This is a genomic window from Arboricoccus pini, assembly GCF_900187945.1.
GTDB classification, from domain to species: domain Bacteria; phylum Pseudomonadota; class Alphaproteobacteria; order Geminicoccales; family Geminicoccaceae; genus Arboricoccus; species Arboricoccus pini.
Genome location: NZ_FYEH01000012.1, coordinates 57,672 through 115,342 on the forward strand (window position 1 = coordinate 57,672; position 57,671 = coordinate 115,342).

51 protein-coding genes and 1 pseudogene (2 of these 52 cut by a window edge) are annotated in these 57,671 nt (G+C 61.3%); 25 read left to right on the top strand and 27 right to left on the bottom strand.

Features of this window, described 5'->3' with window-relative positions; all coding sequences use genetic code 11:
* The 10 genes from CFB17_RS14980 to CFB17_RS15025 form a co-directional block, all read left to right on the top strand.
* Positions 1–46: the end of a sugar-binding transcriptional regulator gene (locus tag CFB17_RS14980; RefSeq protein ID WP_088562383.1), read on the top strand. Its footprint begins 929 nt before the window's first position; 46 of the gene's 975 nt are visible here — the last part of the coding sequence; its start codon lies off the left edge, out of view; it ends in the stop codon at positions 44–46.
* 49 nt (positions 47–95) lie between these two features.
* On the top strand, positions 96–1,535 hold the full coding sequence (locus CFB17_RS14985; RefSeq protein WP_088562384.1) for an ABC transporter substrate-binding protein: 1,440 nt from the start codon (positions 96–98) through the stop codon (positions 1,533–1,535).
* Between the two features lie 131 nt (positions 1,536–1,666).
* On the top strand, positions 1,667–2,593 hold the full coding sequence (locus tag CFB17_RS14990) for a carbohydrate ABC transporter permease (protein WP_088562385.1): 927 nt from the start codon (positions 1,667–1,669) through the stop codon (positions 2,591–2,593).
* On the top strand, positions 2,593–3,450 hold the full coding sequence (locus CFB17_RS14995; RefSeq protein ID WP_088562435.1) for a carbohydrate ABC transporter permease: 858 nt from the start codon (positions 2,593–2,595) through the stop codon (positions 3,448–3,450). The genes CFB17_RS14990 and CFB17_RS14995 overlap by 1 nt, the downstream gene beginning before the upstream one ends.
* A 4-nt stretch (positions 3,451–3,454) precedes the next feature.
* A complete protein-coding gene (locus CFB17_RS15000) occupies positions 3,455–4,573 on the top strand; it encodes an ABC transporter ATP-binding protein (protein WP_088562386.1) in 1,119 nt (372 codons plus the stop codon).
* 12 nt (positions 4,574–4,585) lie between these two features.
* Positions 4,586–5,722 carry an ABC transporter ATP-binding protein gene (locus CFB17_RS15005; protein ID WP_088562387.1) on the top strand — a complete coding sequence of 379 codons (1,137 nt, stop codon included), beginning with the start codon at positions 4,586–4,588 and terminating at the stop codon, positions 5,720–5,722.
* A gap of 12 nt (positions 5,723–5,734) precedes the next feature.
* Positions 5,735–7,327: an FGGY-family carbohydrate kinase gene (locus tag CFB17_RS15010; protein ID WP_088562388.1), complete on the top strand. Its 1,593-nt coding sequence runs from the start codon at positions 5,735–5,737 to the stop codon at positions 7,325–7,327.
* A 20-nt stretch (positions 7,328–7,347) separates the two neighbouring features.
* Positions 7,348–8,415, top strand: a complete 1,068-nt coding sequence (locus tag CFB17_RS15015) for a 2-hydroxyacid dehydrogenase (protein ID WP_088562389.1) — start codon at positions 7,348–7,350, stop codon at positions 8,413–8,415.
* Between the two features lie 22 nt (positions 8,416–8,437).
* Positions 8,438–9,115 carry a class II aldolase/adducin family protein gene (locus CFB17_RS15020; protein WP_088562390.1) on the top strand — a complete coding sequence of 226 codons (678 nt, stop codon included), beginning with the start codon at positions 8,438–8,440 and terminating at the stop codon, positions 9,113–9,115.
* Positions 9,116–9,236: 121 nt separating this feature from the next.
* A complete protein-coding gene (locus CFB17_RS15025; protein ID WP_088562391.1) occupies positions 9,237–10,766 on the top strand; it encodes a glycerol-3-phosphate dehydrogenase in 1,530 nt (509 codons plus the stop codon).
* Here the strand turns inward: CFB17_RS15025 and CFB17_RS15030 are convergent.
* The 7 genes from CFB17_RS15030 to CFB17_RS15060 form a co-directional block, all read right to left on the bottom strand.
* Positions 10,763–12,598: a potassium transporter Kup gene (locus CFB17_RS15030; protein WP_243389905.1), complete on the bottom strand. Its 1,836-nt coding sequence runs from the start codon at positions 12,596–12,598 to the stop codon at positions 10,763–10,765. The genes CFB17_RS15025 and CFB17_RS15030 overlap by 4 nt on opposite strands.
* A gap of 245 nt (positions 12,599–12,843) precedes the next feature.
* The gene (locus CFB17_RS15035; protein WP_088562393.1) at positions 12,844–13,320 is read right to left on the bottom strand and encodes a MucR family transcriptional regulator; all 477 of its coding nucleotides are present in this window, start codon (positions 13,318–13,320) and stop codon (positions 12,844–12,846) included.
* Positions 13,321–13,521: 201 nt separating this feature from the next.
* Positions 13,522–13,968: a hypothetical protein gene (locus CFB17_RS15040; RefSeq protein WP_088562394.1), complete on the bottom strand. Its 447-nt coding sequence runs from the start codon at positions 13,966–13,968 to the stop codon at positions 13,522–13,524.
* Between the two features lie 55 nt (positions 13,969–14,023).
* Positions 14,024–14,749, bottom strand: a complete 726-nt coding sequence (locus tag CFB17_RS15045) for a DUF7168 domain-containing protein (protein ID WP_088562395.1) — start codon at positions 14,747–14,749, stop codon at positions 14,024–14,026.
* 65 nt (positions 14,750–14,814) lie between these two features.
* A complete protein-coding gene (locus CFB17_RS15050; protein WP_207762118.1) occupies positions 14,815–15,633 on the bottom strand; it encodes a substrate-binding periplasmic protein in 819 nt (272 codons plus the stop codon).
* Between the two features lie 123 nt (positions 15,634–15,756).
* Positions 15,757–16,608: a substrate-binding periplasmic protein gene (locus tag CFB17_RS15055; protein ID WP_088562397.1), complete on the bottom strand. Its 852-nt coding sequence runs from the start codon at positions 16,606–16,608 to the stop codon at positions 15,757–15,759.
* Positions 16,609–16,700: 92 nt separating this feature from the next.
* Positions 16,701–18,044 (bottom strand): NtaA/DmoA family FMN-dependent monooxygenase, encoded by a 1,344-nt coding sequence (locus CFB17_RS15060; protein ID WP_088562398.1) that lies wholly within the window; start codon positions 18,042–18,044, stop codon positions 16,701–16,703.
* 139 nt (positions 18,045–18,183) lie between these two features.
* On the opposite strand from CFB17_RS15060, the gene CFB17_RS15065 reads away from it, so the two are divergent.
* The 7 genes from CFB17_RS15065 (at position 18,184) to CFB17_RS15095 (ending at position 25,226) form a co-directional block, all read left to right on the top strand.
* Positions 18,184–19,281 carry an ABC transporter substrate-binding protein gene (locus CFB17_RS15065; protein WP_207762119.1) on the top strand — a complete coding sequence of 366 codons (1,098 nt, stop codon included), beginning with the start codon at positions 18,184–18,186 and terminating at the stop codon, positions 19,279–19,281.
* Between the two features lie 11 nt (positions 19,282–19,292).
* Positions 19,293–20,297, top strand: coding sequence for an ABC transporter permease (locus CFB17_RS19695; protein WP_088562399.1), 1,005 nt, complete (start codon positions 19,293–19,295; stop codon positions 20,295–20,297).
* On the top strand, positions 20,291–21,082 hold the full coding sequence (locus CFB17_RS15075) for an ABC transporter ATP-binding protein (protein ID WP_088562400.1): 792 nt from the start codon (positions 20,291–20,293) through the stop codon (positions 21,080–21,082). Before CFB17_RS19695 ends, CFB17_RS15075 begins: the two co-directional genes overlap by 7 nt.
* Positions 21,083–21,133: 51 nt before the next feature.
* Positions 21,134–21,640 (top strand): cupin domain-containing protein, encoded by a 507-nt coding sequence (locus CFB17_RS15080; RefSeq protein WP_088562401.1) that lies wholly within the window; start codon positions 21,134–21,136, stop codon positions 21,638–21,640.
* A gap of 38 nt (positions 21,641–21,678) precedes the next feature.
* On the top strand, positions 21,679–22,620 hold the full coding sequence (locus CFB17_RS15085; RefSeq protein ID WP_088562402.1) for an ABC transporter substrate-binding protein: 942 nt from the start codon (positions 21,679–21,681) through the stop codon (positions 22,618–22,620).
* Positions 22,621–22,965: 345 nt separating this feature from the next.
* Positions 22,966–24,102, top strand: coding sequence for an acyl-CoA dehydrogenase family protein (locus CFB17_RS15090; protein ID WP_088562437.1), 1,137 nt, complete (start codon positions 22,966–22,968; stop codon positions 24,100–24,102).
* Positions 24,103–24,122: 20 nt separating this feature from the next.
* Positions 24,123–25,226: an LLM class flavin-dependent oxidoreductase gene (locus CFB17_RS15095; RefSeq protein ID WP_088562403.1), complete on the top strand. Its 1,104-nt coding sequence runs from the start codon at positions 24,123–24,125 to the stop codon at positions 25,224–25,226.
* 4 nt (positions 25,227–25,230) lie between these two features.
* Here the strand turns inward: CFB17_RS15095 and CFB17_RS15100 are convergent, their stop codons facing one another.
* Positions 25,231–26,052, bottom strand: a complete 822-nt coding sequence (locus tag CFB17_RS15100; RefSeq protein ID WP_088562404.1) for a CopD family protein — start codon at positions 26,050–26,052, stop codon at positions 25,231–25,233.
* A 365-nt stretch (positions 26,053–26,417) separates the two neighbouring features.
* Between CFB17_RS15100 and CFB17_RS15105 the strand changes: the two genes are divergently transcribed.
* The 3 genes from CFB17_RS15105 to gnd all read left to right on the top strand — a co-directional run bounded on the left by CFB17_RS15105 (position 26,418) and on the right by gnd (position 29,488).
* The gene (locus tag CFB17_RS15105) at positions 26,418–26,900 is read left to right on the top strand and encodes a MucR family transcriptional regulator (protein WP_088562438.1); all 483 of its coding nucleotides are present in this window, start codon (positions 26,418–26,420) and stop codon (positions 26,898–26,900) included.
* Positions 26,901–27,139: 239 nt separating this feature from the next.
* Complete coding sequence (gene ypfJ / locus CFB17_RS15110) at positions 27,140–28,033, top strand: KPN_02809 family neutral zinc metallopeptidase (protein WP_088562439.1); 894 nt, start codon at positions 27,140–27,142, stop codon at positions 28,031–28,033.
* Positions 28,034–28,477: 444 nt separating this feature from the next.
* Positions 28,478–29,488: a phosphogluconate dehydrogenase (NAD(+)-dependent, decarboxylating) gene (gene gnd / locus CFB17_RS15115; protein ID WP_088562405.1), complete on the top strand. Its 1,011-nt coding sequence runs from the start codon at positions 28,478–28,480 to the stop codon at positions 29,486–29,488.
* Positions 29,489–29,613: 125 nt separating this feature from the next.
* Here the strand turns inward: gnd and CFB17_RS15120 are convergent.
* The 3 genes and pseudogenes from CFB17_RS15120 to CFB17_RS15130 all read right to left on the bottom strand — a co-directional run.
* Positions 29,614–29,838: pseudogene (locus CFB17_RS15120) on the bottom strand (heme-binding protein); the annotation flags it as partial.
* Between the two features lie 203 nt (positions 29,839–30,041).
* Positions 30,042–30,464 carry a type II toxin-antitoxin system VapC family toxin gene (locus CFB17_RS15125; RefSeq protein ID WP_088562406.1) on the bottom strand — a complete coding sequence of 141 codons (423 nt, stop codon included), beginning with the start codon at positions 30,462–30,464 and terminating at the stop codon, positions 30,042–30,044.
* Positions 30,461–30,706: a type II toxin-antitoxin system Phd/YefM family antitoxin gene (locus CFB17_RS15130; protein WP_088562407.1), complete on the bottom strand. Its 246-nt coding sequence runs from the start codon at positions 30,704–30,706 to the stop codon at positions 30,461–30,463. The genes CFB17_RS15125 and CFB17_RS15130 overlap by 4 nt, the downstream gene beginning before the upstream one ends.
* A gap of 182 nt (positions 30,707–30,888) precedes the next feature.
* Between CFB17_RS15130 and rpiA the strand changes: the two genes are divergently transcribed.
* From rpiA to CFB17_RS19030, 5 genes are all read left to right on the top strand, one after another.
* A complete protein-coding gene (gene rpiA / locus CFB17_RS15135; protein ID WP_088562408.1) occupies positions 30,889–31,617 on the top strand; it encodes a ribose 5-phosphate isomerase A in 729 nt (242 codons plus the stop codon).
* Positions 31,618–31,968: 351 nt separating this feature from the next.
* Positions 31,969–33,135: an AAA family ATPase gene (locus CFB17_RS15140; RefSeq protein WP_322112144.1), complete on the top strand. Its 1,167-nt coding sequence runs from the start codon at positions 31,969–31,971 to the stop codon at positions 33,133–33,135.
* The gene (locus tag CFB17_RS15145) at positions 33,125–34,144 is read left to right on the top strand and encodes a ParB/RepB/Spo0J family partition protein (RefSeq protein WP_088562410.1); all 1,020 of its coding nucleotides are present in this window, start codon (positions 33,125–33,127) and stop codon (positions 34,142–34,144) included. The genes CFB17_RS15140 and CFB17_RS15145 overlap by 11 nt, the downstream gene beginning before the upstream one ends.
* 88 nt (positions 34,145–34,232) lie before the next feature.
* Positions 34,233–35,297 carry a replication initiator protein A gene (locus CFB17_RS15150; protein ID WP_088562411.1) on the top strand — a complete coding sequence of 355 codons (1,065 nt, stop codon included), beginning with the start codon at positions 34,233–34,235 and terminating at the stop codon, positions 35,295–35,297.
* Positions 35,298–37,425: 2,128 nt separating this feature from the next.
* Entirely contained in the window at positions 37,426–37,737 is a 312-nt protein-coding gene (locus tag CFB17_RS19030; protein WP_165769639.1) for a hypothetical protein, read from the top strand.
* Between the two features lie 24 nt (positions 37,738–37,761).
* Here CFB17_RS19030 and CFB17_RS15155 read toward each other — a convergent pair whose 3' ends face one another.
* The 16 genes from CFB17_RS15155 to CFB17_RS15230 form a co-directional block, all read right to left on the bottom strand.
* Entirely contained in the window at positions 37,762–38,688 is a 927-nt protein-coding gene (locus tag CFB17_RS15155) for an energy transducer TonB family protein (protein WP_165769640.1), read from the bottom strand.
* 279 nt (positions 38,689–38,967) lie between these two features.
* On the bottom strand, positions 38,968–39,474 hold the full coding sequence (locus tag CFB17_RS15160; protein ID WP_088562413.1) for a hypothetical protein: 507 nt from the start codon (positions 39,472–39,474) through the stop codon (positions 38,968–38,970).
* Between the two features lie 103 nt (positions 39,475–39,577).
* Entirely contained in the window at positions 39,578–40,975 is a 1,398-nt protein-coding gene (locus tag CFB17_RS15165; RefSeq protein ID WP_088562414.1) for a protoporphyrinogen/coproporphyrinogen oxidase, read from the bottom strand.
* A gap of 230 nt (positions 40,976–41,205) precedes the next feature.
* The gene (locus tag CFB17_RS15170) at positions 41,206–42,348 is read right to left on the bottom strand and encodes a hypothetical protein (RefSeq protein ID WP_133063926.1); all 1,143 of its coding nucleotides are present in this window, start codon (positions 42,346–42,348) and stop codon (positions 41,206–41,208) included.
* Positions 42,349–42,532: 184 nt separating this feature from the next.
* Positions 42,533–43,966, bottom strand: coding sequence for a hypothetical protein (locus CFB17_RS15175; RefSeq protein ID WP_088562416.1), 1,434 nt, complete (start codon positions 43,964–43,966; stop codon positions 42,533–42,535).
* A gap of 159 nt (positions 43,967–44,125) precedes the next feature.
* Positions 44,126–45,016 carry a polysaccharide pyruvyl transferase family protein gene (locus tag CFB17_RS15180; protein WP_088562417.1) on the bottom strand — a complete coding sequence of 297 codons (891 nt, stop codon included), beginning with the start codon at positions 45,014–45,016 and terminating at the stop codon, positions 44,126–44,128.
* Between the two features lie 14 nt (positions 45,017–45,030).
* Positions 45,031–45,966 (bottom strand): hypothetical protein, encoded by a 936-nt coding sequence (locus CFB17_RS15185; protein ID WP_088562418.1) that lies wholly within the window; start codon positions 45,964–45,966, stop codon positions 45,031–45,033.
* A gap of 121 nt (positions 45,967–46,087) precedes the next feature.
* Positions 46,088–47,032, bottom strand: coding sequence for a polysaccharide pyruvyl transferase family protein (locus CFB17_RS15190; RefSeq protein WP_088562419.1), 945 nt, complete (start codon positions 47,030–47,032; stop codon positions 46,088–46,090).
* A gap of 18 nt (positions 47,033–47,050) precedes the next feature.
* Entirely contained in the window at positions 47,051–48,073 is a 1,023-nt protein-coding gene (locus CFB17_RS15195; RefSeq protein ID WP_088562420.1) for a glycosyltransferase family 8 protein, read from the bottom strand.
* A 40-nt stretch (positions 48,074–48,113) separates the two neighbouring features.
* Entirely contained in the window at positions 48,114–49,622 is a 1,509-nt protein-coding gene (locus CFB17_RS15200; protein WP_088562421.1) for a lipopolysaccharide biosynthesis protein, read from the bottom strand.
* A gap of 198 nt (positions 49,623–49,820) precedes the next feature.
* Positions 49,821–50,438, bottom strand: coding sequence for a polysaccharide biosynthesis/export family protein (locus CFB17_RS15205; protein ID WP_088562422.1), 618 nt, complete (start codon positions 50,436–50,438; stop codon positions 49,821–49,823).
* 33 nt (positions 50,439–50,471) lie between these two features.
* Entirely contained in the window at positions 50,472–51,779 is a 1,308-nt protein-coding gene (locus CFB17_RS15210) for an outer membrane beta-barrel protein (protein WP_088562423.1), read from the bottom strand.
* A 2-nt stretch (positions 51,780–51,781) separates the two neighbouring features.
* Positions 51,782–53,047 (bottom strand): polysaccharide pyruvyl transferase family protein, encoded by a 1,266-nt coding sequence (locus CFB17_RS15215; protein WP_088562424.1) that lies wholly within the window; start codon positions 53,045–53,047, stop codon positions 51,782–51,784.
* A 1-nt stretch (position 53,048) separates the two neighbouring features.
* The gene (locus CFB17_RS15220; RefSeq protein WP_165769641.1) at positions 53,049–54,188 is read right to left on the bottom strand and encodes a glycosyltransferase family 4 protein; all 1,140 of its coding nucleotides are present in this window, start codon (positions 54,186–54,188) and stop codon (positions 53,049–53,051) included.
* Between the two features lie 46 nt (positions 54,189–54,234).
* Complete coding sequence (locus CFB17_RS15225; RefSeq protein ID WP_088562426.1) at positions 54,235–56,514, bottom strand: GumC family protein; 2,280 nt, start codon at positions 56,512–56,514, stop codon at positions 54,235–54,237.
* A gap of 123 nt (positions 56,515–56,637) precedes the next feature.
* On the bottom strand, positions 56,638–57,671 hold the 3' portion of the coding sequence (locus CFB17_RS15230; protein WP_088562427.1) for a glycosyltransferase family 4 protein. The gene runs 202 nt beyond the window's last position; the window shows 1,034 of its 1,236 coding nt (coding positions 203–1,236); its start codon lies off the right edge, out of view — the gene reads right to left on this strand; it ends in the stop codon at positions 56,638–56,640.

Consider the following 57,671-nt stretch of genomic DNA (forward strand, 5'->3'; position numbering starts at 1 on the left):
GGCGACGATCGACACCCAGATGGAAAGGAAAAGAAAAGCGGGCTAGAGCCGATTGTGGTAGTCATTCGACAATAAAAAAGATCAGGGACAAAATAATGCATGAAAAAGCCAAGGATGCGGTCGCATCCTTCGTCGCCGGCAGGACGAGCCGCCGGGAACTGTTCGGCTACGGCGCCAAACTCGGGCTTGGCGCCGCCACAATGGGCTTTCTATTGAACGAGGCGCAGACGACCGCTCAGGCCGCCGACTTCGACTGGCAGTATTACAAGGGAAAGACTGTCAATCTGCTCTTGAACAAGCATCCCTATGCCGATGCAATCATCGCCGATCTGGAAAATTTCAAGAAACTGACCGGCATGGACGTCAAATACGACGTCTTTCCCGAAGACGTCTATTTCGACAAGATCACAGCCGCACTGTCGTCGGGCTCAACGCAGTACGATGCCTTCATGACGGGCGCCTACCAGACATGGCAATATGGCCCGGCCGGCTGGCTCGAAGACCTGAACGAATATATAAAAGACCCTAAATGGACGAATCCCGCCTATGCATGGGATGATGTCCTGCCCAATCTTAAAGCCTCCACTTCATGGTCAGGCGTACCGGGCGCGGCGCTTGGCGGCGAGGGCGCGAAGCAGTGGGCCGTTCCTCTGGCCTTCGAACTGAACTCGATCACCTATAACAAACGGATCTTCGACAAGGCCAAGGTTGAGCCCGCCAAGAACCTGCCGGAACTGGTCGAAATCGCCGCCAAGATCCAGGGCTCGGGTCAGAACGTCTATGGCATCGGGACGCGTGGCTCGCGCAGCTGGGCTACGATCCATCCAGGCTATCTCTCGGCCTTCGCCAATTACGGCGGCAAGGATTTCGAAGTCGCCGACGGTAAGCTCAAGGCCGCGATGAACAGTGCGGCTGGCAAGGAGATGACAGCACTCTGGGTCGACATGATCAAGTCGAGCGGCCCCCGCAACTGGTCGACCTATACCTGGTACCAGGTGGGCACCGATCTTGGGGCCGGCGCCTCGGGCATGATCTATGATGCCGATGTGCTCGGCTACTTCATGAATGGCGGCGACAACAAGGAAGCGGGCAACCTTGCCTTTTCGGCCTTTGCGCCCAATCCCAAGGGAAGTTCCCCTACCCCCAATGTCTGGATCTGGTCGCTCGCCTTGAATTCTTATTCAAGCCAGAAGGGGCCAGCCTGGTGGTTCGTACAATGGGCCACCGGCACCGAGCATGGCCTCTTCGGCGCGCAAAAGATGGATCTGGTCAACCCTGTCCGCAACAAGATCTGGCAGGATGAGACCTTCCGCGCCCGCATCGCCAAGAGCTACCCGGGCTATCTTGAACAGTATGCGGCCTCGTCGCCGGGATCGAAGATCTACTTCACGCCACAGCCCCTGTTCTTCAACCTGACCACAGAATGGGCAGCTTCGCTGCAGCGGATGGTGGCGGGCGAGCTTCCGGTGAGCGAGGGCCTGGATGAGTTGGCCGCCAATGTCGACAACCAGCTCAAGCAAGCCGGGCTGGGCTGAAGGCGACCCGGTGGACGCCCACCTTTGACCACGAGCGTCCGCCGGCCCTCCCGTCTCACCGCATTTTCAGATCCTCGGGTTCGCCTGACCTGAAGATGTTCCAGCCGTCGCAACGATCAGGGCAGCCAATCATGGCCACCGCGACCCTCAAGGGCAGACCGACGCTGACGCGTCGTCCCGCCCGACACCGCCTTCTTCCCTATCTATTGAGCCTGCCAGCGCTCCTTGTCTGCATCGGCATCCTCGTGCCGTTCGCGACGGCGGTCGCCTACTCGCTGCAGCGCTACAATTCCTCGCTGCCCTATCTGCGAAAATGGATCTGGTGGGGCAATTACCAGACCTTCCTTACCGACAGCGCTTTTTGGAACACCGTCTACGTTTCCTTGAGCTACACGATCTGGACCGTCGGCATCGAGCTCTTGCTCGGCCTGGCGATCGCCCTTCTTTTGCAACGGACGACCCGTTTCAACAACGCCGCGGCAATCGCCTGCCTGCTTCCCTTGATGATCGCCCCGGCTCTGGCCGCCTTGATGTGGAAGCTGATGACCAATCCCGATTTCGGGATTCTCAGCTATCTGGTCGGTCTCATCGGCCTCAGCGACTTCCGCTGGGCCTCCTCGCCCAGCACCGCCATGTTCACCGTCGTGCTCATCGATGTCTGGGTCTACACGCCCTTCATCATGATCCTCCTCCTGGCCGGCTTGCGCGCTCTGCCGCGCCAACCCTTCGAGGCAGCCGAGCTCGACGGCGTGCCGGCCAGCTTCGTCTTCTTTCGCATCACCCTGCCCATGCTGATGCCCTATATCCTGACAGCGGTGCTCTTTCGCCTGCTGGATGCGATCCAACAGTTCGACATCGTCTACGCCATGACGCAGGGCGGGCCCGGTGACAGGCTCATGGTCTTTCAGGTCCAGGCCTATCTCGAACGCTTCCAATATCTGAATGTCGGCCGCTCTGCCGCCTTCCTGATGGTCCTTTGGCTCATCACCTTCATTCTCTCCAATCTCTTCATCAAAAACTGGCTACGCCTGCGCGAGCGCGCCAGAGGAGCCGTATGATGGCCAGCAAGATCAGCGGCGGTGCCGTGCTGCGGGCGGCGGCGCGAATCATCGTTCTTCTGTTCTTTCTCTTTCCGATCTTCTGGGTCTTCCTGATGTCTTTTCAGACGAACCAGCAGATTCTTCGCATTCCCCCCTCGATCTTCTTTACGCCAACGCTCGAGAACTACACGGCCCTCTTCTCCGGCAGGCTGCAGACGGCCTCGGGTTCGCTCGACATCGCGTTCATAAAAAATCTTCTGAACAGCATCATCCTCTCAAGCTGCTCGGTCCTGATCGCGCTCATCCTGGGCGTGCCCGCGGCCTATGCCTTCGCCCGCTTCAAGTTCCGCCTGGGCGAAAACATTGCCTTCACGCTCCTTTCCTTCCGCTTCGCGCCGCCGTTGCTCGTCCTGGTCCCGCTGGTCGCCTATTTCCAGATGATCGGTCTGTCCGACACCTATATCGGACTCATCTGGGTCTATCAGTTGATCTGCCTGCCGCTCATTCTCTGGATCGTGCGCGGCTATTTCGAGGATATCAGTCCCGACATCGAGCATGCTTATCGCGTCGATGGTCACTCCTGGGCCAAGACCTTCTTCAAGATCGCCATTCCCCTGGCTCGGCCCGGCATCGCCGCCGCAGCGCTGCTGTCGTTCATCTTCGCTTGGAATAATTTCGTCTTTGCCTTGATCCTGGCCTCCGCCGACAAACAGCCGGTGACCGTCGGGGCCCTGGCCTTCGTGACCTCGGCCGGCATCCAGTACGGCATCATCGCCGCTGCCATTGTCCTTTCGGTCACCCCGACCCTTCTCCTTGCCCTCTATGCCCAGCGCTACCTTGTCGAAGGCCTGTCGCTTGGCGCCGTGAAAGGCTGATGTCATGACAAGGCTCGAGATAAGAAACCTTTCCAAGAGCTTCGGCTCGCTTAGGCTCTTCCACGATGTCGGCTTTGCGGTAGCGGCCGGCGAGACGCTGGCCCTGGCGGGACCATCGGGTGGAGGCAAAACGATCCTTCTTCGGCTGATCGCCGGCATCATGGAGCCCGACGAAGGCTCGATCCTGATCGACGGCAAGGACGTGGGTGGCGTTGGTCCGGAGGCGCGCGATGTCGGCGTCGCCTTCCAGAATTTCGCTCTCTACCCGCATATGACCGCTTTTGAGAATATCGCGAGCCCGCTCCGAGCGCGCGGCACCGAGACGGCCCGCGTGAAGGAACGCGTGACCGAAGTCGCAGCCCTGCTCAAGATCGACCATGTGCTGGAAAATCAGCCGCGCGAACTCTCCAACGGCCAAAAGCAACGCACCGCCCTGGCTCGAGCCTTGATCCGCCGGCCAAAAGTACTTCTCCTCGACGACCCCTTGCGCAATGTCGACGCCAAACTGCGCTACGAAATGCGGCTCGAGCTGCCGCGCCTCCTGGCCGTCGCCGACTGCGCTGCCATCTATGTGACCCAGGATTATCGCGAGGCGATGGGCCTCGGGGACCTGGTCGGCATTCTCCGGGCGGGACGCTTCGAACAGATCGCCCCGCCAGCCGAGATCTATACGCGTCCGCGCTCCGTCGAGATCGCCCGGCTTTTCGGAGATCCGACGATCAACCTCCTGCCCTGCCGCCCGGAGAGAACGGCGGAGGGCCTGCAGGTTGAAATTTTCGGCCGGCCGATGCCATTGCCCTTGCATTTCGCTGCAGCCGAGGGGCGGGATTGCCTGATCGGTGTGCGCCCGGAGCATGTAAGCGTCGGCCTACAGAATGGTCCGGGCTCGCTGCCCTTCGAGCTCAACGCGGTAACTCCCTTGAACGTCAGGGCCGTCCTCTTCCTGCGCGACGCGGCCGGCACCGAGTTGCTGGCCACATGTCCCGAAGACGATGCCCTGGCCTTCGGTCGCGGCCACCATCGAGTCTTTGTCACGATCGACACCTCTAGGGCCCTGCTCTTTGACCGCGAAAATGGTCAGACTCTAGCCTTGCCTGCCGCCGCACAGCCGCTTGCCGCCTGAAGGAGCTCCATCATGGCGACTCTGGTCCTCGACCACCTGAACAAGATCTACAAGCCGCGCGGACGGGCGCCGGTAAAGGCGGTCGACGATGTCAATCTTGCCAGCGCGGATGGCGAGATCATCGGCCTTCTAGGTTCCTCGGGCTGCGGCAAGACCTCGACGCTGCGCATGATCGCCGGCTTTGAGGATGTCAGCAGCGGAACCATCAGGATCGGGGAGCAGCCGATCCAGCAGACCGCGCCGGCCAGGCGCGGCGTGGCGATGGCATTCGAAGGCTATGCGCTCTATCCACCTTTGAAGATCGAGGACAATATCGGCTTCGCGTTGCTTCGCCAGCGCATGCCGCGCGCAGAGGTCAGGAAGCGTGTTCGCGACATAGCCGAACTTTTGGAGATCCAGCCGATCCTGGAGCGCTATCCGCCGACGATCTCGGCCGGCCAGCAGCAGCGCGCCAGCCTCGCCAGAGCACTCGTTCGCCGGGCACCCGTCTCCCTACTGGACGAGCCCATGTCGCAACTCGAGCCGCAGCTTCGCGCTATCCTGCGCGCGCGCATTAAGGATTATCTAGCCGCCCACCAGATGACCACGGTGTTCGTCACCCACGACCAGACCGAGGCCATAGCGCTGGCCGACCGGATCGCGGTTATGGAAAAAGGGGTGCTGCAGCAATTCGCCAGTCCCGCCGAACTGAAGGAACGCCCGGCCAATCTCTTCGTCGCCAGCTTCATCGGCGAGCCGCCGATGAACGTCGTTCAGGCGGAGATAGGCACCACGCGTGGCGCGCGCGTCGTCCAGCTCTTCGATCGTGCCGGAGAGCCCTCTTTCACCCTGCCGATCGGCGGCCTTGGCCAGGACCAGATTCCGCTCGCACCTGGCAAGGTCATCCTCGGCATCCGCCCGCACCGCATCACCCTTGCGGACCAAGGTCTGCAGGGCCGGATCCAGTCGAACCAGTGGCTGGGCGACCAGACGCATCTCCTGATCGAGGTGAACGGAATCCCTCTTACCGTCGTCACGCACAGGCGGATCCCGGGCCGGATCGGCGATAATCTTGCCATCGAGATCCCACCGCGGGCCCTTCATCTCTTCGAGCCCGCGAGCGGCAGGGCCCTCCTGCATGGCGGCGACGCCGTCCGCGCCGCCGCTTGAGGAGCCGACGCCATGCAAGGGGACCTCATCATTGGCATCGACGCCGGCACCTCCGTCATCAAGGCCGTGGTCTTCGACCTCATGGGCCGCGAGATCGCCATGGCCGCGCGGGCCAACTGCTACGAGAGCCGGGAGGATGGCGGCGTCGAACAGGATATGGGGCGGACCTGGAAGGATACGGCGGCCGTACTTGCCGAGCTCACGGAGCGCATGCCGGACCTGGCCGCGAGAACCATAACGGTGGCCGTGACAGGCCAGGGTGACGGCACGTGGCTGATCGATGCGGAAGGCCAGCCGGTCGGCAAAGGTTGGCTCTGGCTGGACAGCCGGGCGGCCGGGCTCGTCGAGGGCTGGGTCGGCGATGGCACGCGCGATCGAGCATTCCAGATCACCGGCTGCGGCGTCACACCGTGCAACTCCAGCAGTCAGCTGGCCTGGATGCAGCGATATCAACCCGACGTCCTTCGCCAGGCAGTCACGGCGTTCCACCCAAAGGACTGGCTCTATCTCAAGTTGACCGGAATCGTCGCTACGGACGTCTCCGAGGCAACGTTCACTTTCGGCGATTTTCGCACCAGTAGCTACAGTCAGCCCTTGATTGAGCTCTTCGGCCTGGGACCGCTCCGCCATCTGCTGCCAGACCCGATCGACGGCACGCGGACGTCGAACCCGATCACGGCGGAGGCTGCGCGCTTGACCGGCTTGCGGGCCGGCACGCCGATCACGCTTGCCTATGTCGACATCGTCTGCACGGCCTTGGGCGGCGGCCTCTACGACGAATTGGGCGACGTCGGCATGACCGTCGTGGGCTCGACGGGCATGCACATGCAGCTTGTTAAGAATGTGCAAGGCATAGATCCCGGCAGCACGCCCTCGGGCTACATCATCCCTTTCCCCATTCAAGGGCATGTGGCTCGTCTGCAGACCAACATGTCGGGGACGCTCAACATCGACTGGGTGCTGCGCCTGGCGACGGATGCCCTGACCTTTTCCGGCGTAACGGCCGATCGCAACCGGCTGCTTGGCCTGCTGGATGCCTCGGTAGCCGCCAGCCGTCCGGCGTCGGCCATCTATCATCCCTATATCCACGCTGCCGGCGAGCGTGGACCGTTCCTCGACAGTCGGGCGCGCGCCATGCTGACCGGCCTCACAATGGAGGTGGGGCTGCCGGAACTGCTGCGCTCGGTGTATGAGGGCTTGGCCTTTGCCAGTCGCGATTGCCACGCGGCAATCGGCCCCCTGCCCGCCGAGATCCGCGTAGCCGGCGGCGCGTCGCGCAGCCGGGCATTCAAAACCATCCTCGCCAGCGTCCTGGAGCGACCGCTCCGCGAATCGACGCGCGGTGAGGCCGGGGCCGCCGGAGCCGCCATGATGGCGGCGGTGGGTCAGGGCGTCTTTCCGGACATGGCCGCGGCGGCCCGCATCTGGGTCACGCCTTGCTTGGGCGGTCGTGTCGAACCCGATCCGGAGCTCGTTCCGTGCTACCGGCAATTCTTCGAGCTTTACCGTGAAACACGTCTGGCGGCGGCACCGCTCTGGCATCGCCTCGCGGCCGCGCGTGAAGCCGCTGCGCCAGCCAACCAGCCGCTCCGTGCCGCCGTCTGACCAGGGAGGAACGCCACGCCATGGCGATTGAGGAAAAACAGGTCGCGATCATCGGCGACCGATTCATGCTGCCAGCTGCCTTCAAGACGGCGCTCGAAGCGGCCGGCGGCGAGCCCGTTCACATCAGGGCGTTGGAGTTGGATTGGCCGGATTCCTCGATGCATCACGGCTATGCTGGCGGCAGCAGCGCGTCCGGGCTCGAGAACCTCCGCGAATATGTGGGCGAGCCCGACGCAATCGCAGATTTCATCGGCGATGCCGGCGTCCTGATCACCCATCTGGCCCCGATCACGCGGCCCATGCTCGAACGATTGCCGCAGCTCAAGCTGATCGCCGTCAGCCGCGGCGGCCCCGTCAATATCGACGCCGCCGCCTGTAGAAAAGCAGGTGTCCGCCTGGTCAACTGTCCAGGGCGCAATGCCTCGGCCGTGGCAGAGTTCACGATCGGCGCCATCCTGGCCGAGACCAGGCTCATCCGTGCCGGGCACGAAGCACTCCGGGAGGGCGTCTGGCGAGGCGATCTCTACCGTGCCGACACGACGGGACCAGAGCTTTCGGAATGCACGGTGGGCCTCATCGGCTATGGCGAGGTCGGCTGCCGCGTGACCAAGCTTCTTGCCCCCTTTGGCTGCCGCATCCTGGTCGCCGATCCCTACAAGCAGTTGGATGACATCGACCGGGCTGCAGGGATCGCGATGGTCAACCTCCATGACCTGCTGGCAGCTTCCGATATCGTCAGCCTGCACGCCCGGGTCACCGACGAGACAAGGGGCTTCATGAACAAGGCAGCATTCGCCGCCATGAAGCCGTCCGCCTGGTTCATCAATACCGCGCGCGGACCCATGGTGAACTATGACGATCTCTATGTGGCGCTTAAGGGCGGGACGCTCAGGGGCGCCATGCTTGAGACCTTCTGGCAGGAACCGGTGCCGGCCGACGCCCCACTCCTGAAGCTGCCGAACGTCACGCTCACGCCCCATATCGCCGGCGCCTCGACGACGACGGTAAAGATCGCGGCCCGCATGGTGGCGGAGGAAGTGCGCCGCTTCTGGGCCGGAGAGCCGGCCCTCCATCCATTTTTGGCCTGAGGGCCGAGGCAAGGACACGCTTATGTCGAAAAACGAGAAGACGCTGCGCCAGGGCATCATCGACGCCTGTCGCTGGATGAACAGCTCGGGCTTGAATCAGGGTACTTCCGGCAATATCAGCGCGCGCTTCGAGAATGCCATGCTGATCTCGCCCTCGGGCATCCCCTACGACCAGCTGCACCCGGAAGATATCGCGAAACTGCCCTTCAAAGGCGCGTACGGCGCCTATGAAGGACCGCACAAACCGTCCTCCGAGTGGCGCTTTCATCTCGACATCATGCTGGCCAGGCCAGAGGTCGGCGCCATCGTCCACACGCACTCGACATATGCGACCGTGCTGGCCATGGCGCACAAAGAAATCCCCGCCTGCCACTACATGATCGCCGCCTCGGGTGGGCCGAACATTCGCTGTGCCGGCTATGCCACCTACGGCACCAAGGAACTCTCCGAACTGGCGCTTAAGGCGCTCGACGGGCGGACCTGCTGCCTCCTGGCCAATCACGGCATGATCGCGACAGGCGCCGACCTCGAGAAGGCCAAATGGCTGGCGGTCGAGCTCGAGACGATCGCCAAGCAATATTACATGACGCTCACGATCGGCGGGCCGGTTATCCTGCCCGACGCCGAAATCGCGCACGTCATCGAGCGATTCAAGGACTACGGCCCGAAGCCCAAAACGAACAAAGCCGAGGCCGCCTGAACCGACTGCGGAGCGGCCTCCCGGGGTCGATGAGCGAAATGGAGCCCGCAAGGATGAGCGAGCCGGCGACGCTGCCCGCTCACGCCGTTTTGGGCAGCGCGATTTTTTCGGACATGTGCAGATGGATCAGGTCGATCTCCTCGTCATCGGCGGCGGCGTCAATGGCGCTGGCATCGCCAGGGATGCGGCCGGACGCGGCGTCACTGTTCTACTTTGCGAGAAGGCCGATCTCGCGTCCGGGACTTCCTCACGCAGCGGCAAGCTCATCCATGGCGGCCTGCGCTATCTCGAATATTACGAGTTCCGGCTCGTCCGCGAAGCCCTGATCGAACGCGAGATCCTCTTGCGCACGGCACCGCATATCATTTGGCCTATGCGCTTCGTCCTCCCGCACAGCGCGGAGCAGCGCCCAGCTTGGCTCGTGCGCCTGGGTCTCTTCCTCTACGACCATCTGGGCGGCCGCAAGATATTGCCGCCCACCCGCAAGCTCGATCTCTGGCATGCACCTGAAGGCCGCCCAATCAAGAGGAACTATCGTCGGGCCTTCGAATATTCCGACTGCTGGGTGGACGATGCCAGGCTCGTCGTCCTCAACGCTCTGGACGCCCACAAGCGAGGGGCCGTCGTTCTCACCCGCACCGCGGTGGTTTCCGCGCGCCGCGATGACGGCCGATGGCTGGTGACGCTCGAGGACCAGCGCACCGGCGCGACAAGGCAAATAAAGGCTCGTTGCCTTGTCAACGCCGCCGGGCCATGGGTCGAGAGTGTCCTTAGCGGTATCGCAGGGGCGAACTGCAGTCGAAAGATCCGCCTCGTCAAAGGCAGCCATCTCATCACACCCAAGTTCTGGGAGGGCGACCATGCCTATCTTTTGCAAAACACCGACAAACGCGTGATCTTCGTCAATCCTTATGAGGGCGACAAAGCGCTCATCGGCACCACCGACGTTGCGGTCGAAGGCCGCCCCGAGGACGTAGGGATCGAGACAGAGGAAATCGAGTATCTTTTGGGCGTGCTCGGCCGCTACTTCCAAGCCCCGCCGACACGAGCCGACATCCAAAGCACCTTCTCCGGCGTTCGACCTCTCTATGACGACAATGCGGCCAACCCATCCGCCGTCACCCGCGACTATGTCTTCGACGTCACGCCGGAGGCGCCGGCCTGCGACCAGGCACCTCTCCTGTCGATCTTCGGCGGCAAGATCACGACCTATCGGCGCTTGGCTGAGCATGCGCTCGAAAAGCTAAAGCCGTTCTTCCCAAGAATGGGCCAGGCCTGGACGCGTGACTCGCCGCTGCCAGGCGGCGACATGCCGAATGCCAATTTTGCCGCTTGGCTGGGCGATTTCCAAGCCCGCCATCCCTGGCTGCCAGCGAGCGTGGCTCTGCATCTGTGCCGCCTTTACGGCACCCGTGCCGGCCTTGTCTTGAATGGCGCCGAATCGCTGGGCGAACTCGGGCCGCATTTCGGCGGTGACTTCCATGCCAACGAGGCGCGCTACCTCCTGCGCCATGAATGGGCGCAAACGGCGAGCGACATCCTGATCAGACGGACCAAGCACGGCTTGCACCTGAGCACGCAAGAACGCGCAGCCTTCGAAACCTGGCTGGAGATGGAGCAGGCCAGGCCCAGCCAAGCCAATCTGGTCTAGATTTCGATCTGCGTACCAAGTTCGACGACACGGCCGGGCGGGATCTGGAAATAGACCGTTGCGGATTGATTGGCCGCCGAGAGCGCAATGAAGAGGCGCGATTCGAGCGGCCCCAGCGTCGGGCTGGGTGTGGGAATAAGCGTCTCGCGGCTAATGAAGAACGAGGTACGCATCAGGTCGAAATGGAGATGTTTTAAGCGGCAAAGATCCAGGACACGCGGCACGTTGGGTGTATCCATGAAGCCGTAATCGACGATCAGCCGATAGAACTCCTTGCCCAGATCTTCGAGCTGGATCTGCTGGCTGGGCTGGATATAGGGCACGTCGTGGATACGGATCGTCATGAGCACGACCCGTTCGTGCAGCACCTGATTATGCTTGATGTTATGCAGGAGCGCCATCGGCACGACCTCGGGATTAGCGGTCATGAAGACGGCCGTCCCCGGCACGCGGATAAGACGTCGATCCATGCGGCCGATGAAGGTCTGGATCGATAAAGCGTGGCCGTAGAGCGCATCGCGAAGGGCACGCCGTCCGCGCCGCCAAGTGACGATGACGAAGGCCAGTGCGCCCGCCACCAGGAGAGGCAGCCAGCCGCCGGACGGAATCTTCAGCATGTTGGAGGTGAGATAGGCGACATCCAGGATGAGAAAGCCGCCAAAGACCCAAAGTGCCCAAAGGCCCCATTTCCAGCGCCAAGCGGCTACGAGGGCCGCCAGGACGGCATCAATGGTCATGGCACCGGTCACGGAAATGCCATAGGCCGAGGCAAGGGCGCTCGAGCTCGCGAAACTCACGACCAGGAGAAGCACGCCCGTCATCAAGATCCAGTTGACCCGGGCGATATAGATCTGGCCTGCCTCTTCGGCCGAGGTATGCTTGACGGTCATACGCGGCAGATGGCCCAGCTGGATGGCCTGACTGGTTAGGGAGAAGACGCCCGAGATGACAGCTTGGCTGGCGATGATGGTCGCCAACGTCGCCAGCCCGATCAACGGAAACAGCGCCCAATCGGGCGCTAGGTAAAAGAAGGGATGATCGAGTGATTGCGGATGCGCCAGGACCAGCGAGCCCTGGCCGAAATAATTGAGCACCAGGCTTGGCAATACCAGACCGAACCAGGCGATGCGGATGGGACCCTTGCCGAAATGTCCCATGTCCGCATAGAGCGCCTCGGCACCCGTGACAGCCAGGACGATGGCGCCCAGGGCAACAAAGGCCTGCCAGCCATCAACGACGAAGAGATCCAGGGCGTAGCGTGGATCAAGGGCGCGCAGGATCGCCGGATCCTTGACGATTTGCAGGCTTCCCAGGAGTGCCAGGGTTATGAACCAGATCAGCATGACCGGGCCGAAGAGATTGCCGACAGCGCCTGTGCCCCGGCTTTGGATCAGGAAGAGGGCGATGAGGACGATCGCTGCCAGCGGCACGACATAGGAGTTCAGCATCGGGGCCGCCGCCCTCAGGCCCTCGACCGCCGAGAGAACCGAGATAGCGGGCGTGATCAGCCCGTCGCCATAAAAGAGCGTCAGGCCGGCAATGGTCAGGCCGACGATCAACACCTGCAAAAGCCGGTTATTCGGCGCCGCACGGGCGGCAAGGCTGCCTAGCGCCAACACGCCACCTTCGCCGCGATTGTCAGCGCGCAGGATCAAAACGACATATTTGACGGCGACGATCAGGACCATCGACCAGAAGACGAGCGAGAGCACGCCCAGGACGCCCGCCGCATCGAGATGCAGGCCTCCCGCATGGCCGAAGGCCTCGCGCAGGGTGTAGAGCGGGCTCGTGCCAATATCACCGAAGGCAACGCCAAGGGCAGCCAATCCCATCTTGCGCCAGTCCCCCGACTGGCCGGCGCCTTCATGCGATCTTGCGCTGTAATCCCCGTCGTCCATGATCCCCCACGGGTCTTCATCCATTGCAAGCCCGGACGCGAATGGCGCCGTCGCCGGGCCGCCCGCTCCATCTGCGACAGGCCGTTTGGTTAGACAAGGGTAAGGCTGGAGGTTTCAAAGCGCAAAAAAGCGGCCCGACCAAGTCGGACCGCCCTTTGGACTCAACAGGCGATGACCGCTCAGGCGGCGATCTTGCGCCGCCCGGCTACACGCCGACGGGGTGCCGTCTCGCTCTGGGCGACGCCGCCATCGATAGGACCGGGCTTGCGGCCAAGACCGATCTTGACGGCCAAAACCGAGCGCTGCTCGGCATAGGCTGGGGCTACCATCGGATAGTCGCTCGGAAGACCCCAGCGAAGTCGATACTCCTCCGGCGTTAGGTTGTAACGTGTCTTAAGATGCCGCTTGAGCATCTTGAGCTTCTTGCCGTCTTCCAGACAAATGATGAAGTCATCACCAATCGATTTCTTGATCGGCACGGCCGGTTGCGGCTTTTCGCCGACAACGACAGTTTCCGGATTGCCAGCATTGCTCAATGCGCGAAATACGCTTTCGATCAAGGCTGGGAGTTCGGACGCGGCAATAGAGTGGTTTGTAACGTAAGATGCCACGATAGTGCTGGTGTTAGCGTGAAGATCCTTGGATAGATCGGTCATTCGATTTTGCATTCGCAATGCTGGACGTTCAATTTGGGCTTAGGCATAGCGGTGGTCCCGCCGTCGCTGACGGTAAGATAGAGAGTGCCCAGCAATATTTACAGGTCATCGACGCTACAAGTTTGATAAATAATGATTGACGTCACAACAAGGCCGGTCGATCTGCGACCTTCCCCTCGTGCAATGTGTTGCACGCGAGAACTACTCCCTTTTCTGATTAAGAAAGATCGGACGCGCATCCTTTTCGACCACGAGGCGCCACTGCCTTAGCGAGTCATGCAATAATGGAGCAGGCAGCCTTAGGTAACGCACGAGTAACGCGACGTAGATGCCAAGGAAAACCGGGCCATGGCCGTCACTGCGACCATCATGATCGCTGCTCATCGAATGCGCCAGCTCATGCAGTAGGACCCACGAAGGAAACGTCGCGGGCAATTCAAGATCGAGGCGATTGGCGCGCCCGAGAAGGGAACGGGCGCGTGAAGGTAGGAGACGAGATCGCGGCGGAAAATCGAGACCACATTCCCGCCAAATCGCATCGATCATGCCCTGCGCCTTGTCAAAGGCAACTGTTGAGCGATCCCGTGGCACGATGATGGCCTCTTCCCAGGCATAGACACGCGATCGCTGGCGATCGCGATCGCTCACGGCAAGGCCTTGCCCAGGCTGCGTCCGGTCGATGGCAAAGCGGTCAGCGGACGCATCAGGATAGAAGGCCGCGACGGCGCTCGTTGACGGGACGGTTCAAATTGACCCGATCCGCCGAGACGCGCCCATGCCGGAAGGCTGGGTCACCCTGGCCCGGCAGGCGGCGCGCCGTGCGCCGCAGTCGCAAATTCATGGCGGCGAACGCGTCGTCGACTTGACTCTGTTTGACGATCATAAGCGCCTGCCCGGTCTCGCGCAGACCAGCAAGATGCTGCTCACGCTCCAGTCTCGCTTCGTCCAGCCGTTCGGCCAGGCGGAGGGTCATGCCATGCTGGAAGGCCCGGGAAGCATGGCGCAGCGCCTGACCGGCCAGGTGCTGCTCCCGCTGACGATAAAGTGAGAGCTCGGTGGCGATCGCACGCTCGATCAGCTCGAAAAGATAGGCGCTCATCTCGGTGTCCGCTTCGAAGCCGAAGAACACGTAGCGGGCACTCGTCGCATCGCGATGCAGCCAGACCCGACAGTCGCAAAATCGGGCGATCGCTGGAATGCAGCCATCGACCGGCCGTCGCTGGCGACCACGCAGGGTGACGGCCCGGGTAACGCAGGCCTCCTGGCGAATGTCGATCTCCTCCATCGAGAGCGCGTAGCGCTCCAGGAGCTTGCCGACCATGGCCGCCGCTGCCATTGCCTCGGCCTCTGTGCAACCATTCGAGATGGTCTTTAAGGATAGCGCCTTGATCCGCGCTTTGACGCGCTGCCGCTCGTCGCTCTGGTTCAAGATCGGCTCCCCTCGTCGGCCCGCCCGTTTCATAGAGCGGACAGGCAGACAAATCGAGCGACGACCTACTTCATCAAGTGGGCCTGATCGTCGGACCAGACGCCGTAGGCCGAAATGAACTTCTGGCGCGTGCCGTCCGCATCCATATCTGCCAGCACCTTGTTGAGCGCCGCCAGCAGATCCTGGCATTCGCGACGCACGCCGATGGCGGCACCGCCCAGCTTATAGCTGGCTTTGGCTTCAGCCTCCGCCCATTCAGGCTTGGGATGATAGAGAATGGGGTCTCCCACCACGCGCAAATCGGGCATGCTCTGCATCTGACCGAACAACGTGGCCTGATCCATGATCACAGCATCAACCTGGCCATTCTGGAGCGCCAGGAAGGGCTCGCCGAACGTATTGAAGTCAAGGACGCTGGCAGCCTTGCCCTCGTCGGCCAGCATGTGGGCATTGACCGAATCCATGCTGCCCAGGGTGGAGCCCAGGATCTTGCCTTTGAGGTCATCGACCGAATGGATGGGCGAATCCTTGGGAACAATCACCCGGTCATAGAAGATGAAGTATGGGTTGGTATAATCGATGCCGCCTCCCTGGATCCGCTCTTGTGTGACCGCCATACCGGAGAGGATGATATCCCAGCGGGCCGCCTTGAGACCGGGAATGAGTGAGGTCCATTCGGTAACGACATAGTCCTGCTTGGGAATACCCAGCCGCTTGCCGATCTCCTGCAGCATGTCCCACTCAAAACCATGATACTTGCCGTCCTCGTCCTGCCACGAAAACGGTTTGGTCCCCATCTCGCCATTGCCGGACAGCAGTATGCCCTTCGCTTTGATGTCGTCGAGACATCCAGCCACGGCCGGCAACGCCGATGTCAGGCTCAAAAGACTACAGGCAACCAGGAAAGCGCGCTTTAAAACCATTGGAGCGACCTTGGTCAGGGTGGGGCGGCGGGACGCCATGCCCGAAGAGTTGCAACTATCGTGCCGCCGCCCTGCCTGGCGGGCCTATTTCATCATTTTTTCCTGAGCCGCGGACCAGACGCCGTATTTGCTGATGATGGCCTTGCGCGTGCCATCGGCATCCATGTCCGCCAGCGCCTTGTTGAGCGCTTCCAAGAGGTCGCCGCATTCGCGCCTCACGCCGATCGCCGTGCCGCCCAGAATATAGGGCGCCTTGGCCTCGGCCTCGGCCCATTCGGGCTTGGGATGGTAGAAGATAGGATCGCCCACGACACGCAGATCGGGCATGTTCTCCTTTTGGCCATAGAAGGTGCCCTGATCCAAGATCACGGCATCGGCCTGGCCGTTCTGGAGCGCCATGAATGGCTCGCCGAACGTGTTGAAGTCGAGGACGCTGCCAGCCTTGCCCTCGTCAACCATTGCATGGGCATTGACCGAGTCCATGGTGCCCAGCGTCGTCGCCAGGATCTTACCCTTGAGATCGTTCATCGTTTTGATCGACGAATTACCCGGCACGATCACCTCGTCGTAGAGCATGAAATAGGGGCGCGTATACTCGATGCCGGCGCCCTGGATGCGCTCCTGGGTTACCGACATGGCCGAGAGGATAATGTCCCAACGCCCCGCCTTGAGCCCGGGAATCAGGGACGTCCAGTCGGTCACCTCGTATTCGACTTTGGGCACGCCGATCCGCTTGCCGAGTTCCTGGAAAATTTCCCATTCGAAACCGTGCAGTTGACCGTCATCGCCCTGCCAGACCGAGGGCTTCAGGCCCATGGCGCCATTGCCGGAACGCAGGACACCCGCTGCCTTGATGTCGTCGAGACAGCCAGCTTCAGCCGGCAGAGTGCCCAGGATCGCCAGGCAACAACAGGACAGCAGCGCACGCTTAAACATAAATGAAACCTTCTGCGGGTTATGAGGCCGACAAGTCACGACCTTGCCGGATAGGCGTCGTTTCAGGGAACAATCGCGCCGTCGCCCTTCTGTCAATCCAGCGTATCGGCAAGCGTCTCGCGCAAAGTCGCACCCGTATAGCGATGACGGAAGCGGCCACGTCGCTGCAGTTCAGGGATCAAAAAGTCGACCAGGTCGACCAAGTCGCGTGGCATCGCGACCGGATGCCCGATCATAAACCCACCACGGCTACCGGTCGCTTCGAATGCCTCCTCCAGATGATCGGCCATCTCCTTGGCCGAGCCGGCTTCCGTTGTCTCGTAATGGGTGGCGTAACGTAGCCCGTAATCCAGGAATTCCTCGCGCGTCATCTCGGTCGATGCGCCAAAGCGATGTGCCAGTTGGTGGACGATGCCGACCGGCGTGGCGTGACTTGCGGCGATCTCCTCGTTTAGCGCCTGCAAGGTGAAGCGAGGCGGCAGCCTGGCAAAATCGTAGCCGGAATTGTGGGAAAGATAAGCACCTGCCCCCTCGCGCGGAATCATGGTCAAAAGCGCCTCGCGGCGGCGGCGTGCCTCCTCCCCGGTCTCGGCGACGATCAGCGGCTTTTGCCAAAGGATGCCGACACCGGCCGGATCCCGCCCCGCCGCCAACAGCGCCTGGTCCAGGGACGCCCTCTGGCGGACCTGTAGATCCAGCGACATATTCTCGCCGAAGGCCACATCGACGAACTGGGCCGCCGCCTTCAGGCCACGCGGTGAGCCGCCGGCCTGAACGAGAATCGGCCGTCCCTGTGGCGAGGGCGGTGTGTTCAACGGCCCCTTCACCTTGAAGAAGCGGCCCTCATGGTCGATGGGGCGAACCTTGGCGGGATCACCGACCTGGCCCGTCGCACGATCCCAGACCATGGCGCCCTGCACGCTGTCCCAGAGGCGCTGGCAGACCTCGATGAATTCCTCCATCCGATCGTAGCGGGCACCATGCTCCATAAGGGCGTCGAAGCCGAAATTGGCTGCGTCGGCCAGCCGCGTCGAGGTGACCACGTTGAGCGCCATGCGGCCGCCGGTGATGTGGTCCAGCGAATTCATGAGCCGGGCCACGTAGTAGGGATGCATGAAGGTCGAGGCATAGGTAATGCCGAAGCCCACATGCCGTGTGACCCTCGACATCGCCACCATCAAGGGATTGAGATCCTGGCGCGGCCAGGTGATGCCCCATTCGACGGCCGTGTCCGTCGATCCTTCCCACGTGCTGGGAATGCCGGTGCCGTCGCCTGAAAAGATGAGATCGAAGCAGCCGCGCTCGGCAATGCGGGCGATCTCTTCATACATCTCGACGTCGGGAAATGTGCGGCCCACCCATGAGCCGGGCGTGCGCCAGCGCCCGTCCATTGCGATGTAGGAGACGTCGAAGCCAAGATTCATCCGCTTGGGCATGGGGCCATTTCTCAAGGATGCGGGGGTTTTCGGCTCTTTATTACACGAATCATGCCGCAGGCCCGTTCCATTGCCAAATGTCAATATTGACTAAGACGATCAGTTAAGTAGGGTTGAGCGAATTAGAGGAGTGACGCACGTGACCTTTTCCTCATTGTCGCAAAGACCGGGCACGCGCCGCGCCCTGCTGGCCAGTGCCGGCGCCATCGGCTTCGGCTCAGCCCTAGGCGTGCTCGGCGGCCGGCTCCTGGGCGCAACGCCACCTGCATGGGCAGCCGATGAACTCTGCCTGCATCCGACCCTGGCAGCCGCCGACGCGGTGCCTTCAAGCCAGCGCAAGAAGCTGACCATCGCCTGGTCGCCGGCAGCAACCTGCATCTCGCCGATCGGTGCTGCCTATACGCAAGGCATATTTGCCAAGCATGGATTGGACGTCGAGTTCGTAAGCTTCGGCAACTCGACCGACCAATTGCTCGAGGCGATCGCGACGGGCAAGGCCGACGCAGGCGTCGGCATGGCGCTTCGCTGGCTGAAAGCGCTGGAACAGGGTTTCGACGTCAAGGTGACGGCTGGAACCCATGGCGGCTGCATGGCGCTCCTGGCCTCCAGCGAGGCCGGCATCAAGACGCTGGCCGACCTCAAGGGCAAGACGATCGCGGTCGCCGACATGGCGAGTCCGGCCAAAAACTTCTTCTCCATCATGCTGGCCAAGAACGGGCTGGACCCCCTTTCGGACGTCGAATGGCGGCAATATCCGGCAGATCTCCTCCCGATTGCCATCGAGAAGCGCGAGGCACACGCCTTGGCCGAGGGCGATCCAAGAACCTACATTTTCCTCAAGAACAGTAACGGCAAGCTCTTCCAACTGGCCTCGAACCTCTCGGGCGAGTATGCGAACCGCGCCTGCTGCATCCTGGGCATTCGAGGCACGCTCATCCGTGAGGACCGCGAAACGGCAGCCGCCCTGACCAAAGCCGTGGTCGAGGCCCACCAGGCCGCCTTCGATCACCCCCAAGCGGTGGCCGAATATTTCGCGTCGCAGACGCCTGGCGTTTCCGTCGAGGACATTGTGGGCATGCTCAAGGGCCAGACACACCATCACCATCCGACGGATGTCTCGCTGCGTGACGAGATCGCGCGTTACGCCGAGGAGTTGAAGCTGGTCCAGGTTTTCAAGCCCAGCACCGACCCGCAGAAATTCGCCGATAGCGTCTATGCGGACGTCCTGACCGTCTAAGGAGAAACTGCATGGCAATCGCCCATGGCGAGCGCGCCCGCGCGCCGCTAGCGCCTGCCAGCATTAAAGCTGCCGCAGGCTACTCGCTACCGACCTTCGCAGCCGTCATATGGTTCGCGCTGGGCGCCGTTACGTTCGGTTGGCCGCAGGCGCAGGCTTGGCCCTACACCCTGGCCTTCGCCTTGGGTGCGACGGGGCTGGGCCTGCTCGTCCTCCTTTCGGCCCTATTGGCCCAGTTCTGGCCTCCCCTTGCCCAACGCGTGCGGACGGGAACACCCTGGATTGCACTCCTGGGTGGTCTCTTTCTCCTCTGGGAGATCTTAACAGCCAAGCTTGCCCTCCTGCCCGTGCCCTTCTTCCAGCCGCCCCAGAGCCTGCTTGAGGTCTTTCTCGAGGACTATCAAAGGCTAGGGGAGAGCGTCCTGCGCTCGGTCTGGCTCCTGGCACGCGGCTATCTCATCGGTGCCGTCGCGGGTGTCGTCCTTGGCATGGCCATGGGCTGGTCGCCAAAGGTGAACTACTGGTCCCACCCGATCCTGCGCTTCATCGGTCCCCTGCCAGCGACAGCTTGGCTGCCGCTGGCCTTTTTCATCTTCCCGACGAGCGCCTCGGCCAGCGTCTTTCTGATCGCGCTTGCCACGGGTTTCCCTGTAGCGATTCTCACCTGGTCGGGCGTAGCCTCGGTTTCGAGCGCCTATTATGACATTGCCCGCACGCTTGGCGCCAACAGCCGGTTTCTCATTCTCAAGGTCGCCCTTCCGGCGGCGATGCCGCATATCTTCGTCGGCCTATTCATGGGGCTGGGTGCCTCCTTCGCCGTCCTCGTCGTCGCCGAGATGATGGGCGTGAAGGCCGGGCTTGGCTGGTACCTGCAATGGGCGCAGGGCTGGGCTGCCTACAACAACATGTACGCGGGCCTGCTCGTGATGGCGCTGATGTGCTCGGGCCTGGTAGCCCTGCTCTTCAGGCTGCGCGACCGACTTCTCGCCTGGCAGAAAGGTCTCGTTCGATGGTAGGATCAACCGCCTCCAATCCAGCCGTGGCGGACGGGCTTGCCGTCAGCGTCCAGGGCCTCAGCCACAGCTTTGCCCTGGGCGACCAGCACCTGCCGGTCCTCGACCATGTCGACTTGGACCTGCGCCCGGGCAACTTCGTCGCGATCCTTGGGCCGAGCGGCTGTGGCAAGTCCACGCTCCTCCGGCTGGCCGCGGGGCTGGAGCGGCCGGCGGCTGGGCGGATCACCGCCGACGGACGCACGATTAACGATCCCGACCCCGAGCGCGTCCTGGTCTTTCAGGACCCGACGCTCTATCCTTGGCGGACGGTGCGGGCCAATGTCGGATTGGGCCTCGAAGCGCGCGGCCTGCTGCGCACGCAGCGCCATCGCATCGACGAGGCGTTGCAACTCGTCGGCCTTGAGGGATTCAAGGAAGCCTATCCGCACCAGCTCTCGGGAGGCATGGCGCAACGCGCCTCGCTGGCCCGCGCTCTGGTCAACGATCCCCGCCTCCTCCTGCTCGATGAGCCCCTGGGCAAGCTCGATTCGCTCACGCGCCTCTCGATGCAGAGCGAACTCGTGCGCCTGTGGCAGGAAAAGGGTTTCACAGCCCTTCTGGTGACCCACGATGTCGAGGAGGCCATCTTCATGGCCGAGCGCATCGTCGTCATGAGTCCAAGACCCGCGCGCATCCTGGATGAGATCGTCAATGACCTTCCCTATCCGCGACATCGGGGCGACGAGCGCATGCATGGCCTACGCCGTCGTGCCCTGGCCCTTCTTGGCCTGGATGCAAGCTGGTAGCATAAGGGGGGAAAAGGTCAGGCCATCTAAGACGAGAAGAGGACCAGCGCCATGAGCGGTGATCACCAGCACGACCATGCGCATGAGGATCACTGGCGCGAGAATGGGGTCCGCGTGGTGCCGGGCAGCAGCCTCGACGCCAACACGGCCCAGACGGCAGGCATGAATCGGGCGGCAGCGATCAACTTCGCCCGTGTCGGCGCGCAAAAACTCTGGGCCGGCACGGTGACCATCCACCCGCATGCCAAGACAGGGGCGCATCATCATGGCGAGCTTGAAAGCGTCATTTATGTGGTCAAGGGCAAGGCCAGAATGAGGTGGGGCGAACAGCTTCAATACACGGCAGAGGCAGGCCCGGGCGACTTCATCTTCGTGCCGCCTTTCGTGCCGCACCAGGAGATCAATGCCAGCGATGACGAGCCGCTCGAGTGCGTCCTCGTCCGCTCGGACCAGGAAGCCGTCGTCGTCAATCTCGATATTCCTGTCGTCGAAAAGCCCGAAACGGTGCTCTGGGTCGATCCCATCCATAAGGCGCCCGATGAATCTTCCTGCGGCTAGCGCTTAAGGCATTTCGGTACTCAAGAAACAGGATCACCATGCGTCGGCGTCATCTCCTCCTGGCCGGAAGCTTGAGCTTCCTGGCCCGACCCTCCTTGGTCCGGGCGGCGACGCCCTTGCGAATCGGCGACCAGCGCGGCGGTATCCACGCGATGCTCGACGCGTCGGGCGTGCTGACCGATTTTCCGATCCCGCTGCAATGGAGCGAGTTTCCCGCAGCCGCACCGGTGGCGGAAGCACTCAATGCCGGGGCGATCGACATCGGTTACATGGGTGACGCGCCCTTTACCTTCGGCGCCGCCGCAGGTGTGCCGATGAAGGGCGTCCTGGCGTTACGCGAGAAGCGCGGCGGCCTCGCTGTGGTGGTGCCGGAAGCCTCGCCGGCACGGACCTTCAAGGACATGGCCGGCAAGCGCATTGCCACCGGCCGGGGGTCAATCGGCCATCTCCTCCTCCTGGCTCTCCTCGAAGAGGCCGGCATGCAGAAGGACGCCGTCGAGATCGTCTTCATGACGCCAGCCGATGCCCGTTCCGCGTTCTCCAGCAACGCTATCGACGCCTGGTCGACTTGGGAGCCCTATACCTCGCAGCTCGAACTCGAGATGCAGGCAAGGATCATAGGCGACGGAGAGAAGATCCTGCCCGGGACCAGCTTCATTGCCGCTGCCGACGCCACCATCGCCGATCGCCGCGAGGATCTCGGACTCTTCCTGGCCAAGGCCGCGAAGGCCCGTGCATGGACGGCCAGTCACATCGACGAATACGCGGTCGTCTGGTCGAAGCTGACCGGCCTGCCCGCAGCGATCCCGAAGCGCTGGTTCGAGCGCTCCAGCCTTTCCTACACCCCGATCGACGCACAAGTCATAGAGGACGAGCAGCGAACGATCGACCTCTTCACGCGCAACGGTGTGCTTCTTACCCCGCTAAAAGCGGCCGATATCCTGGATGCGTCATTTACCAGTGCGATCTCCGCTCCTTAAGGGCACGTATGCCGGTGGCCAATGCCGCTCCTGCCTCCTTTTGATGCACCACACAACAAGGAGAGCCTCATGCGCTATGGGACGCGGGAGGGATCAGGAACGAAATCGTTCTGCTGGCACGGCTCATACCCCAGCCGCTCGTTCCTTGTTTGACCCCCCGGTGCGGGCCGCCATCCCGCCTCATTGACTTCGTATCCACGGCCGGACGAACCCTACAAAGATGATTGGCATTTACCTTGCCGATCGACTGCCGAGACCATATGTAGGATGCTGGTCGCTGAGGCGCAGCGCCAGGGCCAGACCTATCGCGCGCGGCCATAAGGCCGGGCCCTGTTGGAGAGCTTGATGACCCGTCCCATGGACCCACCCGATCTGGCAGAGGCGCTGGGTGCCGAATTCGCAAAGACGGCAGCTGACCATGATCGAACAGGCACCTTGCCGCTTGAGAATTTCGCGAAGCTGCGGCAAGCGGGGCTGTTGGCATTGACGGCGCCCACCAGCCTGGGCGGCCAGGGTGCCGGCCTGGGCGTGGCTCGCGCGGTGATCGGGCATATCGCCCACGGCGACCCCTCGACGGCCCTTGTCCTTGCCATGCAGTATATCAACTTGGCCATACTGCCCAACAGCGCCTGGCCGCGCGCCATCGTCGAGAGGGTGGTGCGCGACGCAGTCCAATCGGGGGCCTTGATCAACGCACTTCGCGTCGAGCCCGAACTTGGCACGCCGTCGCGGGGCGGCATGCCGGCCACGACGGCTCGCCGAACCGAGGATGGTTGGGCGCTGAGCGGCCGCAAGATCTACTCGACCGGCAGCTATGGTCTTACCTACGGTATCGTCTGGGCCAAGACGGACGAGCCGGAGCCGCGCGTCGGTCCCTTCCTGGTACCCATGCGCTCGCCTGGCCTGAAGATCGTCGAGACCTGGAATCAACTGGGCATGCGTGCCACGGCCAGTCACGACGTCATCCTAGACGATGTCGTCGTTCCCAAGGACCATGCGGTCGACATCCGGCCACCTGCCGAATGGGCCTCGCGCGAGCCGCAGCAGATTGTCTGGATGTCCGTGCTCATCGGCGCCCTCTATGACGGTGTGGCGCGTGCGGGCCGCGACTGGCTCGTGAAATTTCTCCGCGAACGGGTACCAGCCAATCTCGGCAAGCCGCTGGGCAGCCTGCCGCGCATACAGGAAGCAGTGGGCGCGATCGAGCGGCTGCTCCTGACCAATGCCCATCTCCTGGCCAGCGCTGCTGCGGCAGGCGATGGACAAATCCTGACACCCAACGACGCGCTGCTCATCAAGACGACCGTCACCGAGAACGCCATCGACGTCGTGCAGTCGGCCCTGAAGCTGACCGGCAATCACGGCCTGGCCCAGGCCAATCCACTCGAGCGCCATCTGCGCAACGTCCTATGCGGCCGCATTCATTCGCCCCAGGCCGACATGGCGGACCTGGCTGCGGGCCGTCAGGCGCTTGAGGCCTAAACGACGAAGGAAGAACGAAGATGTCTGTCGAATTCATTGGCTTCGTCGGCAATCATGCCGGTTCGGAATCGATCAAGGCCACCGGCCCCGTCGTGGATCTCGACTACATCCACACGCTGGCCAAGGCGCAAGAGCATGGTGGCTTCGACCGGGTTCTCCTGGCCTTTCACTCAACGTCGCCGGAATCCCTGTTGGTCGGCCAGTATGTTGCCAGCGTCACCGAGCGCCTGGGACTTATGATCGCTCACCGGCCCGGCTTCGTGGCGCCGACAGTAGCTGCCCGCCAATTGGCTACGCTTGATCACATCTCCCGTGGCCGGGCGGCCGTCCACATTATTACGGGCGGCAACGACCAGGAACTGGCTCAGGATGGCGACCACCTCTCGAAGGACGAACGCTACGCTCGTACGGACGAGTATTTGCAGATCCTGCGCCAGGAATGGACGGCGACCAAGCCTTTCGACCATACAGGTCCGCATTATCGGGTCCAGGGCGCCTTTTCCGCCATCAAGCCTTATCGGCCAGAGGGCATACCCGTCTATTTCGGCGGTGCATCCGACAAGGCGATCGAGGTGGCCGGCAAGCATGCGGACATCTATGCGCTTTGGGGCGAGACGCTGGCACAAGTGAGTGATCTTCTTGGGCGCGTGCGGCAGTCGGCGGCACGACATGGCCGCAAGCCGCGCTTTAGCCTTTCCTTGCGGCCTGTCCTGGCTGAAACGGAAGATGCCGCCTGGGCTAAGGCGGATCGGATCCTGGCAAAGGCCAAGGCGCTGATCGGTGAGACGCCGGATGCGAATGGCTATGCGCCCCGTGGGCGCCAGCCGGAGAACGCAGGTTCACTGCGGCTGCTGGAAGCCGCCGCCAAGGGCGACCGCCATGACAAGCGACTCTGGACGGCGATCGCCAAGCTGACAGGCGCCAAGGGCAACTCGACGGGCTTGGTCGGCACGCCCGACCAGGTGGCGGATGCCATGATGGATTATTACGATCTGGGTGTGTCGACGTTCCTCATTCGCGGCTTCGATCCGCTAGTCGACGCGGTCGAGTATGGCCGCGACCTCCTTCCACGCGTCCGGGCGCTGGTGGCCGAACGCGAACGGACAAAGGCCTCGGCTGCCTGATCCCTCAGGGCGGGCCGGGCTCGGTGCCGCCCAGCAGGGAGCCCAAGAGGATGGCGGCCACGCCCACGAGAGCTGCCCTCAGGAGGCTTTGCGACATCGCACCGCCCGCGCGTATTGGCAGGCGGTGCAAGAGCGGCGCCAAGCGGTAGCGGTTGTACGCGCCAACGGCCAGCAGGATGACGAAGAGCGCCAGCTTGGCGCCGCTTAAAGCCAGATAACCGGGCGCGATGGCACCGAAAGCGTCGCCGGCGATGGCCAGGAACTGCAAGCCTCCCGTCAGCACGAGAAGAATGGCGGCGTTAAGCGCTATCTCGCCATAAGACCGGCTTAGTCGCCGCGCCTCCGGTGCTGCGAGGCGGTGTCGCGCCAGCGCCAGACCGCCACCGATCCACAACGCCGCCGTCACGATGTGCAGCATAGCGGTAAAGCGTACGAGCACGGCCTGCCAGCCGGCGATCCCCGATGCGTGCCCGTCCATTCCCAGGAGGGCCAGCCAAGGTAATGCCAGAAGGCCTGCCAGTCGCCCCCTGCCCGCCACCATCCCAAGACCCAGGGCTAAGGCGAGGTCCAGGCGCAGAAACCAGCGCTGGCCGATATCGGTGCCCGCCAAGGCTTCGAGGTCGCCCCAGTTGAGCGACCAGGGCGCGGCACCCGTGGCATCGGCCGCAAAGGCACCGAGCCAAAGTAGATCTGAGAAAACGGCCAAGACCAGGAGCGCACGCTGGTTTTTGCCGCCCGCCTCGCCATCGCTCTGCCAGAGCCATCCGGCCAGCAACAAGGCTGCCGTGAGGCGAAGGGCATCCAGCGTCGTCGAGATTGCAAACAAAGAAAGCTCCAACGATATGGCCGAGCGCTAAAGGGTTGTCCCAATCCCGACAGGAGGCTCATCCGACCAAATCGGTGTGCGAGCAATACTTGCAGTAGGGCCAAAACGGGGCGGCCATATGGTCGTGATGCTGATCCAAACTTCCCCCAGCGGCATCCGCAAAAGCCGCATGAAGCCGCCGAACCGCTCAAGATTTTCATAAACTTCTATCTGTTGGCAATACCGCTCCATACGGGTGTCGAAACAACGTTAGTTCATGCCATCGGTCCATCACGATCAATTGCGCGCCTAATCAGAACCCTTTTCTTTCGATGTACACTGTACTATCTTCGTGCCTTATCTGTCGAAAGATCTTGGAATATTTGATGTCGCAGCCTATTGAAGAACGCGAGCTGATTGCATTAACGAGCGAAATCGTGGCGGCGTATGTCAGTAACAATCAGGTTGCGACATCCGACCTTCCCATCCTGATTAGCAGCGTATTTAAGTCGATGGCGAATGTCGGTCAGTCGACTGAGGCGCCGGCGCCCGAGAAATTGAATCCAGCCGTACCTGTCAAGAAATCGGTACATCCGGACTACATCGTCTGCCTCGAAGACGGTAAAAAGTTGAAGATGCTGAAGCGGCATCTGCGTACACGCTACAATATGACGCCTGCTGATTATCGTCGCAAATGGGGACTGCCTGAGGATTATCCGATGGTGGCACCCAATTATACCGAGCAACGCTCGGGCTTGGCGAAGAAGATCGGCCTCGGGCAAAAGCGGCCTGTCGAGCCAGCAGCCGAAATCGTCGCTAATACAGTGCGTCCAGGCCGGCGCGTGGCGGGCCGTAAAAAAGTCGGCTGAGATTGCTTTAGGCCGGCCGGGCCATCAGACCCAGGTCGTACATCGTCGTAGCGTCGATCGAAGTCCCTCAGGAATTCCTCGGCGCTCATCTTTGACCTGTGGTCACTATCTGACCCGCTGTTTGGTCAGTCCATTGCGGCAAGGCCTGAGCGATATCACACGCGAGAGGCATTTTAGGCGCTCGCCATGACACTTGCCGCGCCCTAGATTAGGTGATGTTCGGCAGGGAGAAGGAATGCATGCGCTGGCAGATGGGTCGACGTAGCGACAACGTCGAAGATCGACGTGGCCAAGAGGCTGATCTTGGCGGCGGACCGGGTCTACGCATTCCTTTGGGCAAGGGCCTAGGCGGCGGCATCGGCACAATCGTCATTGTGCTGTTCCTCCTTTACATGGGAGTCGATCCCTCCGTTCTTTTCCAAGATGGCTCGGCACCTGCGCCGACGACGCAGCACAGTACGGCTGTAAGTGGCAACGGTGACAGCCGCGGCGACACGGCCAAGGATTTCGCCTCGGTCGTCCTCGCCGATACTGAGGACACATGGGGCCAGATCTTTAAGGAACGGGGGGAACGCTACCAACCGCCGACCCTCGTCATTTACGACAATAGCGTCAACTCGGGCTGCGGTGCCGCGAGTTCGGGTGCCGGCCCGTTTTACTGTCCGACCGACCAGAAACTTTATCTGGATCTTTCTTTCTTCGACGAGTTGTCGCAGCGTTTCGGCGCGTCTGGTGATTTTGCCGACGCCTACGTAATCGCCCACGAGGTCGGCCACCATGTGCAAAACCTCCTGGGCATAAGCGACAAGGTTCAAGCCTATCGCGAGGAGCACTCGACTTCCGAAGCCAACCATGCCTCGGTCATGCTTGAGCTACAGGCAGATTGCCTGGCAGGAGTCTGGGCCGCTCATGCGGACCGGTCGCGGCATATTCTCGAGTCGGGCGATCTTCAGGAAGCTCTAAGTGCTGCCAGCGCGGTGGGCGATGATCGCCTGCAACGCCGCAGCGGCGGTGGCATTCATCCCGACAGCTTCACACACGGCACCTCCGAACAGCGCACGCGCTGGTTCCAGACGGGATTTCAGAAGGGCACGCTCGAGAGCTGCAACACATTTAGCGCCTCGAACCTATGAACAGTCGCCGTCCCAGGACATGAAATTGCCGATCGTTTTACGACCGGAAGGTCTCCTCGCCCAGTATTACTCGTCTGTTCAAGGAGGCGATGACAGTCCAATAACGCGCTGTCGTCCCGACATCGCCTGCCTAGCGTAGTACCGTGCAGGGAAACCGCATCTTGAGTAGATGGCAAGCAATTTCATCAGCGACATCCCGCGTCGGGAGCCGAAGCCACCATTGAGCCTTCAGTGGCGTTTGCGGCGGAACATGAGGCGCACGACCAATCAGCGCGCAATAGGCGAGAATGTCCCAGAGTTTTATCGAGCAGAAGGATCTTTGCGTGCCTACCCTGTCAATCACGCAAGCCTGATGCCAGGAAACGAGGAGGGCCATCGAGCGTTTCGTGCCATATGACGCCGGGGAGCCGGATGCCGGCACGACAACAAGCGGGAGTTCGAGACGTGCAGCTCGCGATGATAGGTCTCGGCCGTATGGGCGGCAACATTGTCTTACGCCTGCAGCGGCATGGTCATAGTTGCGTGGTCTACGACCATAGTGAAGCGGCGATGGAGCGCTTGGCCAAGGAAGGCGCCATCCCCGTCAAGACGCTCGATGACTTGGCGCCAGCCCTTGAGGCGAGTCCGAAAATCGTCTGGGTAATGCTTCCCGCCGGCAAGATTACCGAAGAAACAATTCAATCTCTGGCAGGCAAGCTCAACGCCGGGGATATCGTCATCGACGGCGGAAACTCGTTCTACAAGGACGATATCCGTCGATCCAAATTCCTGGCCGAAAGCGGCATCCATTATGTCGATGTTGGTACCTCCGGTGGAGTCTGGGGCCTCGAGCGCGGCTATTGCCTGATGATCGGTGGTTCTAAAGAAGTCGTCGACCATCTGGACCCGATCTTCAAGACGCTGGCACCTGGGCGCGGCGAGATCCCGGCCACGCCTGGATGGGAAGCCAAAGGCGACCGGCGCGCCGAGGAAGGCTATATCCACGCTGGACCAGTGGGCGCTGGCCATTTCGTCAAGATGATCCATAACGGCATCGAATATGGCCTGATGCAGGCCTATGCCGAAGGCTTCGACATCCTCCGCAACAAGAGTTCTGACGGCCTGCCGCAGGACGAACGCTACGATCTCGATCTGGCACAGATTGCCGAGGTATGGCGGCGCGGCAGCGTCGTCTCGTCCTGGCTCCTCGACCTAAGCGCCGCCGCTCTCGTTAAGAGCGGCGAGCTCAGCCAGTTCTCCGGCCGTGTCGACGATTCCGGCGAAGGACGCTGGACGATCGCTGCCGCCATCGAGGAAGCGGTCTCGGCCGAGGTACTGACGGCCGCCCTCTTCGCCCGCTTCCGTTCCCGCGTGGACCACACGTTTGGCGAAAAGCTCCTCTCCGCCATGCGTTTTGGCTTTGGCGGTCATGTCGAGGGCGCCATCGTCCCAGAGAGCGGTATCGTCCGCAGCTAGCCGCCACAGTCAGATCGCAGCTCTCACTGCCGAGGCCGGCGACATCAGTAGGTCGCGGCCCGGATCGCGTGATGAAGCGGCCAAGGGCGGTGCGTTTGTCCGCGCCGCCCTTGGCCGCTTTCCATTCAAAACACTTGGTCGCCGGTGGTGGCGACCTGATGGTCCTGCTTGCCTGCACTGCTGCCGACACTGACGGCGCCAACGACGATATGGCCGGACATGAGCGGAATGCCCGCCTGCGAAGTCATGACCAAGCCACCCTTCGAGCTGTGAATGCCGTAGAACTGCTTCTTTGGCTGCCTTTCTTTGGGGAGCACCTTGGTCGGCAGGCTGAGGATGCGCGCGGTAAAGGCTTGTTGATCGAAATACCGATGCTGACGAGATTGGCGCCCTCCCCACCACCTCGATGTTCATCAACTGTCCGATCCTGAGCGCCTCCTCCCCGGCGGCAATGACGCGCCGCCCCTTTAGCCAGGTTCATCATGATACTTGCCCTTGCTCATCCGTTACGAAGGGGATGAGCATCGCGGGCGAGGCCGCGGCGGAAGCGCCTTCAGGCCAGGGTGGGAAGAACGGTGAGCCCGGCGCGGTGGCCAGCCGCCGCTAGTTCCTTGTCCTTGGTGGCAAGCGGCAGGCCCAGGCGGCTCGCCAACTCCAGATAAGCCGCATCGTAGACCGTTAGGCTCTCGCTTTGGGCTAGCGTAATTGTCCGCGTCCAGGCACGGGCCGAAGTCTCGCGATCCTCGTCGAGCGGCAGGGCCGCCAGCTGATCCAGCATGGCCAGCGCCGTTCCTGCCGGAATCCGCTGACGGCGTGAAGCCATGAGGAGCACGTTGGCGACCTCGAGTCGCCAGAGCGACGGCACGATAGCACCATGATCGCGGACCCGATCCAAGATCTCGTCAGTCGCCGGTGCCGCCTCGTCGGCGAAGCACCAGGCAACCGCTATCGAGCAGTCTAGCACCAGAGAGCTCACCGTCGGCCCTCGTCCCGCAGATCCCGCCAGGACAACCCGTCCAGCCGAGCCTCGCGGCGGAGAGTCTTCAGCCCGTCGATCGCCTGCGAGATACGCGCCCTGTCCGCCTCCACGGCCGGCACCAGCCGCGCGACCGGCCGGCCATGCCGCGTAATCGTAATGGCCTCGCCGCGCGCGACCCGCTCCAGAAGTGCCGAGAGGTGGGTCTTTGCCTCGAAAGCGCCGACGGTCATCTCCTCCATGACACATTCCTCGTTCAGTCTAGTCATCTAAACTAGTTTTATACACTCGAAGCGTGGCGTCAGGGAAGCGGCAAGAGGCGAGATCTTTTCTATTCTGTAGGAAGCGCGATCAGCCGGGTTCCAGATTGGCCGCAGATGGCGAAGAATGGCTCCCGGCTTTCTTATCTGCACGGAGTAAACTGATGGCGTCACGCAGCCCACAAGACACCGCCAAGCACGCGGTCGCCGAGAAGGCGGCAGCCATGGTCGAGGACAAAATGGTGCTGGGACTGGGCAGCGGCTCGACGATGCGCCTGACCCTTTTGTCGATAGGCAGACGGATCCAGGCCGAGGGACTAAGCCTGAAGGGAGTACCGACGTCCGAAGCGACGGCCGTCCTGGCCAGGGAACAGGGCATCGAATTGGTCGAGCTCGATGCCCGTCCGGAGCTGGATCTTGCTTTCGACGGCGCCGACGAAGTCGTGCCCGGGAGCTTCGCGCTGACCAAGGGCCTTGGTGGTGCGCTCTTGCGCGAGAAGCTCGTCGCCATCGCCGCCAGTTGGCTCGTGATCCTGGTCGACGACGGCAAACTGGTCGATCAGTTGGGCAGCAGATCGCCGATCCCGGTCGAGGTGGTACCGTTCGCACATAAGACGACAGCCAGGCGTCTGGCCAAACTGGGAGGCGAGCCTGTGCTGCGCCTGGCAAGTGATGGAACTCCCTTTCGCAGCGACGGCGGCAATCTGATCTATGACTTGAAGATGCCGCCCATTGGCGCGCCGGAAGGCCTGGCGGCTGCGATCAAGGGAATCACGGGCGTCGTCGAGCATGGTATCTTCCTTGGCATGGCCAAGGACGTCATCGTCGGCAATGCTGATGGTACCACCCGTCGCCTGCCGGCGGTCCTCAGCCGGGTCGACAACGGCACCTGAATCCTGCTGCGCGAAAACATTGACGACTTGAAGCATTTTCTTCAGAATGCACACAGAAGTCGTTCAATGTGATCCTTTTACCCTCTCGATCATGCGGAACGACATCAGGTGCCGCTGACGCAGCCTCTTCTTGCCCGGAGGAGCCTTCTGCATGCGGCCCTGGGACCGTGAACGGCACCTGGCTGCAGACCGGGGTGATTTGGAGGATCGAGCATGGCTGCGGACCCCGTGGACGAGACGGTTCACAAGCAGGCTGTGCCGCGTGGTCGCAAGGCGGAAGCCCCCTCCCCTCCCCTGCGGGCGCGCTCCGAGGCGGATACGCTGGGTGAGCTCACGGCGCAGGGCGAGCGCATGATCGAGAGGCTGCGGCGGCATGCCTTCCTCCCCGAGCGGCGCAAGGGCCTGAATATCCGCTTTGGCGTCGCCGAGGCATCAGCCTTGCTTGGCTGCTCGACGAATCGCATTCGCATGGCGGAAGAGGATGGACGGCTGCCCAAACCGGAGATCCAGGACGGCCGGCGACTGGGCTACGATATTGCCGCCCTCTTGAACATGCGCGAAGTCCTGGGTGCGAGTCCGAGGCGGGGCCCGGAGGACGAGCCGGTCATCCTGGCGATACAGAATTTCAAGGGCGGCGTCGGCAAATCGACGGTCACGACGCATCTTGCCCACTATCTGGCCGTCACCGGCTATCGCGTCCTCGTGGTCGATTGCGACAGTCAGGCGACGACGACGACGCTCTTTGGCTTCAACCCGCATTTCGACGTCGATCGCGACCAGACGCTCTATCCCTATCTCTCCATCGACCCCACGCAGCAGGACTTGGCCTATGCCGTGCAGCGCACGCCCTGGCCCAACGTCGACCTCATTCCCTCCTGTCTCGAGCTCTTTGACGTCGAATACGAACTGGCGGCCGCCAGCAGCACCGGCCAGAGCGTCCTTGCGGCCCGCTTTAGAAAGTTGAAAGACGGGTTGCGCGAGCTGGCGGAGGATTATGACGTCGTCATCCTCGATCCGCCACCGGCCCTGGGCACCATCTCGCTGGCCGTGATGCAGGCCTCCAACGCCGTGCTCGTGCCGTTGGCCGCGACCGTGCCGGATTTCTGCTCGACGGTGCAGTTCCTCTCGATGATGAACCAGGTGCTGGAGCAATTGCGTCGCGCCGACATCACTGTGGATTACCGCTTCTGCCGGCTCCTCTGCTCGCGACATGACACCAGCAATCCGGGCGAGAGCATGGTGCTTAAAATCATGGAGGAAACATTCGGCCCTGCACTCATGCCTACGGCCATCCTGGACAGCGCCGAAATCTCGCATGCCGCCGTTCGCATGATGAGTGTCTACGAGCTCGACAAGGCAATCGGCTCGGCCAAGACGCATAAACGCTGCCGCGCCAATCTCGACGAGGTCAACCACCAGATCGAGACCTTGATTCGGCGCAATTGGAACCGGCCCCGGGTGAACGGTGCCAGCGAGGCCCTGGGCATGGCAGCGCACGAGATGCCCGATGTCGCGTAAGCAGAGTGCTTATCTGGCCAACCTGCTGGCGGCGGACGAGCCCGACGAGGCCAAGCCCCTGCCGACGCGCGCCAGCCGCCCACTCCTCCAACGTGAGAATGCCCTGGCCCGCCTGGCCAGCGGCGAGGTCCGCCAGGTGGCCGAATTGCGACTGGACCCCGCACGCTGTCGCATCTGGCCCGGCAATGGCCGCTATTACGCGAGCCTCGATCTCGAAGCCTGCCGTGACCTCGTCGATTCGATCGTCGCCGAAGGGGCGCAACGCGTGCCGGCCATCGTCCGTCACGTCAAGGACGACCCTGACCACGATTACGAGGTGATCGCCGGTACCAGGCGGCATTGGTCCGTCTCCTGGCTACGCGCCAATAACTATCCCGAAACGGTGTTCCTGGCCCAGGTGCAGGACGTCGACGACGAGCAGGCCTTCCGACTGGCCGATCTCGAGAATCGCGCGCGCAAGGACCTGACGGATCTCGAGCGGGCGCGGAACTACAAGGAAGCGCTCGAACGCCATTACGGCGGCGTCCAGGCGCGCATGGCCGAGCGGCTTAAGATCTCGCGCTCCTGGCTCACCCGTTTGCTGGCCCTGGCCTCTCTCCCCGCCCCCATTGTGGCGGCTTTTCCGAACCAGGCCGCCTTGCAAGTCAAGGGCGGCTACGAGTTGGCCGTCCTAGCCCAGCGCGAGGACGCGCGGCGCAAGATGGTGGCCGAGGCCGAGGCGTTGATCGGCCTCCAGGATGAGCGCCGCCAACGTGCCGAGGAGTTGATCTCTGGCGCCGAAGTCACGCGTCGGCTGACGGCCGCCACGCGCGAGACCCGTGGCCGGGCGTCCCGGCCGCCTGTCCTGGCCCGCTCCGGACGACCGCTGCTCAGTATTCTGGCCGATCGCGCAGATGGCCTCACCTTGCGTCTGCATGCCGGCAGCGGCGCCGACGACGAGGAGATCCTGGCACAGTTGCGGGAGATCCTGGCGACGGCACGCATGCAACGGGCAAAGCTAAAAAAATGACATATTATCGTTTTATTTCAATAGGTTACTGCCTTTGTTTCTCCGAGGAAACAATACTGACGGCAGGCAATGGAGGAGCGGCACGGCGATGAGCCGGCGAGCGCGCAACCAAGCGTATATCGACGAGCAGTTCGACCTTTTCCTGCCCTTTGTCAGCGATCTCGCCTTGCGAGACCAGCGTGAGACAATGGAACGTCCCTTCTTTTCGCTGGCCAAGAACAAGCGGCTCAAACCCATCGACTATACGAGCCCCGATGGCAAGATTCATGTCTATGTGAGCGCCAATCCGGATTACGGCATGGCGACGATCTGGGACCTCGACATCCTGATCTTCATGGCCTCGATGATCAGCGACATGCGGCGCCGTGGCATCAACGATATTCCGCAGACTCTGCATTTCATGCCCTACGACCTTTTGCGGGTCATCGGTCGGCCGACGACCGGGCGGGCATACCAGCTCCTGGGTCAGGCGCTGGACCGGCTGCAATCGACCACGGTGAAGACCAATATCCGTGCCAACGGGCGCAAGGAGATCACCTTTTCATGGATCGACAGCTACACGCACCTTGTCGACGAACGCACCGAGCGGACGCGCGGCATGAGCGTCACCCTGGCACGCTGGTTCTATGACGGCTTGATGATGGAAGGCGGCGTGCTCTCGATCGATCGTAGCTATTTCGACATTAGCGGCGGTCGTGAGCGCTGGCTCTACAGAGTAGCCCGGAAGCATGCCGGTGGTGCCGGCGAAAGTGGTTTTCGCATCGCCCTGCCCACCCTCTTCGAGAAATCCGGCGCTGAGGGTTCCTATCGCCGATTCAAATTCGAGTTGCTGGCGATCGCAAAGCGAGACGCATTACCAGGTTATCGCCTTCAGATCGAGGCCAGCGGCGCCGAGCCTATCTTACGCATGATCCGCCGCGACGCCTTTCCCGCCCCCTCCTCACCGCGTCTCCGGCACAGTCACACCCATGCGCCGACCGACGATGTCTGCGCGCGCCTCCGAGTCGATTTCCCCGGATGGGACGTCGATGAACTGCATCGCCAGTTCGAGAAATGGTTGGCGGCCGATACGCGCCGCCTGCCCGTCGATTATGACCGAGCCTTCTACGGCTTCGTTCGTCGACATCACGAGCGGGAGCATCGCTCGGGTTAGCCAGCGCACATCACCACCTCGGCGAAATTGTCCCATGGCCGACGCCCCCGGGTGCTAACGGCCACACCTTCACGGCCTACCCAATCAATTTGGCTCGCCCCGATTGGCCTAGCCAGAGTGAAATAACCCGAGCGCTGACCAGGGCGATGGCGTCCGGTACCTTGGGCCGGCGCACGACGATGACGTCCGCGCTCAGCCGATGGCGTATCGACAACATATACTATCATCGATTGGCAAGGTCCCGAAGACGGTCCCTCCGCATGGAGCGTCGGCTGCGTTGTTATTCCCCCATCAATGCCGATCGAGCCAAAGACAGGCTTTTACACGACAATCACATACCGTTCCCGAAGTGTCGTGCATTCATCCCCTCGGCGTGGTTCCGCAATTCGCCTCCTACCTGGTCCATCATCGAACCTTATGATTGGAACCAGCCCCTGCATGGCGGGTGCGTTCCCGAAGTGACGATGGTGCACCTTCTCGCCTCGAACCATTTCTCACGCCGCGGCGCGCGGCTTACACCCATCCCCTTGGAGCAAATAGCTTTCAGCCCCCTAGTCGCGGCCTCAGGAGCCCGTCGAGGCGGCCGCCGGCTGTCGTAGTCGCGTATCTTCCCTGCGCTAGACGTAGATCCTTCAGGAACGCTTACCCTCCGTCACCTCGACCAATGCCGATCCTTCGGGAACACTGATCCCCAGAGAGAAAATACCTCATCGTCACTTCCGGAACCGAGACACGACACTTTAGGAACACCAGATTCGATCTTTCCGGAACAAATCAACGATCCTTCGGGAACACCTCAGGGTCACAAGGCGCTGATTCCCTTGGCCAATCCTTACGAATCCAGTCCCTAACCTTCTTAAAAGACATCATAACTCTCCTAACCCACCACCGATGTTTTTTTAGATGGATCAAAAAGGACCTTCAGTAACTGGCAACACGCATCAGCAACAAAGCCTGGGATATGCGATCATCTTAAGGTCCATTCGAACCTCTCGACACTCTAGGATGGTTCTATCGATCGTTAGGATGGGAACAAAAGGGCAGGGACATAGCTCGACCGCCAAGGCGGGCCACGCGTAATCCTCGGCGAGGGAACAGCCATCCCTGAGCTGACCAGATTTAGAAATATGCGGATCGCTGTTATTATACGTGAGGACAACGACCCGATCTTAACTGCAGGCGTCAGTGTAGCTCGGTGCTAAAGAAGCCCCGGGTTATCTTTTCGATGGGTCTCCGTCACGCGGCCATTACCTCGTGGAAAGGCGCTCGATGGTCTGCACACGTAATCGCATTGTCGCGTATACCAAACTCGAGATTGTCGATACGTGGGGAGCCTGGGTTCAGGCGCATCGGCTCGACGTGGAACCAGGCAGTACGACCACCTTGGGCCATCGAGCATCGCGTCTGCCGACTATCTGATTGACCCCGAGGGAACGTGGTGCCCGACTTCCTTTGCCTGGATCGCGCGCGCTCGAAGGCAGGGTGGGGGTCACCTCACCGTATCGGCCTTCGCCGGACCCTGACCGATGCGATCTCCTATTGAATAGGTTATCGTGTCAACTGCGACGAACGTCCTCGTGCATGCTCTGCCCATCCGTCACGGTGCCAAGGTTGCCATCGGTTCGAGGCTTGATTGTAGTAGGAATATTATCCCCTATAGCCATTATCCTCGAGAATTTTGAGTTCAGCTTCAGCCAGCCAAGCGTGCGAGGAAGTTTGGAATGCCGAGATCATTAAGACATGCGCGTGCCGACGACCCTCAACCGCCTGATCGCGAGGAAACGTAGAGCCGCCCACGCGATAGAGAGCAACGAACAGAAGCCTGGAATGCCAACCTGATGGGTAAAAGGGCCTAAAGCGCGCTCTCCGCCACTATGGCGCATGACCGCGTCCTTAGGGCCATGGGCAAGCAAGATCTGCTCATTGCGAAGCCGGCGTACCGAGAAGGCGGGTGTTCTTGCCCTCGCAGGCTCGGCCTTCAGCAACCTAGGGGTCGACTCCCTTAGGTGCTAACTTAGTTCGAGACGTGCAGAATCCATAGTTATTCATATGGGCATGTTGCCTGGGGTGCCCGCGAACACGGCGAAGGCGATAACCGCCAACAGCCTAATCCATATAGACGAGCAAGTTGCTCGAAGGATTCGCGAACATCGCAGGCATGGATGAGCCGATGTTACGCCGGTTCCTTGCCTGCATCACTGATGAAATCGAGCTTATCGCAGACGAACAAAACGGCATCCAGCATCCCAAAATATCAATATCTGCTGCACGCGAGCGTTATGATTTTAAGCGCTTTGGAATCTTGCAACACCTGATTTACAATGTTCCCGGAGAAAGTCGCCAACTTTGTCATATTGGCTCGACAATTACGGCGTTTTATCCGGCAGGAAACTATCTTGCGGCTCGGTATGAGGGACGGCCCATATCCGCCGAGCTATGAACCACGAACCGTGCAGCAGCAGAGTCATTTTGGGTCAATCGTCGCCTGATCGCGAAGGTTCCTGAATGTTCCGAGCGCCTCGGGCATGGCATCAACATCGGTTGCGCAAGCGACAGTGATGCGCCCAGCAGGCCGATCTACCATTGAGATATACTGGCGAATACGTTCATGTTCGGGACCAAATCCCGGTGCGATCACAAACTCAATTCCTGTTGCTTGGTCTTGCTGGAATGTTTTGATCGTTTCAATTTTCGCCTGCAACGTCGACTGGATTTTTACCATCGCGTCAGCCCTGGCCCTGAGGGCTTCGGGCGCATTCAGTTCGGCCTGCGTCATTTGTATATTTCCAGGAGACGCCTTGAAGCCGACACTGCACAATTCATTGCTGCTTCCAGCAACCGGCGGAGTTTTCAGGACGCTGACAACGCTGATAAGCCGGTCGTAATTTCTGTCGCTGCGCGGCCTCTCAATCTGGAAAGGAAATGATACTTCCACGGTGAAACCAGTTTTAGGGTCAACATAGCGGGTTTTGTCCGAAACTGGGCGAATAGCCTCCTGCGTGGCGATTGGCGGTGTTATATTGATGTGAACCGGTAAGACTATACTTGTATCTTTCTTCTCCATGTCACGACTGAAGGGAGGAAGCGGTCCTGCACGCTTTACCATATCGAGCGCTGCCTCATCCACGTTCGAATGGCCGGAGGATTTCGCAATTCTCGTTTCCCTGATTGATCCATCAGGTGAAACCACCAGATGCAGATGGACCAGTTGATCGCCCTTAAGCGTCTCTGTCCCGCGCGGCATTTGCAGATGCTCGGTCAGCTTGCTGGCGACGGCCTGGATCCATTGTTGTTGTGTGGCAAAGGGATCGGCGTTCGCTGGCGAGACCCCAAGAATTACCAGTAAAATAAGCAATGTTCGATAAGCGAGTAACCGCTCTTTGATATCCATCGAATATGTCATCGGTGGTATTTGTTTGTGGATGAGTGACACTGCCGTTTCCCAGATGCTTTGGGATCACTAATACCCGTTTCTCCGGGTCTTAGACATCCTAGTATATTGCAGTAATTGGCTGACGACTAACAACAAATAGGGTAGGGCTCGCGCGCTTTTTTCTAATCATCTACGACTTCAGCCTCGACCACCGTGATTGGAACCAAAAGGACCTATCCCATAAATTCTGGCATAGATGTATTGAGATTGTTTTGCGATATTTGCCTGGGTTTTACGCTACCGTGGCGAATCGCACAGATAGCGCATGATCTTTCCGGGAGAACCGGGCTTAGATCTCCTGAAGAATCGGAGGTGGCCGAGATCGATAGACCCGTCATGGCGTCCACTGAAAGATCTTTGGGCGACTAAGGCGCGATCACGAATGGCTAAAGACGCACTATGGCCCACGAAGGAAGTAACCCCGCCGTTGATCTTCAGATCGTGCTTGGTTCCGGTATCGGCCGGATAGGCGAAATCGAGACCACGACGGCCAGCCGCGGTCGTTTCCGACACGGAGTCCCACCCGAGCTTGGCTTCGATGGTGGAAATACCGGTAATGGCGTCACCATAATACCGGCCGTTACTACCTGTATATTTAGTATAATTATTGCCCAGGATATTTTTAATGAATTCGGCCGGCTCGGCGGGTGTTTTGCTTCGATGCGAATCCATAGGACGGACGCCGTCCTGTCCGAACCAGACCATCGCATCGGGCTTGAGGTTTAGGTAGTCGGCCGTGTGCATCAGGTCGATGTGGTGGTTATGATTACCATCATGCGAGGCAAGAACTTCGCATCGTCATCAAAGAAGGCGAAAGAAATCAAACTTGACGTCAGGCGAGAGTATTTCAGGTCGCGCCTTGCGTTGGTGGGACGAGCCCGGAACTGGTCAGCGGGGCCGCGGGTAGCTGCGTTGTCTGCTTGGTGATGGAGATGTCGGGCGCAGGCGTCTGGCGGGCGGCAGCCTGGGCGCGTACCAGCTTCACGGCCAGATCGGCTGATGGAATATAGTCGAAATTGCCCTGTCGTCCTGCTAGCTCGATTCCAAAGGCCTTGAGTTGCGCTTGTAGACGCTGACTGGCCGCCATGACTCCCTGCCGGTAGAGAGGATAAGCGTGGCCGGTCAGACTATGCCCCAGAAGTTCCAGCGGTGCCTTGAGGAGGCCCGTCGCTTGCAATTGCCGGCTGATCGCCGCCAGATGTTCTTCCACGGGCTCCGCTGCGCCGTCCTTGCTGGTGATCTCGATGCTCATATGGTCGTGATCGTAACCCGCGTAGAAACGCGAATGCATCGTCAGTCGCTTCCAGCGGCCCTCGGCTGTAAAGTTGAAAAGGACGCCATGCGGCGTGTTCAGGCGTTCCGGTGCGCGGGCAAAGAGGGTGACCAGATCGAGGGTAGGGGGTGTCTCAATCGGCGTCAGTCCGATCAAGCGGGCCATGGCCTCGCCCGGAATGGTGCCGATGACGCGATCGCCCTGGATCTGCTGACCGTTCACCCGGAGGGCGAAACCGTCCGGAGTCCGTTGCAGGTCTTGCAGGTCTGCACCGGTAATGATCGTCACCCCATCCTGGCCAAGGAGTTCGCCGATCCGCGCATAGAGGGCTTCAAAACCCTGGCGCGGCCGGACGCAGGCCTGTACGGCACCGCTTTCGACCCGGCGCACACGCCGGCGCTGAAAGCGGCCACGAAGCGAAGCGGCGTCCGCTATCCAACGCATCCGTTTGCGGGCAAAATCGACGTCCACGGTGTGATCGGAGCTGCTGAAGAAGCGCTCGATATAGCCCTTGAGGCCCGTGCGCGCATAAATCAGGTTGCCCAAATAGAAGCGGGCGAAGTCGCCAGCCGAGCGCATGCGCGCGTAGCGAATTCGGCTAAGAAAGAGATCGACGGGTAGTGCTAGGAGTTCGAGTGGAGTTAGGTCTCGGACCAGTTCTCTGGGTTTGACGGGATAGGTCAAAACCGCCCCATGCGGGTTGATGCGACCAAAGCTTGGTTTGACGTCCTCGAACATCTCACCCACCTCGGCGAAGGTCTGAAGAAATGGGCCGCCGCGGGTGAAGAAGAACGCACCGATATCGAATGTGTAGTCCCCCTGGCTCCAGGACCGCTGATTGCCACCCAGCCGATCCTCCGGTTCGACAAGGCAGACGCGCTGCCCGCTACGCGCGAGGTCCCGCGCGTAGGTGAGGCCGGTGACGCCACCACCTAGGATGATGACATCGAAACGGCCAGTGTCCGTTCTCATGGCGAGGGCCCAACCACAGATTATTTTATCCTGTTAATTCACAGTAATGTTATCCACTATCAGGCGTATTTCCTACCATTAACAACGAACCAAGTTGCACTAATTATGTGTGGCGGTACCAGGCTAAGATAGAGGTGATGCGGCGAGGCCAGAGGCAAAAAAAGGCGCGCTTCGCGAGCGCGCCTATGAAACCTTGCGTTTTGCCTGAAACGCGCGAGGCGGATTAATTCTTAGGACGGACCGCCCACGACGAGCACGGGCCGGACAGAGGCCGCCAGGGGGCCTTGCGGCAGGGCTTGGCTCCGGCCCGTCACCAGATCGACGATTTGCGCCTTGCTGCCAAGGTCGGACGGTCGCGGTATCGAACCCGTGCCGTCGTTGGTCCAGAGGACATAAGAGGCCTCGCGCTTTGGCCCCTCGAAGCGAAGACCGTAGACCGAGCCCTCGCAGGGCGAGCAGATCGACTTGAAGGGCAGATCACCGACACGATTGAGCAGGTTCTTGACGATCGCGTAGCTGGGCTTTGGGTTGCCATTGAAATCGAGAAGACCGAATGTCTGCTCGGAATCATCATTGTTCGCGCCTGGCGCCATCATGGTGAAGAGATTCGTGTATTCTCCGGCCATGGCGCCCGTCAAAAGAATGCGCGTGTCGTGATTGATCTGGTCGTCGGCTGTCAGGTTCCACTTCTTGGCGACCGGCGTGCCCCATTCGCTGATGATGACGTCTTTCTTTTGCCCGCCCGCATCCAACATGTCATCGATCCGGTTGAGATCGGACAAGTAGGATTCAGGCAACCTTCGCCCATAGGGATGGAGACTGAAGCCGCTTGCGCAGCTAATCATGTCAGGCTGGAGGGCAGCCTTCGACCAGGTCCCGTAATGACCCAAGACATCCTTATCGATCGGCGTGCCGTTCATGCCCAGAACATAGATTTTGGCATCCGGCTTGACGGCCCGCATTGCCTGACAGCTGCTGGCAGCAAGCATGGCGTAGAGCTTGCCGTCGGGATTGGGCTTCCAGAACGTGCGCAGATTGGGCTCGTTCCAGATCTCGTAGCGAAACTCAGGTCCGTTATAGCGCTGAACGACAGCGGCGGCGAAGCGGGCGAAGCCGGCGACGGAATCCTTGCTGGCGGCCGCAACGGCATTGCCACCGTTAGGGGCGTCATAATTGTCATTGGGGCCAATCAATGTCAGCAGCGGCGATAGGCCGGCTGCGATGATCGGCCGTAGGCGCTGGTCGGTGACCCCCCAGTCATAGCGGCCCATGCTTTTCTCGACCTCGTTCCAACGAACGGCGATGCGGACGTGCCGCAGCCCCAGATCGCGGGCGCCAGCGATCTGGCGGTCGAGAGCGGGCTGACGAAGCATCTGGACGCTCCAAAGCGAGCGGAGGGTTGGCTCCGCCGCTTGGACGGACGGCGTCGCAAGACAAAGGGCTGTCAGGAATGGCAGGGCTACGAGTAATCGACGCATACGCAATGCTCCATACAGATCCGATTTGAGCCAAATTGGATCAGTTTGGTCCGCTTGCAAGTCGCCTTTTGGTATTCGATTAGCTGCGCTGTGAAGCTGCAAGAGCGGTCATGCCGGAATCGACATGCGCCCTCTCACGGTCAATCTGGCCTAGACGTGCTGATGAACGCTTGCTGGCGCCGAACGCATGCGGGGCCAGGATATAGGCGGCGAAGGCGTAGAGCATCGTGCGATGGATCGACGACGCGGACATGTCGCCGCCCAGCGCCATGGCGATCACGGTGCCTATCATGGCCATCGTCAATAGGCCCATCGCCACGCGGGTATCCAAATCCTCGCCTTTACCGGCACGACGTTCCATGAGGAGCTTGAGCCAGGGAAAAACCAGCCGTTTCAGCACGATGACGAGATAGAAGAACAGGCCGATGACCCCGACATTGGAGAGGATCATGCAAATCTCGCTCGATGGTCGATGCGTGCCGGCCCCGACGCCTAGGCCCCAGCTCTCGAAGAAGACCTTGAAGGCCATGATATTGAGGCCCATGCGGATGGCGAAGGAATCGCTGTCCGTCTTCTCAAACAGAACGCGATTTAAGATCTCGTTGGCCGCCCCTTGATAAACATAGTCGAAGACGAAAAAACCCAGGACCCCGAGCGCGATCATGGCAATGCCCACCCCGAGCATGGAGGTGACAGAGCGCCCTTGCATCGCCATGAACATGGCAGCGACGATGGCTAGGCCCACGAACGAGGTCGAGGAAGTCGAGATTACGAGGATCAGGATGCAAAGGAGGGCCAGGAGCTTGTGGCTGAGCTTCGGGTTCCAGGTACCGACCAGATAGCCCAACGCCGCCGTAAACCAACTGGCCAGCGCGGATGGCTCCGAGAAGGGACCGGAGAGACGGCTGAAATCCGCGGCTTCCTGCACGCCGAAGAAGCCACGCGTCTTATTGTGGAACACATTGGTGCTGAGGAAGTGATAGAGGCCGGGCGTAGCTAGTTGCGAGAGCGTAAGCGCCGCCGTCACGACGATCCCGATCTTCATCCACAAATCGACCTTAGCGGCATTCAACTTGGAAAATTGGCTGTAGAGCAGCAGCAGGACCACCATCTGCAGCACGAACGCGAAGAGCTGGACAATATTATAGGTCCCGGGCGCGACCGGGGTCGGAAAGCTGCTATAGGCGTTGACCGAATAAAATGCGTTCTGGAAGATTCGCGGCCCGACGATGGTGATCACGACGCACCAGACGAACATGCCGAGATAGGGAAGCACGAAGCCCAGCGTCGCCGGCGGATAGCGCAGGCCGCCGTAGACGGCGCGCAGGCAGACGCCAGCGATGACCGCCAGCAGCGACAGCTGATAGATACCGAAAAAGACCGGGCCCGCCTCGATCACGCTGCTGCCTGGAAAGGCAAGGGCGGCAAACAGCATGGGGATGAGCGTGGAGGCGGCGCAAATGATGCCCACCGCCAGGAACGGAATATTGAAGAGCAGGGCGATCGGATGCATCAGGTCGGCCTATCGGGCGGTTAAATATCGCGCATCAACGGCGCAGAACGGATTTGGGCGGCGCCATTTGTCCCACCCGTGATCAACCGATGGCATATTGATTGGGGGCGGCCAAGTGAAACACGTACCTGGGCTTCGGCATTGGGTTGAAAAATCGATTTAGGCGTACATGCGGTGATAGTCGCGGCGTAGCAGCTGAATATCGCTATCGAACCGGTCGAGCGCACGATTGAGGGCATGATCTGAACTCAACTGCGGCGTGGTGCGTGCGGCGGTCTTGAGGCTACGCGCCGCTCGTCGACGAAAGAGTCCCGCACCCAGGCGCTCGATGGTTGCCCGGTGAGGGCGTACGAGGGATCGGCCGGTCCGCCCGGCGATCGAGAATGTTTCGGCCATCTCGTAGAGCGAGGATGCCGCCAGCCGGTTCGGTTTCAGCTTGATATCGAGCGCCTCGGCCCAGTCATGCCACTTGAAATGATGATGGTGGTCGAGCGGCAGCATGGCCACCCAGGGCACGCGCAAAGCGTCGGCGACGATGGCGCCGTGCATGGCCTCGGCGATGATGAGCTCGCTCGCCTGCATATCCTCCAGCACGTCTTCGACCGACCGGCGGGGGTCGATGAGATGAACGTCCGCTTCGTTCGCGGCCTCTTCCCACGCACCACGCAGCAGACTTTCCCAGTGCGGCATGAAGGAGACGCGATGGCGCTTTTGCGGCGCGGGGTCGCGCCAGCGGTTGATCATGACGGCAAGGTCGGCCACCGCCTTGTCGGCTGGAAGGCCAAGGGCGGCCGCGGTGCGCGGGCCTCGCACATTATAGACCTGCCAGCTCGCGTCGAGCTTCGGCAAAGGCGTGTAGCCGCCATAGCCGCAGCCAAAGACGATCTTCTTGGATGAGGCGGGGTGCCAGTCGAAAAGGATGGATCCGATGCCCAAGAACAGCTCGCTTTCGTCCTCGTCGAAGAAATCGGGCAGGATCTTGGGCAGCAGATACTCGTTGAGCTCATCGCCAAAATTGCGATGTGAACCGCGGTAGAAATAATATTTCATCGGCCTTGCTCCAGTTATGCCAGACCGCGGGACTGCCGATCGACCTGCGGCAGGCGGCGCTCCTCTACGGGGTCGAGATTGATGGGACGGCTTGCCGTGTGGCGAACGGCGGCCAGCGCCAGCTTCAAGAACGCTTTCGTGTTCAAGGGCGAGAGGGGCAGGGCGCGAAATATGCGGGCCGTCGCCAGGGCGAGGCGCAGGCGGCCTTGAACGAAGCGGGCACGGCGATCGAGGGCGGCGTAAATGACCAGGCCGTGAAAATCGGTTTCGAAATGGTCTAGGACCTGAGCCATCTGATCATCATAGCGTTCGTCGGCGGCAAATCCCTGCTGCTGCTTTGTCGTGCCAACTGGTCGCGTGTGTTTGACGGCCACCGCGTCGACGATGGCGCTGCGATAGAGAGGCCGTTCGCTCACGCGCGACCAGATCAAGTCGATCCCGGTTTCCCAGCCTCGATCGAACAGGAAAGCGGCCTCCTTGAGGTAGCTGGCCCGGAAGAAGGGACACATCATTTCGACGAAGTTTGTGTAGCGCAGCTTGAAGCGATCGTTCTGCAGTAGGCCTACATAGGAAAGGTGGCTGTCCCAAGTAAGACTGGGCTGCCAAAGGTCGAGCTGATAGGCGGCACCGATCTCGAAGAGCTCATTGATCGTCGCGGCATCGGTTTCGATGTCGTCGTCGATCAGGGCAATGAAGGTATAGTCCGAGAAGATCGAGGGGCAGGCACGAAACAGCTTGTTTAGGCCGGCGATCTTGCGACCGGGTTGGTGGATGGTAATGACATTCGGATGCTCGACCTTTGGTGCCGCATCGTCATAGGCCGCGACGAGCATGTCGAAATCAGGTGCCGCGTTCCCCCGCAGCCAGGACGCGTGCAAGGAGTTCCGGCCCGCGCGAACGATGACCAGATGTTGAGAGAGGCGCGGCAGGCGGGCGTCAAGGTCTGTCATGCAGCGCGCCGGACTGGCAGTGCCAACGTATATCCGATTTCCACATCAGCACTGGCGTTTCGAGAATTGACATAACACCCGCAATGATACGCTTTTGCGAAACCGGTTAAACCAGAAAGGCTCAATTTCGAAACTGGCCACGCCATTGTTTGATCGCATCGAGAGGAAGATGGATCTCGGTGGCATCGTCACCGTGGATCCATCTTTCGATCGCCGGCAGGTCGGCGCGGTCGACAACCGGCAGGTTCGTATCCTTGCCAATCTCGGCCGCCCGGTTATCCACCGCCATGATCAGGCTGCGCTTGCCGCACTGCAGCGCGCGGATGCCGCCATGCAGCCGCGAGCCGACGAAATCGAGGTCTTCATTCTTGAGGGTCTGCGTATAATAGGCGACGTTGGGATCGGCAACCTTGATCCCGCGCAGACCGATCCCTTCCATATAGGCCATGTCGTCGCTTTGCTGCGGCCAGAAAATCAGTTGGTTGTAGTTGGCGCGCAGCAGTTCAACGAATGCGCGATCCGCCTCCAAATTGGCGCGGTAGTAGGTGAGCGTGAAGAGGACCGTGTCAGCCTTCTTGCGCGGGATCGCGGCGCAGCGCTCAGGGCTGAGCTTCCACATTGTAGGGCAGGCGGTGTTGACGACATTGGGGACAATCTCCCCGATGCGCTTTTGCGTGTAGCCGTCGCGGGCGGAATGGATGCCCTGCCGCGAGAGGACCTTCCTGTAGAGCCAGCGCGTGTAGGCGTCGGGCGGATCCATGTAGTTGCGCCAGCCCACGCCCATGAGGATGACGTCGTGCACCGAGCCGACGTCCCAGGGCACCAGCTTCCAGAGTGCGTGCCGGTGCATGCGCGAGGACATGATGTTGGTACCGCCGACGATGGCGAAGGCCGACTTCTTCAGCAGGCGCCGCGACACATGCGAGAGGTAGTCATGCGAGGCGACGGTGAAGACATAGGCGTCCGGCAGCGTCTCGTGCAGCTCTTCATTGACTGCATCGATGATGATCTGGTCGCCAAGATTGTCGGTCGCGACGCTCGTGTCGAATAATGTGATGATCTGCAATGGGGTGAGCTCTCGCGTTTATAGGGCAGTTTGTAATGTCAAATCCGACTCGGACGCGGTGGCCGGTAAATCGAAATGGGCGGATTGCTGATAGTCCTTGAAACGCGCGCGGCGCTTGAGACGACGCCAGGGCAGGACGTAGCGGGCTGTCAGTACGTTGCGGTTGCGCTCTTTTGTGAGCGCAGCGTGCTGCTGGGCGCTGAGCGGCTTGAAATAGGCGCCGAGAGAGGGGAAAGATCGACGATGCGCCTCGTAGTCGCTCTTGAAACGATCATACCAGGGAAAGCCGAAGAAGTGCCAAGGTTTCATACCGCCCGTGAAATGCAGCAGGCGGGGCTGGCAAAGGTTGTGCGCGCCGACCAGGGCGTAGTCGGTGATAAAATTATAGCAAGGTGAGACGACGAGACGCCGGCCCCGACAGACGGCGTTCAGGGCACTTTGGTCATGATAGCGGCAACGTTCCGAGTTCTCGACGAAATAGGCGAGGGCTTCGGCGGCGATGTCCTTCCAGGATTCGCGCCGGAACGCCAGGACGCCAGCATTGAAATAGTCACGGGAATCACCGATGCCGATTCCGTCCAGATACGCACGGGTACCCTCCCAGTAGGAACCGCCGTCGCCATCATAGATCCAGGGCGAATCGTTGGCGGCGGCAATCATGCCGGGCGGAACGTCCAGGCCCAGGAGAGGGCGGATATCCCCGGCCATGAACGTATCGCCGTCGATATAGACAATGTGCTCGGCGTTGCTCGGCAGATAGGGGTAGAGCGCCAAGCGGCCCAACGTCGATGTTGGAACGTGCGTCTTGTTGAAACTCGTATCGTCGCGAAGATATTCCTTGCTGTCGAGCCGCACGAACTGAAAACCGCGGGCGGCGAAATCCTGCTCCAGCGCGGTGATCTCGGCCAATTCCATATCGATGAAATAGATGATGATCGCAGCTTCGTCCGGCGTCACCTGCGCACGCACTTGCGAGGCCGCGACCATCGTCGGGAAGACGAAGCCGCGGTCGGTAACGAAGACTACCGCGCGTGTGGTCAAGAGACATATCCTTATTGCAGGGGCGAAGGGGCGGTGATTATCAGGTGGTGGCCGGTCTCCGCCGCAGGAAGCCTTTGATCTGGCCGATCTGTCCTCGCATCTGGGCGCCGCCAAAGCCCAGGAGGGCCAAGGCGTAGACGAGCGCGGCGACGCCGACCATGACGGCCAGCGACAGGAGCGGGGAATTGATCCGGTCGCGGAGTATTAGCTGCATGATCAGGACCGCCGCGCCCATGACGAGCGAGGCGAAGAAAGGGGCGGCGATGCTCTTGAAGGTCTTGAGCATGCTGACGCCCTGGACGCGTTGCAGGGCATACATCTGGAGCGGTGTCGTCACATAGGCACGCACCACATAGGCGCCGGCCACGGCAACGAGGCCATAGGGCGCGGCCAGCAACGAGAGGCTGACGGTCAGGACGACCTGGACCAGGGCCAGCTTCGAGATCGTGGCGGAACGACCGAGGGCCGCCAACGCCGGCGAGGTGAAGAAACCGATCGTGAAAGGGAGCGCCATGCAGGAAATGACGCGCGCCACGTCGACGCTGGCGGTCCATTGCGGGCCGAACAGGAGGACGATGGCATCGCCGGCCACCAGGCCGAAGCCGGTCAGGGCCGGTAGCGAGAAGATCGCAGCCGTGCTGATCAGCCGGCGATAGGCGACGTCGAAGCCGGCCGGATCGTTCTGCAGACGTGAGAGGGTAGGCAGAGCCACGGTCGAGAAAGGCTGGATGGTCCCCTGTGCAATCACCTCGGTCATCTTCCAGGCCGTGCGGTAGATACCGACGGCCGCTGAGCCGATGAGCTTGCCGACGATGACGTCCTGCACGCGGATCAGCAGCATGAAAAGCAGCTGCGTGATGAGCATGTTGGAGCTGAAAGCGAAAAGAGCCTTGAGCTGGTGTGCCGAGAATTGCCGTCCCGGAATCCAGGGATAGGCGCGCCAGGCCAGGATGGTGCCCACCACCTCGAAGACGAATCGCTGGACGACGAAAGCCCACACGCCCCAGCCCAGATAGGCGGCAACAAGGGCAGCGCCGCCACCGACGATACCGCTGACGATCGACCGCAAAGCAACGGTCTTGTGGCCGAACTCACGCAGCCGCAGGCTCATATGTGAGGCGCCGGCCGCCGAGATCGGCAGCATGAAACCCAGCACCTTGATGAGGGGGGCTACTGCCGGGACCTCGAGCAGTCGCGCGATCGGATCGGCCAGTACCAATCCGGCCAGGGCCAGGATCGTGGCGAAGCCAATATTGGCCCAGAAGACCGAATCGCGTATTCGGTCTGTGATCTTCGGCTCGCGGATAAGTGCATCCATGAGGCCGGCGGTCGTGATGATCTTGCCGACCTCGGCGTAAAGATAGGCCAGCGCGAACACGCCGAAGGCTGTGGGCCCCAGCAGCCGCGCCAGGATCGCGAAGAGCACGAAGTTGAAGGCCTGATCCGTTCCCAGGCGGACGAACGTCCAGATCGCCGAACCGAACGCCTTATGCTTGAGCGTCCCTATGGGTACGTCGTCGCTCGGCGGAGCGGGAGGCGGCGTGCTCAATGGAAAAATTCCTTAAGTCCGCTGCTGGCACGCGACTTACGTGCTCGTCACTCCGCCAGCCGGCTGGCCGGGAATCAATGCCCGGCTCCAAAAAGTAATATGACACTGAATGTCAGGCCTGGATACGCGCCTTTGGACGACAAATCCAGCGACAGGCTGACGACGCTGGCGCATCGTCAGCGCTGTTTTATGCAGGGCTTAGAAGAACCGCTGTTGCACGTCGATCACGTCGCCGGGCAGGATTGCATCTGTTGGCTGGGCCAGTGCACCTGGAGCCGATGCGCCGCCACGATGGACGATGATCTTGTTCTCGTTCGCGCGGAAGGTGTAGCCACCGGCTGTCGCTACGGCTTCCAGCACCGACATGCCGTTCTCATAGGGATAACGGCCGGGCGTCTTGACCTCGCCCAGGATGAAGAAGGGACGGTATGTCACGACCTGGACGCCGACGCGGGGATCGGTCAGATAGCCACCGCTCTTGAGCGACTTGGTGAGCTCGCTCTCGATCGCGGACGGGGTCTTGCCCGCGACCTTGACCGTGCCGACGAGCGGCATTGGGAAAGCACCCGTGGCATCGATGTCATATTCGCCCGAAAGATCGTCATAGCCATAGACGTTGACCCGGATGCGATCGCCCGTCCCCAGCGTATAGGGTTGGTCGGGCGTCGAGCCCGGAGGCGCCACGCTGGCCAGGGGCGGGTAGTCCTGGGTTGCGCAGGCCGCGAGTGACAGGGCGCCCAGAAGCATCAGTCCGAGGCTGCGACGCGTCGGGTGGTACATGCCGGTTGCGGGCGGCGTTTTAACGAGGCTCTTCATGGTCTTGCCGTCTCTGTTGCAGCCAAAGGATGGTCAAAATGACAGGGTTATCCCGGTCAGGAAAACATTGCGGGCATAATCCGCGTCATCGGCATTCGTCAGTCGCTTACTAAACATGTAATTGGCGTCATACGACATGCGTCGATTGATAAGCCAGCGTGCACCGACACCGGCCTGGAAGGTGTTATCGGAGCGGGAGGTGTCCAGATAGTCATCACGTATATAGCGAGTTGTGGCCGTTAGGAAAACGTTCGGTCGCAAGGCGTGGATGACGGTCAGCCCTAACTGTTTGTAGGAATCCGTCGATGCTGTGTCGTCATCGACGGTAAGCGTCGTCTCCTGCAGGGTCGTGCGTCCGTTCAGGATGACCGAGGTAAGCTCGGTCGGATTCCAGGTCAGGTTGAGATCGGACTGAAACCCGGTGACGTCATTGAGATCGGTGCCGTCATAGGCACGATAGACGAAACCCAGATCGAAGGAGCCGTACAGCAGGCCGGTGATGTCGATGTCCGTACCGACGCCGCCGAAATAGGTGGTCGAGCTGCGCTTCACGCCGTTGTTATTGACAGATTGGTCGTAATCGTTGCGCCGCACCGTCGTGATGCCATAGGCGGCGATGTTGGGCGAAACCTGGTAGCCGGCGCGAACGCCGACCTGCGTCTGGATGCGATTACGGTCCGAGACATCCTCGCTCGGATTATCGAAACTCAGATACTGGGCCGAGCCGGTCCCCTCGAGAAAGAGCCGGTCCAGCCCTTTGTGATAGGTCAAGGTGCCACCGGTCGCGGTGATGGTCGTAAGCTTGCGGAAGGCTTCCTGATCCGCGGAGGTCCGATCCTCATGGTAGCGCGTAACGCCGAACGTCGCCCCGACACGGTCCTGATCGAAGACGTTTTGGATGGCCGACGCCCGGGCGTAGAGATCGGTATAATTATTATCGGTCTGATCGACGTACCTCGCGACCTCGCCACCGGCTTGCATGCTGATGAAGCGATTGGGAAGCTGCGAGGTGGCGGTGATGCTCGGCGTCACGATTAAAGTGGTGTCGCCGTCCTTGTTGTGGTCGCGCGCAAAGACGTTGTCGTCGAAGCGCAGACCTGTGCGGACCGAGGGCAGGATGATGAAAGTACCAGCGACGATGCCGAGCGGCTGGTACTCCTCCTGGTTCTGGTCGACCGTGGTGTTAGCCGGATCGGGCAGCCGCAGGGTCTGGGCCTGGGCGACCGAAGCGGCTGACAGCATGGCCAGCGCACTACCGACCGACAGACGCAAGGCGCGGTCGAGGCGGCGGCAGCGGCGCCCGAACGAAGGAAGGCGAGCAAGCGTCGTGTTAACGATCATTCTCAATTCTTGGTTGTGGCGCGGGTGAGGTCAAGAAGTTCGGTGATGCCGCGCTCGACCCGGGCGCGACCGGATTGCATTGCTGCATCGTTGTTGGCAGCGAGCGCACCTTTGATGATCGCGACGATCTCGCCCGTGCCGCTCGTCTTGAAGGTATCGGGCTTGAGCTGGCGCAACGGCATTTCCAGCGCTCGATAGAAGGCTTCGAGTTTGCGCACCGGACCGAGCGCGATGCTTGGAATGCCGAATGCCTCAGCGACGATGCACGCATGCAGGCGCGGCGAGATAACCAATCGGTGCGGCGCGATCAGGGCTGCCATTTCCGCTGGCGTGGTCGGCCGGGCCGTGGAGGGAACGTCATGGCCGATGCGCTTAAGATGGGCTGCCACCTTGGCGCAATAGGCATCGTCCTCGAAAGCGCCGTTCGTGAAGAGCACGGGCTCTAGACCACATTCGCTGCTGGCCTGAACGAGATCCTCGTAGACGCTGAGCCAAGCTTCGGGCGTGAGGCCCTCGGACACGCTGCCGGAATAGCCGAGATTGATCGGATCGGCGACGTTGATGCCGATCGTGGTGGACGTCGTGCCAGGTGCGCGATGGCCGTAGACCTCGTTCGCGACGATCGCCGGGTCTGGAATGACCCCGTAAGCCGGGAGCTTGTCCGGCGAGATTTGCGCCGTGAGTGAATCCATCGATGTCGCATCCCTGACCGTGACCTTGCGCAGGAACGGTGACGTCAAGGCGCGCTTGAAAAGCTCGCTTCCTACGCGCGACCAATTCCGGCTGGCCCCAACACAGACGATCGTATACGGGATTGCCAGCTTGTCGAGACAGGAAGCCATCGTCTCGACTTTGATCGGGAAATTCAGGTCGACATCGTCGAGCAATTGTCCCCCGCCAATCAGGGCGGCATCGACGCCGCGCAGCTCTTCCGCCCAGCGTTGGGCCAGCTTGCGTTTCACCTTGATCGTCAAGATCGCGCGGACGAGATTCTGGCGAAGGAAGGCCGGCAGGCGGTGGGCGACCGACATAAATAGCTGCCGGCCATGCTCGCGCTCGATGAAATCCTCGCGCCCGGCGAGGTCGATCCGCACGACCGTGGCGCCCGGCTCGAGCTTGGCAACGAGATGGGCCAGGCATTCGGAGATGACGCCGTCGCCAAGATTCGGGCTGTAGGGCAAGCCGCAAATGGCAATCTTACGGCGGGACATCGGCGCAGCGGGCATCGCTCGGGCGTTGCCGGAGGCCAGATGTTCCTCGGATCTCATATCAGGCTACCTTCTTGACCGTGGTTGTCGCAAGAATGCGATCCAGGAGCGTTTCTGAATTGCGGTTCACGTCATAAAATTGCACGGCCCGCTGACGGGCCGCCTGCCCGAGGCGTCGGCGCAGTGCTGGATCGTCGACCAGCCGACGGAGGGCAGCCGTCAGCGCTGGCACGTCGTTCGAGGGAACCAGGAGTCCCGTCTGTTCGTCCTGGACGATATCGGGGATGGCGCCCACGTTCGAGGCCACGACGGGCAAGCCGGCGGCCGCAGCCTCGATCAGGACGAGGGGCGATAGATCCTCGCGCGAGGGCAAAACGAAAATGTCGAGCGAGGGGAGGAAATCCTTCATAAGCTCGGCATGCGGCACATTGCTGCGGAAACTGACGCCCGGCAGGTCGTCGCGATGCGCGCTGGCCTGGGTGACAACCTCGAGCGTCGAGCCGCCGCCGAGCCGGCCGAAGGCCTCGACCAGGATGTTGCCGCCCTTGCGATTGAAGTCGTTGCCGATGAAGCCGATCTTCGCTTGGCCAGCCAAGTCCTGACCGGGCTGTGTCGCCAGCGGCGCATTCAGGCCATCGAAGTGAATGAGTGGCGGGCAGATCGAAACCTTCCGGGGATCGATGCCGTAATCCTCGACAATCGAGCGGGCGATTGTCTCGCCGGAGCCGAAAACATGGCGGGCCTTTTCGAAGATTCGCCGTTCGAGGTCGAGATCGGCTTGGCGAAAGCCGCGTGCGCCAAAGCGACGTTGCGCCAGGGCGATGGTCACGTCCGCGTAGACGCTAAAGGGCAATGAAAAGGACGCAGGCAAGGCCGCGGCAGCGGTGAAATGGCCAAGAAACAGGGCCGCTTCGTACCGATGTGCCGCCATCTGCCTGGCCAGCGGCTGCTTGAGTACCCAGCCCGCCATCTGCGCCTGGCTGACCAGACTGAGCCGCCGATGCAGGGGCCCCGGATAGATATCCTTAAGCAGGATGCGCAGGGGCCGGGGCGAGGTGTATTTGAGGATGTCGAGCTCGATATCCCCACGCTGCTCGACGATTGGTCCAAGCGAGGCCAGCTGCGTGCGCCAGCCAAGCGCGTCGACGGCAACGACCAGGATGCGATCCTTGTCGTTGGTCATGTTTTCCCCTGCCGCCATTCCTAATCCCAGCTGTCGTGACGAAGCGAGGTCTTCCGCAGGGCCGTCAGGCCCTGACAGGAAAACCGCCGCCTTTTGTTCCGGCATAGCGCCCATAGTCCCGGCGCGCACTGGGCTGAGGCGCGCAATTCAGGATGGCCAGCACCTTGCTCATGCTGGAGCCAAGCATCATGCGCAGGCCTTCCTGGGCATCACGGTCGCGCGTGACGCCCGCACGGAAGACGTAGAAGAGCCGATCGCACCAGTTGCTGAGCATCAGCTGCTCGCTGCCGACCAGGAGCGGCGAGCTGTCGATGATGACCAGATCATACTCGTGCTCGACGCGGGCCTTAAGCTCCTCCAAGGCACGCGACTGCAGGAACAAAGTGGGCTCGTGGTTCGGGCGCTTGTAGCTCAGGAGATCGATGCCGATCGAGTCGACGCGGGTGATCGCCTGGTCGAGCGTCGCCCGGCCGGCCGTTACGTCCTCGATGCCGTAGTCGAGCCTGGCATCGAAGAGGCGACCGATCGAGGGCTTCAGCGAGTCGAGGTCGATAAGGAGGACCCGTTCCTGGGCGCGGACCGCGAAGGCCGCCAGGGCCGCCGCCAGGCTGGACTTGCCTTCCTTGGGATTGCTCGAGATCAGCTGCACCACTGCCGCACTGCCTCGATCATGCTTGCTCATCCGTGCGGCGACGTAGAGCCGCCGCAACTCGGTCAGGAAGATCGGGAAGCGGCGACCGCGCTCCAGATCGGACATGAAGTTGCGCGATCCCAGCCGCGACATCCGCGGAAAGACGGCCACCACCGGCAGATGAAAGCGGCTCTCGATGTCCGTCGCGCTGTCGATCACCTTGCTGGATGTGCTGAGCGCGAAGGCCAGGGCACTGGCGAGCAGGGCCGACATGAAGGTGCCCGCGATAATGATGACGGCGCGCGAGAGCGAGCTCGGTGACAAAGGCAGGGCCGCCGGCACGAGAATGCGCGCATCCGGCTGCAGGACGGTCGCCTGATCCTCGCTTTCCTTCAGCCTGCCGAGGAACTGCTCGTAGAGCGTCCGGCTGGCGTCGGCGCGGCGCTCGAGCTCACGCAGCTTGACGGAGCCATCTTCCTGCCGCCGGCTTTCAGCCTTCAGCTCGTTGATGCGGCCTACCAGGGCCGCCTCGCGATCACGCTGGACGGTAAGGTCACTCTGCAGCGAATTGACGATGCGATTGACCTGACTCTGGATCTGTTGCTCCAGATCGCGCCGGGACGATTGCAGATCCTTGACTCGTGGATGGTTGGGCCCAAGGCTCTGCGTCAGGGCGGCGACCTGTGAATCGATGTCCGCCTCGCGCTCGCGCAGCCGAGAGATCAGGTCCGACTGTACGACCTGGGTCAGGGCCGAGAAATTCCCGCCGCCGCTGCGGACGCGATTGACTTCGACCATCTCCGCCTCGACCGTGGCGCGGGCGGCCTGGACGGTAGCCAATTGCTGGCTAAGGTCGTTCAGTTGCTGGTCGACCAGCGTGGCGCCGGTATTGTCATTGCGCTGCAAGAGATTGTTGTTCGCGCGATAGGCCTCGATCTCCTGCTCGGCGTCCACGAGCTCGTGGCCGAGCTGATTGACGCGGCCTTGAAGCCAGACCTGGGCGCGCAGGCTCTCGGCGACCTTGTCGTCGACCTGGCTCTGCAGATAGCGGTTCGAGACGGCGTTAACCACGTCGATCGCCAGCTGCTTGTCGATCGAGGGATAGGCGACGCTGACCGAGTAGGACTTGCCGACTGCAGCGACATTCAAATCGTTCTGGATCATGTCGATGACGCGCTGACGGCGCGCTTCCGCCGTCTCGGGCGGGTCCTGCGTCGGCGGCGGGATAATTAGCCCGCCCAGCGTCTGCACGATCTTTGGACCAGTCGCGACATAGTTCTGCAGATTCGCGATCCAGGCCTGGTAGAAGCGCGGCGGCTGATCGAGCTTGCTCTTGATGACCGGATTATTCAGGAGGTTGAGCTGGTCGACCACCTTGCCGATCGACGCATCGGATTGGATGACCCGCATCTGCGTCTCGATGAAAGCGCTGTCGACAGGCAGCGTGTCCAGCGTGCTGCGGTCCAGCGTCACGATCTGCATCTGACGCGGTTCGAGCATGATCTGGGTCGTGGCCGTATAGACCGGGTCCCGCGTCAGCGCGAAGATCGTCGAGAAAACGAACCCCAGCAGGGTGAGGCACAAGATCAGGAGCCAGTGCCGCTTCAGGGCCCCATAGGCCGCCGGCAGGTCGATCTTGAAATCCTGCTCCTCCGGTATGGGGCGGGGCAGCGTCATGGAACCTTGCTGCGTGTACGGCTGGAGATTTGCCATCAAGACGATCCAGTGAAAATTTGACGTAATCTTGGACGACAACGAAAATAATATCGGAACAAACTGCGGTCGCTACCGAAATGCCCCGCTCGCGTCGACCTGCCGCCTCGCCTTTTGCAAGACTCAGGCGGCAATGCGTTCGGGCAGCTTGCTACCCAATGCGCGGTATATATCGGTCAGGCCGTCCAGATAGCGCGAATTGGTGAAAGGTGCCTCCCGGTACTTCGCGAATCCGGTCACACTTAAAGCACGAACTGCATCGTCGCTGGCTAGCGCCTGCATCTTGCGCGCGAGATCGGCAGGGTCACCGCTCTTGAAAGCCATGCCGCCGCCCAGTTCCAGGATCTTGTCCTTCATAAGCACGGCATCGCTGACAAGTGCCGGAATGCCCCGGCTGACGGCCTCGAACATCGATAGACCGAAGGTTTCGGGCCAGACTGAGGGAAACACGATGGCTCGCGCCCGCGCGAAACGTCGTGCCACTTCCTCCTTGTCGACCCAACCCGAAATATCGGCGTCCGGCGCGGCGGCCAGCACGGCGGCACGACGCTCGCCGTCGCCGACGATCAGCGGCCGCACCCCCAAAAGGGCACAAGCCTTGGCATAGACCTCAGCACCCTTTTCGGCACTGAGCCTGCCTATGAAGACGATGTCCTGGTTTCTTTCAGCCGGGATACGCTCCGCCGGGGCCGTCGCCACGGGATTCTCGAGTACGAAGAACCGGGCATTGCCATTCAGGAATGGACGGGAAAGTTCGCGCTGGCGCTCGCTGAAGACGATATAGTTGCGTAGCGTCTGGGGAAAGCCGACCAGGGCACGGGCCGCGGTGTGCTTCACATAGCGATAGACCTTGAAGCCACGGTTCCGACTGTCGCAGTCGGTGAGCGCGCAGGCGACGCCCAGCGGCTTGAGGGTACAGATCTGGCCTGTCTTGAAATTGAAATAGCCACCATTCGGACAGAAGCTGAAATGGTCGTGCATCGTCAAGACGACCCGGTCCATGACAGGCCGGAGCGCGCCAAAGATGCTGGGCGAAAGAATGCGCGACCAGCCATGCACGTGAAAAACCGTTTCGGGCGGCAACTCCGCGATCAACGATTTGATTGTTGCGTGGGCGCGGCTGTTCCAGATCCCATTGATCGCCGCCCGCTTGCGGT

Excerpts from the sequence above, each read along its gene's own strand:
- CFB17_RS15170 (WP_133063926.1), bottom strand. The coding sequence starts at position 42,348 with ATGCTTCGTCAGCCCGCTCTCGACCGCCAGATCGCTGGCGCCCGCGAT.
- CFB17_RS15105 (WP_088562438.1), top strand. The coding sequence starts at position 26,418 with ATGTCGCAGCCTATTGAAGAACGCGAGCTGATTGCATTAACGAGCGAA.
- CFB17_RS15095 (WP_088562403.1), top strand. The coding sequence starts at position 24,123 with ATGTCTGTCGAATTCATTGGCTTCGTCGGCAATCATGCCGGTTCGGAA.
- CFB17_RS15075 (WP_088562400.1), top strand. The coding sequence starts at position 20,291 with ATGGTAGGATCAACCGCCTCCAATCCAGCCGTGGCGGACGGGCTTGCC.
- CFB17_RS15035 (WP_088562393.1), bottom strand. The coding sequence starts at position 13,320 with ATGACCGATCTATCCAAGGATCTTCACGCTAACACCAGCACTATCGTG.
- CFB17_RS15150 (WP_088562411.1), top strand. The coding sequence starts at position 34,233 with ATGAGCCGGCGAGCGCGCAACCAAGCGTATATCGACGAGCAGTTCGAC.
- CFB17_RS15225 (WP_088562426.1), bottom strand. The coding sequence starts at position 56,514 with ATGGCAAATCTCCAGCCGTACACGCAGCAAGGTTCCATGACGCTGCCC.
- CFB17_RS15165 (WP_088562414.1), bottom strand. The coding sequence starts at position 40,975 with ATGAGAACGGACACTGGCCGTTTCGATGTCATCATCCTAGGTGGTGGC.
- CFB17_RS15220 (WP_165769641.1), bottom strand. The coding sequence starts at position 54,188 with ATGGCGGCAGGGGAAAACATGACCAACGACAAGGATCGCATCCTGGTC.
- CFB17_RS15155 (WP_165769640.1), bottom strand. The coding sequence starts at position 38,688 with ATGGATATCAAAGAGCGGTTACTCGCTTATCGAACATTGCTTATTTTA.
- CFB17_RS15185 (WP_088562418.1), bottom strand. The coding sequence starts at position 45,966 with ATGACAGACCTTGACGCCCGCCTGCCGCGCCTCTCTCAACATCTGGTC.
- CFB17_RS15090 (WP_088562437.1), top strand. The coding sequence starts at position 22,966 with ATGACCCGTCCCATGGACCCACCCGATCTGGCAGAGGCGCTGGGTGCC.
- CFB17_RS15215 (WP_088562424.1), bottom strand. The coding sequence starts at position 53,047 with ATGAGATCCGAGGAACATCTGGCCTCCGGCAACGCCCGAGCGATGCCC.
- CFB17_RS15000 (WP_088562386.1), top strand. The coding sequence starts at position 3,455 with ATGACAAGGCTCGAGATAAGAAACCTTTCCAAGAGCTTCGGCTCGCTT.
- CFB17_RS15005 (WP_088562387.1), top strand. The coding sequence starts at position 4,586 with ATGGCGACTCTGGTCCTCGACCACCTGAACAAGATCTACAAGCCGCGC.
- CFB17_RS19695 (WP_088562399.1), top strand. The coding sequence starts at position 19,293 with ATGGCAATCGCCCATGGCGAGCGCGCCCGCGCGCCGCTAGCGCCTGCC.
- ypfJ (WP_088562439.1), top strand. The coding sequence starts at position 27,140 with ATGCGCTGGCAGATGGGTCGACGTAGCGACAACGTCGAAGATCGACGT.
- CFB17_RS15010 (WP_088562388.1), top strand. The coding sequence starts at position 5,735 with ATGCAAGGGGACCTCATCATTGGCATCGACGCCGGCACCTCCGTCATC.
- CFB17_RS15160 (WP_088562413.1), bottom strand. The coding sequence starts at position 39,474 with ATGCACACGGCCGACTACCTAAACCTCAAGCCCGATGCGATGGTCTGG.
- CFB17_RS15080 (WP_088562401.1), top strand. The coding sequence starts at position 21,134 with ATGAGCGGTGATCACCAGCACGACCATGCGCATGAGGATCACTGGCGC.
- rpiA (WP_088562408.1), top strand. The coding sequence starts at position 30,889 with ATGGCGTCACGCAGCCCACAAGACACCGCCAAGCACGCGGTCGCCGAG.
- CFB17_RS14990 (WP_088562385.1), top strand. The coding sequence starts at position 1,667 with ATGGCCACCGCGACCCTCAAGGGCAGACCGACGCTGACGCGTCGTCCC.
- CFB17_RS15145 (WP_088562410.1), top strand. The coding sequence starts at position 33,125 with ATGTCGCGTAAGCAGAGTGCTTATCTGGCCAACCTGCTGGCGGCGGAC.
- CFB17_RS15025 (WP_088562391.1), top strand. The coding sequence starts at position 9,237 with ATGGATCAGGTCGATCTCCTCGTCATCGGCGGCGGCGTCAATGGCGCT.
- CFB17_RS15020 (WP_088562390.1), top strand. The coding sequence starts at position 8,438 with ATGTCGAAAAACGAGAAGACGCTGCGCCAGGGCATCATCGACGCCTGT.
- CFB17_RS15085 (WP_088562402.1), top strand. The coding sequence starts at position 21,679 with ATGCGTCGGCGTCATCTCCTCCTGGCCGGAAGCTTGAGCTTCCTGGCC.
- CFB17_RS14985 (WP_088562384.1), top strand. The coding sequence starts at position 96 with ATGCATGAAAAAGCCAAGGATGCGGTCGCATCCTTCGTCGCCGGCAGG.
- CFB17_RS15030 (WP_243389905.1), bottom strand. The coding sequence starts at position 12,598 with ATGGGATTGGCTGCCCTTGGCGTTGCCTTCGGTGATATTGGCACGAGC.
- CFB17_RS15175 (WP_088562416.1), bottom strand. The coding sequence starts at position 43,966 with ATGCATCCGATCGCCCTGCTCTTCAATATTCCGTTCCTGGCGGTGGGC.
- CFB17_RS15015 (WP_088562389.1), top strand. The coding sequence starts at position 7,348 with ATGGCGATTGAGGAAAAACAGGTCGCGATCATCGGCGACCGATTCATG.
- CFB17_RS15055 (WP_088562397.1), bottom strand. The coding sequence starts at position 16,608 with ATGTTTAAGCGTGCGCTGCTGTCCTGTTGTTGCCTGGCGATCCTGGGC.
- CFB17_RS15205 (WP_088562422.1), bottom strand. The coding sequence starts at position 50,438 with ATGAAGAGCCTCGTTAAAACGCCGCCCGCAACCGGCATGTACCACCCG.
- CFB17_RS15180 (WP_088562417.1), bottom strand. The coding sequence starts at position 45,016 with ATGAAATATTATTTCTACCGCGGTTCACATCGCAATTTTGGCGATGAG.
- CFB17_RS14995 (WP_088562435.1), top strand. The coding sequence starts at position 2,593 with ATGGCCAGCAAGATCAGCGGCGGTGCCGTGCTGCGGGCGGCGGCGCGA.
- CFB17_RS15210 (WP_088562423.1), bottom strand. The coding sequence starts at position 51,779 with ATGATCGTTAACACGACGCTTGCTCGCCTTCCTTCGTTCGGGCGCCGC.
- CFB17_RS15140 (WP_322112144.1), top strand. The coding sequence starts at position 31,969 with ATGATCGAGAGGCTGCGGCGGCATGCCTTCCTCCCCGAGCGGCGCAAG.
- CFB17_RS15130 (WP_088562407.1), bottom strand. The coding sequence starts at position 30,706 with ATGGAGGAGATGACCGTCGGCGCTTTCGAGGCAAAGACCCACCTCTCG.
- CFB17_RS15060 (WP_088562398.1), bottom strand. The coding sequence starts at position 18,044 with ATGCCCAAGCGGATGAATCTTGGCTTCGACGTCTCCTACATCGCAATG.